The organism is Micromonospora chokoriensis, assembly GCF_000718555.1.
GTDB lineage: Bacteria > Actinomycetota > Actinomycetes > Mycobacteriales > Micromonosporaceae > Micromonospora > Micromonospora chokoriensis_B.
The window spans coordinates 57,672-114,424 of record NZ_JOAN01000020.1; the positions used below are offsets into that span (position 1 = coordinate 57,672).

51 protein-coding genes and 1 pseudogene (2 of these 52 cut by a window edge) are annotated in these 56,753 nt (G+C 71.4%); 23 read left to right on the forward strand and 29 right to left on the reverse strand.

Annotated elements, in window-relative coordinates:
• On the forward strand, window positions 1-183 hold the end of the coding sequence (locus IF46_RS0124705; RefSeq protein WP_030490768.1) for an ABC transporter ATP-binding protein. 576 nt of this gene lie to the left of the window's left edge; 183 of the gene's 759 nt are visible here — the last part of the coding sequence; its start codon lies off the left edge, out of view; the stop codon is at window positions 181-183.
• Entirely contained in the window at window positions 180-2,711 is a 2,532-nt protein-coding gene (locus IF46_RS0124710) for an FtsX-like permease family protein (RefSeq protein ID WP_030490769.1), read from the forward strand. The genes IF46_RS0124705 and IF46_RS0124710 overlap by 4 nt, the downstream gene beginning before the upstream one ends.
• Window positions 2,712-2,763: 52 nt before the next feature.
• Here the strand turns inward: IF46_RS0124710 and IF46_RS0124715 are convergent, their stop codons facing one another.
• A complete protein-coding gene (locus IF46_RS0124715) occupies window positions 2,764-4,377 on the reverse strand; it encodes a ricin-type beta-trefoil lectin domain protein (protein WP_084598034.1) in 1,614 nt (537 codons plus the stop codon).
• A 94-nt stretch (window positions 4,378-4,471) separates the two neighbouring features.
• Window positions 4,472-4,894, reverse strand: coding sequence for a DUF2000 domain-containing protein (locus IF46_RS0124720; protein WP_030490771.1), 423 nt, complete (start codon window positions 4,892-4,894; stop codon window positions 4,472-4,474).
• 49 nt (window positions 4,895-4,943) lie between these two features.
• On the opposite strand from IF46_RS0124720, the gene IF46_RS0124725 reads away from it, so the two are divergent.
• On the forward strand, window positions 4,944-5,747 hold the full coding sequence (locus IF46_RS0124725) for a helix-turn-helix transcriptional regulator (RefSeq protein WP_030490772.1): 804 nt from the start codon (window positions 4,944-4,946) through the stop codon (window positions 5,745-5,747).
• Window positions 5,748-5,750: 3 nt separating this feature from the next.
• On the opposite strand, the gene IF46_RS0124730 is transcribed toward IF46_RS0124725, so the two are convergent.
• The 7 genes from IF46_RS0124730 to IF46_RS0124760 form a co-directional block, all read right to left on the reverse strand.
• A complete protein-coding gene (locus IF46_RS0124730; RefSeq protein ID WP_030490773.1) occupies window positions 5,751-6,584 on the reverse strand; it encodes a helix-turn-helix transcriptional regulator in 834 nt (277 codons plus the stop codon).
• 177 nt (window positions 6,585-6,761) lie between these two features.
• Window positions 6,762-8,186 (reverse strand): aldehyde dehydrogenase family protein, encoded by a 1,425-nt coding sequence (locus IF46_RS0124735; protein ID WP_030490774.1) that lies wholly within the window; start codon window positions 8,184-8,186, stop codon window positions 6,762-6,764.
• Window positions 8,187-8,271: 85 nt separating this feature from the next.
• Window positions 8,272-9,237, reverse strand: coding sequence for a quinone oxidoreductase family protein (locus IF46_RS0124740; RefSeq protein WP_084598036.1), 966 nt, complete (start codon window positions 9,235-9,237; stop codon window positions 8,272-8,274).
• Window positions 9,234-9,596: a hypothetical protein gene (locus IF46_RS0124745; RefSeq protein ID WP_030490776.1), complete on the reverse strand. Its 363-nt coding sequence runs from the start codon at window positions 9,594-9,596 to the stop codon at window positions 9,234-9,236. The genes IF46_RS0124740 and IF46_RS0124745 overlap by 4 nt, the downstream gene beginning before the upstream one ends.
• On the reverse strand, window positions 9,593-10,456 hold the full coding sequence (locus IF46_RS0124750; RefSeq protein ID WP_030490777.1) for an extradiol ring-cleavage dioxygenase: 864 nt from the start codon (window positions 10,454-10,456) through the stop codon (window positions 9,593-9,595). The genes IF46_RS0124745 and IF46_RS0124750 overlap by 4 nt, the downstream gene beginning before the upstream one ends.
• A 30-nt stretch (window positions 10,457-10,486) precedes the next feature.
• Window positions 10,487-11,257 (reverse strand): citryl-CoA lyase, encoded by a 771-nt coding sequence (locus tag IF46_RS0124755; protein ID WP_030490778.1) that lies wholly within the window; start codon window positions 11,255-11,257, stop codon window positions 10,487-10,489.
• A complete protein-coding gene (locus tag IF46_RS0124760; RefSeq protein ID WP_030490779.1) occupies window positions 11,242-12,378 on the reverse strand; it encodes a CaiB/BaiF CoA transferase family protein in 1,137 nt (378 codons plus the stop codon). The genes IF46_RS0124755 and IF46_RS0124760 overlap by 16 nt, the downstream gene beginning before the upstream one ends.
• A gap of 198 nt (window positions 12,379-12,576) precedes the next feature.
• On the opposite strand from IF46_RS0124760, the gene IF46_RS0124765 reads away from it, so the two are divergent.
• From IF46_RS0124765 to IF46_RS32795, 4 genes and pseudogenes are all read left to right on the forward strand, one after another.
• Entirely contained in the window at window positions 12,577-14,013 is a 1,437-nt protein-coding gene (locus tag IF46_RS0124765; protein ID WP_030490780.1) for an amidohydrolase family protein, read from the forward strand.
• A 3-nt stretch (window positions 14,014-14,016) separates the two neighbouring features.
• Window positions 14,017-14,820, forward strand: a complete 804-nt coding sequence (locus tag IF46_RS0124770; RefSeq protein WP_030490781.1) for an IclR family transcriptional regulator domain-containing protein — start codon at window positions 14,017-14,019, stop codon at window positions 14,818-14,820.
• A 144-nt stretch (window positions 14,821-14,964) separates the two neighbouring features.
• Window positions 14,965-15,540: a DinB family protein gene (locus tag IF46_RS0124775; RefSeq protein WP_030490782.1), complete on the forward strand. Its 576-nt coding sequence runs from the start codon at window positions 14,965-14,967 to the stop codon at window positions 15,538-15,540.
• Between the two features lie 109 nt (window positions 15,541-15,649).
• Window positions 15,650-16,884 (forward strand): annotated as a pseudogene (locus tag IF46_RS32795) (DUF222 domain-containing protein).
• 303 nt (window positions 16,885-17,187) lie between these two features.
• Here IF46_RS32795 and IF46_RS0124790 read toward each other — a convergent pair.
• On the reverse strand, window positions 17,188-17,919 hold the full coding sequence (locus tag IF46_RS0124790; RefSeq protein WP_030490783.1) for an SDR family oxidoreductase: 732 nt from the start codon (window positions 17,917-17,919) through the stop codon (window positions 17,188-17,190).
• 137 nt (window positions 17,920-18,056) lie between these two features.
• Between IF46_RS0124790 and IF46_RS0124795 the strand changes: the two genes are divergently transcribed.
• Window positions 18,057-18,905, forward strand: coding sequence for a LysR family transcriptional regulator (locus tag IF46_RS0124795; protein ID WP_030490784.1), 849 nt, complete (start codon window positions 18,057-18,059; stop codon window positions 18,903-18,905).
• A gap of 231 nt (window positions 18,906-19,136) precedes the next feature.
• Window positions 19,137-20,717: a DHA2 family efflux MFS transporter permease subunit gene (locus IF46_RS0124800; protein WP_030490785.1), complete on the forward strand. Its 1,581-nt coding sequence runs from the start codon at window positions 19,137-19,139 to the stop codon at window positions 20,715-20,717.
• 55 nt (window positions 20,718-20,772) lie between these two features.
• Here IF46_RS0124800 and IF46_RS0124805 read toward each other — a convergent pair whose 3' ends face one another.
• From IF46_RS0124805 to IF46_RS0124830, 6 genes are all read right to left on the reverse strand, one after another.
• Complete coding sequence (locus IF46_RS0124805) at window positions 20,773-21,234, reverse strand: DUF5709 domain-containing protein (RefSeq protein WP_157563438.1); 462 nt, start codon at window positions 21,232-21,234, stop codon at window positions 20,773-20,775.
• Window positions 21,235-21,339: 105 nt separating this feature from the next.
• On the reverse strand, window positions 21,340-22,224 hold the full coding sequence (locus IF46_RS0124810) for an alpha/beta fold hydrolase (protein ID WP_030490787.1): 885 nt from the start codon (window positions 22,222-22,224) through the stop codon (window positions 21,340-21,342).
• Between the two features lie 113 nt (window positions 22,225-22,337).
• On the reverse strand, window positions 22,338-23,261 hold the full coding sequence (locus tag IF46_RS0124815; RefSeq protein ID WP_030490788.1) for an RNA polymerase sigma factor: 924 nt from the start codon (window positions 23,259-23,261) through the stop codon (window positions 22,338-22,340).
• Between the two features lie 37 nt (window positions 23,262-23,298).
• Complete coding sequence (locus IF46_RS0124820) at window positions 23,299-23,931, reverse strand: TetR/AcrR family transcriptional regulator (protein ID WP_051724146.1); 633 nt, start codon at window positions 23,929-23,931, stop codon at window positions 23,299-23,301.
• Between the two features lie 117 nt (window positions 23,932-24,048).
• The gene (locus IF46_RS0124825; protein ID WP_030490790.1) at window positions 24,049-25,542 is read right to left on the reverse strand and encodes an MFS transporter; all 1,494 of its coding nucleotides are present in this window, start codon (window positions 25,540-25,542) and stop codon (window positions 24,049-24,051) included.
• Between the two features lie 38 nt (window positions 25,543-25,580).
• Window positions 25,581-26,345, reverse strand: coding sequence for an SDR family NAD(P)-dependent oxidoreductase (locus IF46_RS0124830; RefSeq protein ID WP_030490791.1), 765 nt, complete (start codon window positions 26,343-26,345; stop codon window positions 25,581-25,583).
• A gap of 256 nt (window positions 26,346-26,601) precedes the next feature.
• Here IF46_RS0124830 and IF46_RS0124835 point away from each other — a divergent pair, with 256 nt between their 5' ends.
• A complete protein-coding gene (locus IF46_RS0124835) occupies window positions 26,602-27,366 on the forward strand; it encodes a YqjF family protein (protein ID WP_030490792.1) in 765 nt (254 codons plus the stop codon).
• On the opposite strand, the gene IF46_RS0124840 is transcribed toward IF46_RS0124835, so the two are convergent.
• Window positions 27,360-28,337, reverse strand: coding sequence for an aldo/keto reductase (locus IF46_RS0124840; RefSeq protein ID WP_030490793.1), 978 nt, complete (start codon window positions 28,335-28,337; stop codon window positions 27,360-27,362). The genes IF46_RS0124835 and IF46_RS0124840 overlap by 7 nt on opposite strands.
• 144 nt (window positions 28,338-28,481) lie before the next feature.
• On the opposite strand from IF46_RS0124840, the gene IF46_RS0124845 reads away from it, so the two are divergent.
• From IF46_RS0124845 to IF46_RS0124885, 9 genes are all read left to right on the forward strand, one after another.
• On the forward strand, window positions 28,482-29,102 hold the full coding sequence (locus tag IF46_RS0124845) for a dihydrofolate reductase family protein (protein WP_030490794.1): 621 nt from the start codon (window positions 28,482-28,484) through the stop codon (window positions 29,100-29,102).
• Window positions 29,099-29,536, forward strand: coding sequence for a GNAT family N-acetyltransferase (locus IF46_RS0124850; RefSeq protein WP_051724147.1), 438 nt, complete (start codon window positions 29,099-29,101; stop codon window positions 29,534-29,536). Before IF46_RS0124845 ends, IF46_RS0124850 begins: the two co-directional genes overlap by 4 nt.
• A gap of 55 nt (window positions 29,537-29,591) precedes the next feature.
• On the forward strand, window positions 29,592-29,942 hold the full coding sequence (locus tag IF46_RS0124855) for an ArsR/SmtB family transcription factor (protein WP_030490796.1): 351 nt from the start codon (window positions 29,592-29,594) through the stop codon (window positions 29,940-29,942).
• The gene (locus tag IF46_RS0124860; protein ID WP_030490797.1) at window positions 29,939-30,421 is read left to right on the forward strand and encodes an SRPBCC family protein; all 483 of its coding nucleotides are present in this window, start codon (window positions 29,939-29,941) and stop codon (window positions 30,419-30,421) included. Before IF46_RS0124855 ends, IF46_RS0124860 begins: the two co-directional genes overlap by 4 nt.
• Window positions 30,422-30,440: 19 nt before the next feature.
• Complete coding sequence (locus IF46_RS0124865; protein WP_030490798.1) at window positions 30,441-31,043, forward strand: dihydrofolate reductase family protein; 603 nt, start codon at window positions 30,441-30,443, stop codon at window positions 31,041-31,043.
• A 179-nt stretch (window positions 31,044-31,222) separates the two neighbouring features.
• Window positions 31,223-33,916 carry a carboxylate--amine ligase/circularly permuted type 2 ATP-grasp protein gene (locus IF46_RS0124870; RefSeq protein WP_232234154.1) on the forward strand — a complete coding sequence of 898 codons (2,694 nt, stop codon included), beginning with the start codon at window positions 31,223-31,225 and terminating at the stop codon, window positions 33,914-33,916.
• Between the two features lie 99 nt (window positions 33,917-34,015).
• Complete coding sequence (locus tag IF46_RS0124875) at window positions 34,016-35,794, forward strand: N-acetylglutaminylglutamine amidotransferase (protein ID WP_030490800.1); 1,779 nt, start codon at window positions 34,016-34,018, stop codon at window positions 35,792-35,794.
• Window positions 35,795-37,642 (forward strand): alpha/beta hydrolase family protein, encoded by a 1,848-nt coding sequence (locus tag IF46_RS0124880; RefSeq protein WP_051724148.1) that lies wholly within the window; start codon window positions 35,795-35,797, stop codon window positions 37,640-37,642. It abuts the gene before it with no gap.
• Window positions 37,643-37,659: 17 nt separating this feature from the next.
• On the forward strand, window positions 37,660-38,199 hold the full coding sequence (locus tag IF46_RS0124885) for a hypothetical protein (protein ID WP_030490802.1): 540 nt from the start codon (window positions 37,660-37,662) through the stop codon (window positions 38,197-38,199).
• A 15-nt stretch (window positions 38,200-38,214) separates the two neighbouring features.
• Here IF46_RS0124885 and IF46_RS0124890 read toward each other — a convergent pair whose 3' ends face one another.
• Window positions 38,215-39,705, reverse strand: a complete 1,491-nt coding sequence (locus tag IF46_RS0124890; RefSeq protein ID WP_030490803.1) for a hypothetical protein — start codon at window positions 39,703-39,705, stop codon at window positions 38,215-38,217.
• A 170-nt stretch (window positions 39,706-39,875) separates the two neighbouring features.
• Here IF46_RS0124890 and IF46_RS0124895 point away from each other — a divergent pair, with 170 nt between their 5' ends.
• From IF46_RS0124895 to IF46_RS0124910, 3 genes are all read left to right on the forward strand, one after another.
• Window positions 39,876-41,729, forward strand: coding sequence for a hypothetical protein (locus IF46_RS0124895; RefSeq protein ID WP_030490804.1), 1,854 nt, complete (start codon window positions 39,876-39,878; stop codon window positions 41,727-41,729).
• Between the two features lie 371 nt (window positions 41,730-42,100).
• Window positions 42,101-42,247, forward strand: coding sequence for a hypothetical protein (locus IF46_RS34895; protein WP_198041528.1), 147 nt, complete (start codon window positions 42,101-42,103; stop codon window positions 42,245-42,247).
• Window positions 42,247-43,398, forward strand: coding sequence for a YeiH family protein (locus tag IF46_RS0124910; RefSeq protein ID WP_030490805.1), 1,152 nt, complete (start codon window positions 42,247-42,249; stop codon window positions 43,396-43,398). Before IF46_RS34895 ends, IF46_RS0124910 begins: the two co-directional genes overlap by 1 nt.
• Window positions 43,399-43,466: 68 nt before the next feature.
• On the opposite strand, the gene IF46_RS0124915 is transcribed toward IF46_RS0124910, so the two are convergent.
• The 6 genes from IF46_RS0124915 to IF46_RS34525 form a co-directional block, all read right to left on the reverse strand.
• Window positions 43,467-44,951: an acyltransferase family protein gene (locus IF46_RS0124915; RefSeq protein WP_051724149.1), complete on the reverse strand. Its 1,485-nt coding sequence runs from the start codon at window positions 44,949-44,951 to the stop codon at window positions 43,467-43,469.
• Window positions 44,952-45,092: 141 nt separating this feature from the next.
• Window positions 45,093-46,256 (reverse strand): non-hydrolyzing UDP-N-acetylglucosamine 2-epimerase, encoded by a 1,164-nt coding sequence (gene wecB / locus IF46_RS0124920; protein WP_030490807.1) that lies wholly within the window; start codon window positions 46,254-46,256, stop codon window positions 45,093-45,095.
• 6 nt (window positions 46,257-46,262) lie between these two features.
• Complete coding sequence (locus IF46_RS0124925) at window positions 46,263-47,126, reverse strand: choice-of-anchor P family protein (protein ID WP_157563441.1); 864 nt, start codon at window positions 47,124-47,126, stop codon at window positions 46,263-46,265.
• Between the two features lie 6 nt (window positions 47,127-47,132).
• On the reverse strand, window positions 47,133-48,686 hold the full coding sequence (locus IF46_RS0124930; protein WP_051724150.1) for a glycosyltransferase: 1,554 nt from the start codon (window positions 48,684-48,686) through the stop codon (window positions 47,133-47,135).
• Window positions 48,676-49,191 carry a hypothetical protein gene (locus tag IF46_RS0124935; RefSeq protein WP_030490810.1) on the reverse strand — a complete coding sequence of 172 codons (516 nt, stop codon included), beginning with the start codon at window positions 49,189-49,191 and terminating at the stop codon, window positions 48,676-48,678. Before IF46_RS0124935 ends, IF46_RS0124930 begins: the two co-directional genes overlap by 11 nt.
• 23 nt (window positions 49,192-49,214) lie before the next feature.
• Window positions 49,215-49,364 (reverse strand): peptidase, encoded by a 150-nt coding sequence (locus tag IF46_RS34525; RefSeq protein ID WP_157563444.1) that lies wholly within the window; start codon window positions 49,362-49,364, stop codon window positions 49,215-49,217.
• 179 nt (window positions 49,365-49,543) lie between these two features.
• Here IF46_RS34525 and IF46_RS0124945 point away from each other — a divergent pair, with 179 nt between their 5' ends.
• Window positions 49,544-50,602 (forward strand): LCP family protein, encoded by a 1,059-nt coding sequence (locus IF46_RS0124945; RefSeq protein ID WP_051724159.1) that lies wholly within the window; start codon window positions 49,544-49,546, stop codon window positions 50,600-50,602.
• A gap of 85 nt (window positions 50,603-50,687) precedes the next feature.
• Here IF46_RS0124945 and IF46_RS0124950 read toward each other — a convergent pair whose 3' ends face one another.
• The 5 genes in view from IF46_RS0124950 to IF46_RS0124970 are tightly spaced (at most 57 nt apart) and all read right to left on the reverse strand, a layout consistent with a single transcriptional unit that may run on beyond the window.
• Complete coding sequence (locus tag IF46_RS0124950; RefSeq protein ID WP_198041530.1) at window positions 50,688-51,551, reverse strand: TylF/MycF family methyltransferase; 864 nt, start codon at window positions 51,549-51,551, stop codon at window positions 50,688-50,690.
• A 57-nt stretch (window positions 51,552-51,608) separates the two neighbouring features.
• On the reverse strand, window positions 51,609-53,570 hold the full coding sequence (locus IF46_RS0124955) for a hypothetical protein (RefSeq protein WP_030490813.1): 1,962 nt from the start codon (window positions 53,568-53,570) through the stop codon (window positions 51,609-51,611).
• The gene (locus IF46_RS33415) at window positions 53,570-54,769 is read right to left on the reverse strand and encodes a glycosyltransferase family 4 protein (RefSeq protein ID WP_051724151.1); all 1,200 of its coding nucleotides are present in this window, start codon (window positions 54,767-54,769) and stop codon (window positions 53,570-53,572) included. Before IF46_RS33415 ends, IF46_RS0124955 begins: the two co-directional genes overlap by 1 nt.
• Window positions 54,769-55,716, reverse strand: a complete 948-nt coding sequence (locus IF46_RS0124965) for a glycosyltransferase family 2 protein (RefSeq protein WP_030490815.1) — start codon at window positions 55,714-55,716, stop codon at window positions 54,769-54,771. The genes IF46_RS33415 and IF46_RS0124965 overlap by 1 nt, the downstream gene beginning before the upstream one ends.
• On the reverse strand, window positions 55,713-56,753 hold the 3' portion of the coding sequence (locus IF46_RS0124970) for an O-antigen ligase family protein (protein ID WP_157563447.1). It continues 276 nt past the right edge of the window; only the last 1,041 of its 1,317 coding nucleotides appear in the window; the start codon falls outside the window, past its right edge; its stop codon occupies window positions 55,713-55,715. The genes IF46_RS0124965 and IF46_RS0124970 overlap by 4 nt, the downstream gene beginning before the upstream one ends.

Sequence of the window (56,753 nt, forward strand, 5' to 3'; positions counted from 1 at the left end):
ATCCTGCGCGACTCGGTACGCGACCTCGGCCAGACCGTCGTCATGGTCACCCACGACCCGATCGCCGCCGCGTACGCCGACCGGGTGGTGCTGCTCGCCGACGGGCGGCTGGCCGGCGAGATCGACAAGCCGGACCAGGTGTCGGTCACCGACGCCCTGCGTGATCTGGCGGCCCGCGCATGAGGGCGACCGTGCTGCGTACCCAGACGGCCGCCGCGGCCCGACGGCCCGGTCGGCTGATCCTGACCGGCCTGGCGATCCTGGTCGCGTCCTTCGTCGTCTTCGGCACCGTGCTGGTGCAGCAGATCACCGAGCAGACCGTGCGGGACAACCTCAGCGGCACCCCGGCCGTCACCGATCTGGTGATCGGCAGCGTCGACGTGCCGCCGCCCACCGTGACGGACGTGCAGCAGATCCGGGCCGTGCCCGGTGTCGCCGAGGCGGTGGCCCGGGTCTCGACCGGGGTCTCGATCGGCGAGGGGTACCTCAACCTCCAGGCCGATCCGGGCACCGGCCCGCTGACCACGGTCCGGCTGATCGAGGGCAGCTACCCGGACCAGCCCGGCCAGATCGCGATCACCCCGCGCACCGCCGAGCGGCTCGGGCTCTCGGTCGGCACCACCACCAGCGGTACCGGCGGTGAACTCACCACGCCCGCCCCACTCACGGTGACCGGCGTGGTGGAGGCCGGCGCCGACGCCGGCTACGACGCGTACGCCCCGGAAAGCGCCGTGATCGCCTGGGCGCACCTGACCGCCGTGGAGCGTGTCGACGTGCGGGTGGCTCCCGGCACGTCGGCGGATGTCGTCCGACAGCGGATGTCCACGGCGGTCGCCGGCCAGCCGATCCGCTCCGGGGCCGAGGTGCGCGAGGCGGAAGCCAACGCGGCGGCCGAGCAGGTCGGGAGACTCTTCATCCTGGTCGGCATGTTCGTCTCCATCGCGGTCGTCGCGGCCGCGCTGGTGGTCACCTCGACGTTCCGCATCGTCTTCGCCCAGCGGATGCGGCAGCTCGCGCTGCTGCGCGCGGTCGGCGCGGGTCGGGGCACCCTGGTGGGGGCCCTGATCGCCGAGGGAGCCCTGACCGGGCTGGTCGCCGGCGTCGTCGGGGTCGCCAGCGCCCTCACCCTCGGCTACACGCTGCCGGCGATCCTTCGCGCCACCGGCCATTCGGTCTCCTCGCCGGGTCTGCCATTGGCGGCGGCGGTCGCGGTGGTGATCGGCGCCGTAGTGATCACCGTGCTGGCCGTGCTGGCGCCGGCGCTCTCGGCCGCCCGGGTCTCCCCGCTGGAGGCGCTGCGGGCGGCGAGTACCACCGCCTCTCGGCGCGGTATCGGGGTGCTGCGTCTGGTGTTCGGCCTGCTCCTGGCCGTCGGCGCGGTCCTGGCCGCGGTCGCGACGATCAGCAAACTGCCGAAGCCGGAACAGTCGATGTACGACCCGACAGTGCCGCTGTTCCTGCTTGTCGGGTCCGGTGCGCTGGCGTTCTTCGCGCTGGTGGCCCTCGGTCCGCTGCTGGTGCGTCCGGTGCTGGCCGTGGTGGGTTGGCCGCTGCGCCAGCTCGGCCCGCTCGGGAAAATGTCGGTCGGCGGGATCGGCGGGGTGCCGCGTCGGGCGGCTGCGGTCTCCGTGGTGGTCGCGCTGGGCGTGACCCTGATCTCCGGGGTGGTCATCGGCGGCGCGTCGTTGCAGATCCTCGCTGACCGCGAGATGGCGCTCTCGGCCCCGACCGACTTCGAGGTCACCAGCAACGGTGGAACGCTGCCGCCGGCCGTCGTGACCCGGGCCGAGGCGGCCCACGGCGCGCTGGCCCGGGTAGTGCCGTACCGGAGGGTCGCCGAGGCCGTGCTGCTGCGCGGCGCCGACAAGCTCGGCGACGTCGAGTCCGGTTATCCGACAAGCGACCTGGACCTGGCGGCGTTGCCGAGCACCGGTGACCTGGACGTGGCCCAGGGCACTCTGGCCGATCGCGGCCCCGGCCGGATCGTGCTCAACAGTTGTGTCGCCCGGGACACGGGTCTGCGGGCCGGCGACACCGTCACGCTCGCCGTCGACACCCGCAGGGTCGACGTGCGGGTGGCCGCGGTACTGCCCGGCGACGGGCCGCTGCACGCGGGCATCCTCAGCGATCCGGCCGACCTGGACCGGCTCGGCGTGCCGGCCGCGTACACCGGTCTGTTGGCCGATGCGGCCGGCTCCGGCGAGGACGGTCGCACCGCCGGCGTGCGGGCGCTGCGGCAGGCGATCGGGGGCAGCGACGGGGTGGGCCTCGCGGTGCTCGCCGACGAGCGGGACCGCAACGACTCGTTGGTGCGCACCCTGGTCTGGATCGTGGTCGGCCTGGTCAGCCTGACCGTGCTGATCGCGGTCGTCGGCGTGGGCTCCACGACCGCGCTCTCGGTGGTCGAGCGGGTACGCGAGTCCGGGTTGCTCCGGGCGATCGGGCTGTCCCGGACCGGCCTGCGCACCATGCTGACCGTCGAGTCCGGCCTGTACGGGTTGATCGGCGCGACCATCGGCCTGGTGCTGGGCATCCCGTACGCCTGGTTGGCGGTCCAGGCCCTCGGGATCGAGGCGCCGCTGATCGCGCCGCTGCTGCCGCTGGCCGGGCTCTTCGTGGCGCTGGTCGTGCTGACCGCGCTGGCCGGGGTGCTGCCGGCCCGCCGGGCGTCGCGGGTCAGCCCGGTGGTGGCACTGGGGGCCGACGGTTGAGCACCGCCGTGGGTCGGCGTCGAGTCCTCGACGTCGACCCACGGCGGCCTGGTCAGTTGGGGTTGTTGGCGTGGGTAAGCGTCTCCCAGGCGACGAAGAGGTTGTTGCTGCCGGCCGGACGTTGTTGCAGCGTGAGGGTCTGCGTATTGGTCATGACGTTGCCCAACCGGGTGCTCATCGCGTTGAAGCCGACCTCGGTGATCGGGCCGAGGCCCCGGGTGAGGCTGCCGCCGCAGAGCCAGGAGGGCGGCGCTTCGCCGAGCTGGTAGCGCGAGTGGAAGCCGAGCGCCTGCCGCAGCCGCTCACCCACCTGTGGGTACAGGTCCCGTCCCTGGATCCGGGAGGTCTCCGCGACGTGCGAGATGGCGGAGATCCCGTACCCGGTGTGGACGAAGTCGCGGCAGGTCTCCTGGGCGAGACCGGCGACGAAGGTGGACTGACCCTGCCAGTAGCCGATGATCTCGGCACTGGTGTCCAGGCCGCTGCCGGGCATCGTGTACGGCAGTGCGCCATCGCTGGGCAGGTAGACGAAGGCCCGGGTGCGGTTGAGGAAGCGGCTGACCGCCGCGTCGTAGGCGGACCGGTCCTCCAGGAAGACCGAGATGCCGACCGCCGCCTCCATCATGGTCAGTTCCCAGTTGCCGTTGCTGTTCGAGCCGTTACGCACCATCGGCAGGTAGACGTTGCGCAGCATGGTGGCGAAGCGGTTGGCGTTGGGCCAACTCGTGTACGTGTACTTGATGATCTCGGCGGCCCGGGGCCAGACCGAGGCCGCCCAGCCGGTCTGCAGCGGGGCGTTGCTGCCGGTGTGCGCGGTGATCGTGGCCGACCACGCGTCCATGATCTGGATCGACTTCTGCGCGTACCGGGCATCCCCGGTGAAGTACCAGGCGAGCGCGTCGGTGTACGCGGCGATCGCGTCCTCCCGCTCGTCGGTGCAGCCGTTGTTGGGGTTGGAGTATGAGCCGCACTCGACCACCGATCGGGGCGCCGGAGTGCGCGACAGGGAGGCGTACCGGCTGCTCATCATCTGGTTGTACGCCGCCGCCCACGGCTGCGCGCCGGCTTGCACCCGGCCGCGGACGAAGTCGAGCTGACCACGGCTGACCAGCACGCCGGGGTGGACGAAGCCGCCCGACGGCGGTGGGGTGGTGCCGCCGCCGGTGGGCAGCGTCCACGTCTGGTTGGCGGTGCCGGTGCAGCTCCAGATCTGCAGCGGGGTGCCGTCTGCCGAGCTGGGGCCGGTCGCGTCGAGGCACTTGCCGGAGGCCGGGTTGACCAGTTGCCCGGCGCTGGGTGACCACTGCTGCGCCCCGGTGCCGTTGCAGTCGTAGATCTGCACCCGGGCGCCGTTGGCGGTGCTGGCGGCGGCGATGTCGAGGCATTTGCCCAGCGCCCGGATCGTGCCGTCGTCGGCCACCGTCCACTGTTGCGCGTTCGATCCGTTGCAGGTGTAGAGCTGGACCGGCGTGCTGTTGGCGGTGCTGGCGGCGGCCACGTCGACGCACTTGCCGCCGTAGCCGGTGATGGCGCCGGTCGCGGCCGCCGTCGCGGGCGAGGCGCCGACGACCAGGCCGATCGGTACGGCGAGCAGCGCCGCGGCGAGTGCGGAGGTCAATCTGATGCGGGGACGGCGGGGTCTGGGCCCGGCCACTCGTCGCGCCATGTCGGGGTCCTTCCGGGCGGCGAAACAACTGTAAAGTGTGTTAATCATTACAGTTGTACGCATCGATATCAATGTCTTCGTCGCCCGGATGCCGTTACGGGTGCATGGACGCGCCCTTGAGCACCTTGTCCACCACGTTGCGCGGCGCGTGCAGCGCCAGGCCCACCAGGTCGAGCTTCTCCCGCCCGACCGCCTCGACGGCGGCGCGGTTGTCCCGGTCGTTGCCGGTGGCGAACAGCTCGGACGTGAAGACCGCCAGCCGCAGACCGCGGGCGAGGGCACGCGAGTGCGCGCCGACCAGCGCCGCCCGGTCCCCGGCGAAGACCAGTACCGGCTGGCCGAACATCGGCAGGTAGCGGGTGCCGTCCGCGTCGCGGTACTCCTCGCCGAGCAACTCCGGCAGCGCGTTGGCGATGCCGCTGATGAGAAAGGCGGTGGCGTTCAGCCGCTGCCAGCTCGCCAGGTCGTTGCGGAGCAGCACGGCGATCTTGGTGGGAAATCGGATCGGTTCGGTCATGGCGTCGAGCCTGCCGCCTCGACGCCGACCGGTCTTGTACGTTCTTAGCGTGGCCACCCGTCCGGCGGGCTCGCACGTCAACGCGTGGCGACCTGCGGTAGCCGGGGTCGCCGAGGTCTTCCACGCCCATTTCGTCGACCACGCCTACCCCCGGCACATCCACGAGGTGTGGACGCTGTTGATCGTCGACGACGGCGCGGTCCGCTTCGACCTGGACCGGCACCGGCACGGCGCGCTGCGCACGTCGGTCACCCTGCTGCCGCCGTACGTGCCGCACGACGGGCGCTCCGCCACACCGGCCGGCTTCCGTAAGCGGGTCCTGTACCTCGACACCTCGGCGCTCGACGCCGAGCTGGTCGGCCGGGCCGTCGATGATCCGGACCTGGCCGATCCGCAGCTTCGGGACCGGATCCACCACCTGCACCAGGTGCTCGCCGGGCCCGGAGACGAGTTCGAGGCGGAGAGTCGGCTCGCGTTCATCCTGGACCGGCTGCGCCGCCAGCTCCGCCAGCGCCCCCCGGTCAGCGGTCAACCGGCCGGACGTGGCCTTGCGGTCCGACTACGGGAGCTGCTGGACGCCCGGACCGTCGAGGGCGTCACGCTGGGGGAGGCCGCCGAGCTGCTGCACGCCCACCCGACCCACCTGGTCCGGACGTTCACCCAGGTGCACGGCGTGCCACCGCACGCGTACCTGACCGGTCGCCGGGTCGAGCTGGCACGTCGCCTGCTCCTCGCCGGGCAGCGGCCCGCGGAGGCCGCCGTCGCGGCCGGGTTCTTCGACCAGGCGCACCTGAGCCGCCACTTTCGGCGCTACCTGGGCGTCAGCCCGGCCCGCTTCCCGGCCCGGAGTTGATCGTCAGACGAGTTGGCCGCCGATGACGGTGAGCAGCCGCAGCTTCTCGTCGCTCGGCGACCCGGGCACGGCGGTGAAGACCAACAGTGTCTGCGACTGGTCGGGGTCCAGCAGCGTCTGGCAGTGCAGCTCCAGCGCGCCGACCTCCGGGTGCACGAAGTGCTTCGCCGGGCAGTAGCCGGCTGGCACCGGGTGCTCCCGCCACAGCCGCGCGAACTCCGGGCTGCGGGCCAGCAGGTCGTCGACGAGCGTCGCGGCCCGCGAGCCGCGCCCATCGCGGGTGTACGACGCGTGCAGGTGCGCCACCAGCAGTCGGCTCTGCGTTGCGTGCTCCTGGGCCGGGTGCAGCTGCCGAGCGGTCGGGTCGGTGAACCAGCGGTGGTGCGCGCTGCGCGCCAACCCGGTGTACCGGGTCTCGTCCCCGAGCAGGGCGACGGCCGGTGCGGTCTGCGCCAGGGTCTCGCCGAGGTGGTTCACCACCTGGGCCGGGGTGTCGTGCATCCGGTCGAGGATCCGCATCATTCCCGGGTTGACGTGGTCGGCCCGTACCGCGCGGTGCGGCACGGCGTGGCCGGCGAGTTGGAACAGGTGGTCCCGTTCGGCCAGGGATAGCCGCAGGCCGCGAGCGAGGGCGGCGAGCATCTGCTCCGAGGGGTGCGGACCGCGCTGCTGCTCCAACCGGCTGTAGTAGTCGGTGGACATCCCGCTCAACGTGGCGACTTCCTCGCGCCGTAGCCCTCCGGTGCGCCGACGCGGACCCCGGGGCAACCCGACGTCCTCAGGCTGGAGCGCCGCACGGCGGGTGCGCAGGAAGCTGGCGAGTTGGGCGCGATCCACGGCGTCTCCGATCACGAAATGCCGGCGGCGGCGCGGCACGTCCGTTGCAACAAGCGAGCCCAGGGGCGGTGTTCCGCCCGCCCCAAGATCGCACCGGATCCTGGTTGTAGTGGTGTGCCGGGAGTTCGAGGCCACTGCATCCATGATCCAGCACGATCTTGAGACGGGGTGGGCCGGTCAGCGCTGGATGGACTTGGTCTCCAGGAACTCCTCCAGGCCCATCCGGCCGAACTCGCGGCCGTTGCCGGAGTGCTTGTAGCCGCCGAACGGAGCGAGCGGGTTCCAGTGGCCAGCGTTCACGTCGACCTGGCCCACCCGCAGCCGCCGGGCAACCTCCAGGGCGTGCTCCGGCTCGCCGAAGACTCCGCTGGTCAGGCCGTACAGGGTGCCGTTGGCGATGGCCACGGCCTCGTCCTCGTCGGCGTAGCCGATGATCGTCAGCACCGGGCCGAAGATCTCTTCCTGGGCGACCGCGGAGGTCGGGTCGACGTCGGCGAAGATCGTCGGCTGGACGTAGGCCCCGACGGTCAGCCCCTCGGGCCGCTCCGGGCCGCCGAACACGAGCCGGGCACCGTCGGCGATGGCCCGCTCGATGTACCCGACGACCTTCTGCCGGTGGGCCTCGGACGCCATCGGGCCGATCCGGGTGGCCTCGTCGTTCGGGTCGCCGACGGTGTACTGCTTCGCGGCCGCGACGGCCAACGCCACGACCTCGTCCTGACGAGAGGCGGGCACCAGCATCCGTGGCCACGCGCCGCAGACCTGACCGCCGTTGGAGAACGCCATCATGAGGCCCCGATCGACCGCGGTGGGCAGATCGGCATCGTCGAGGATGATGTTCGCGCCCTTGCCGCCCAGCTCCAGGGCCACCCGCTTGACGGTCGCGGCGGCCACCGCAGCGATGCGCTGCCCGGCGCGGGTGGAGCCGGTGAACGAGATCATGTCGATGTCCGGGTGGGCGGAGATCGCCTCCCCGACGGTCGCGCCGGTGCCGTACACGACGTTGAAGACGCCCGCCGGTACGCCGGCCTCGGCGGCTGCCTCGGCGAGCAGCCGCGCGGTCAGCGGCGCGTTCTCGGACGGCTTGAAGACCATCGTGTTGCCGGCGAGCAGGGCCGGCGCCAGCTTGGAGACGATCTGCTGGAGCGGGAAGTTCCACGGCGTGATCGCGCCGACCACACCGATCGGCTCGCGGACGATCAGCGAGTTGCCGACCTCCTCTGTCCAGGCGAAGTCGTCGGCCAGGCCGGCGATGGACTCGAGCACCGCGGCCGGGAACGCGACCTGGGCGGTCCGGGACATCCCGATCGGCGAGCCCATCTCGGCGGTGATCGCCTGGGCGATCTGCTCGGTGCGGGCGGCGAGGCCGGCGCCGAGGCGGCGCAGCACGTCCGCCCGGTGCTGCGGGGTGGTCGCCGACCACGCAGGGAAGGCCGCCCGGGCGGCGGCGACGGCGCGGTCGACGTCGGCGGCGGTGCCCGCCGGGGTCTCGGCGACGACGTCGCCGGTGGCCGGGTTCACGACGGGCAGGGTGCCGGCCGAGCCGGTGACGGTCTCGCCGCCGATCCACTGGCCGGTGACGATGTAGGTGGAAGGTGTCATGGACCGACCGTCGCACCGCTCCGGAACCCCAACCAGGTGCGGTTTATCCAGGGTCCCGCGATCCCTGGCTGGGGTTTCGGTGCGGTCAGATGGCGAGGACGATCCGGCCGGCGGTGGTGCCCGCGTCCTGCCGGGCCCAGGCGTCCGTGATGGCGTCGAACGGCACGATCTCGTGGTCGACGGTGAGTCGACCGGCCGCCGCGTGCCCGGCCACCACGGCCAGCGCCGCCGCCCGCTCGTCGGTCGACAATCCGTTGTTTGTGTAGCCGACCATCCGCAACGCGCCACTGCGCAGCACGGCGGACTCGATGGGTGCGGTCGCGCCGGCCGCGCTGCCCAGGTTGACAAGTCGCCCACCCGGGCGCAGCACCCGCAGCGCCGCCGCGGCCGGGACACCGAAGACCGGGTCGAGGACGAGGTCGACCGGCCCGTCGGCGGCGTGGCGTAGCCGGTCGGCCATCGACGCGACGTCGTCGTCGGGGAGCAGCGGGATGGCGACGGCGGCACCGAACTCCTCGGCGCGGGCCCGTGCCGCGGCCGACCGGGCCACGGCGATGACGCGGCGAGCGCCGCCGAGCAGCGCGAGCTGGACGGCGGCCTGCCCGACCACACCCCCGGCCCCCAGCACGATGACCTGTTCGCCGGTCGCCAGGCCGCCGGCACGGGTCAGCGCCGCGTGGGCGGCGACCGCGGAGAGACCGAGGGCCGCGAGCAGGGTCAGCGGTACGTCGGCCGGCAGCGCCACCACGTCGACGGCGGGCACCGTCACCGTGGTCGCCATGCTGCCGTCGACACCGGCCCGCATCCCGGCGGACGTGCCGAACCAGACCGGGGAGCCGTCGGCGAGCCGGCCGACCCCCTGCACACCCGGCACGTACGGGGTGGTTGGCGTGCCGAAGTAGCTGGTGCCGCTGGCGCAGAGCACGTCCAGCGGGGTGATCGGCACGGCCTCGACGGTGACGGTCACCTCGCCGTCGGCCGGCACGGGGGTCGGTCGCTCGACGATCGTCGGTGCGGTGCCGCAGGTGGTGACCAGGGCCGCGCGGGTCACGTCGCGATGTCCGGGTAGGGCATCGAGAAGTGGGCCAGCCGCGCGCCGTAGGACTTCTGGTACTCCAACGGCTCGGTGTTGTCCCGCTCGAAGAGGGCGATGAAGAGGGTCAGGGTGAGGAACGGGTGCGCGCCCAGCTCGAAGAGCTTCACGTGGTCGTGGGTGGCCAACGCCTCCCGCTCCACGTCGTCGAAGCGCAGCCAGGTGCTCGCCTCGCCGGTGTGGCAGTTCAGCACCGTGTTGGCGTGCTCGGCCTCCCACCAGGCGACCAGCTCACGCGGCTCGTCGCGGTAGCGCTCAACCAGCTCCGGGTCCCGGTCGACCATGAAGAGGAACTTGTTCAGCAGGTACTTGCTCATGCCGGCGCTCCGTTCGGGTACCAGGTGAAGTACGCCTCCATGGTGTGGAACAGATCGAGGGTGTCGACGTAGTCGGCCTTCACGCCGGCGCCGGCCACACCCATCATGAGCATGAAGTCCATGAAGCCGTGGGTGGCGTTGCCCGGCGAGTGCAGGCTGTCCAGGGTGACCTCGCGCAGGCACCCGTCCAGGTCGCCGTTGGCGATCCACTCGACGGCCCGCCTGTCGAACTCCGGGTCCGGGCCGTGCGGGCCGAACTGCCGGGGGCCGCCCAGCTCCAGCGAGAGGTGGCCGGTGCCGATGACGGCCACCCGCAGGTGCGACGGCCACGACTCGACGATCTCCCGGATGGTCTGGCCGAGCTGGACGAAGCGCTTCGGCTGGGGCAGCGGCGGCGCGAAGATGTTCGTGTAGATCGGCACGATCGGCAGGTCGGCCTCGGGCCGCAGCGTGATGATCGGGCAGGTGATGCTGTGGTCGATGCGCAGCTCGTTGCTGAACGCGAGGTCGAAACCGGCGTCGAGCCCGGCCCGCAGGATGTGCCCGGACAGGTCCTCCTGGCCCTTGAGCAGCATCCGGGGCAGCCCGAACTCGCGCTCCTCGTTGTACCAGTTGGCGTCGTAGAAGGGCGCCTTGCCGACCAGGAACTGTGGCATGTTGTCCAGCCAGAGCTGGTGGAAGTGGTCGGAGCCGACCATCACCAGCACGTCGGGTCGAGCCCGGGTCAACGTCTCCCGGAAGGCCAGGATCTTGCGCGTCCACTCGTCGGCGAACGGGGGTCGATCCTCGCCGGTGGCCGTGCTGGCCCGGTAGTAGAAGGGGTGGTGGGTGGAGGCGATGACCGCGACGATGGAGGCCATTCCCACTCCTTTCGGGGGCGAAGAGGGGGATCAGGGTTCGTAGACGGCGTTGCGGTCGACGGCCCGGTAGATGTCCATGCCGAGCGGGCGACGCCGCTCCTCGGCGAGGTGCCCGAGCAGCCCCGCCGCGCGGGCCAGCAGGGCGAACCCGCGCAGCATCTCGACAGGGAGCCCGAGGTCGGCGAGGGCCGCGCCGCAGACACCGGCGCCGTTGAGCGGCAGGGTACGGCCGAGCACCTGCGGGTGTACGCGTCCGATCGCCTCGAACAACCGCAGGTGCGGGCCGTGCAGACCCTCCTCGGTGGCGATCCGGATCAGCACCGGTGTGCGCGGGTCCTGCTCCTTGTGCACCGGGTGCCCGAGCCCGGGGACCAACCGACGCTCCTGCTTGGCCCGGGTGACCGCGTCGAGCGCCACCGCGTCGTAGTCGGTCACCTCACCGGCCCCCGCGAGCGTGTCGGCGAGGAAGCGTCCACAGTCCTCGGTGACGCCGAGGAAGCGGGAGCCGCCGCCGAGCAGGCCGGCGGCGAGCGCGCCCTGCAACGACTCGGGCGCCGACAGGTACGTCAGTCGGGCCGCGATCGCCGTCGGGGTGAAGCCGTGGTCGGCGAGCGCCACCAGCACCGCCTCGAAGACCCGTACCTCACCGTGGGTGGGGCGGCGGCCGGCGACCAGCCAGTACGCCAGCTCGCCGAAGCCCACCTTGCCCATCAGGTCGGCGGCCAGGTCCTGCCCGAGCAGGGAGATGGTGGTCGGGTCGGAGGTGCCGATCCCGGTCGGGAAGCTCAGTTCTTCAGCCACGCGCGGATCTCCTCGCCGTGTTCGTCGAGCCCGGGCGGCGGCAGCTCGTACCGGGCCGGGGTGTCGGAGAAGGTGATGGGGTTGCGGACACCGGGCACGTCACCGACGGTGACGACCGGGTCGAGCCCCAGCTCCTCGGCGAGCGCCACGCCGCCGTCGATGGTGTTGATCGGCGCGCACGGGACGCCGGCGGCGAGCAGGTCACGGAACCACTCGTCCTTCGTCCGCTTGGCGAGTCGTTCGACCAGCAGGGGCCGCAGTTCCTCGCGGTTGGCCGTGCGGTCCTGGTTGCGCCCGAAGCGCGGGTCGTCGGGCAGGCCGGGCAGGTCGAGCACCTGGCAGAGCTTACGGAACTGCCCATCGTTGCCGGCAATGACGATCAGCTCGCCGTCGGCGGTGGGCAGTGGCTCGTACGGGAAGAGGCTGGGGTGCGCGTTGCCCATCCGGAACGGAACGGTGCCGCCGGCGACGTAGCCGCTGGAGTGGTTGACCAACCCGGACAGCGCCGAGCTGAGCAGGTTGACCTCGACGTGCTGACCTCGTCCGGTCTCTCCGCGGTGGTGCAGCGCGGCGAGGATGCCGATGCTGGCGTGCAGCCCGGCCATCACGTCGAAGACGGAGATCCCGGCCCGGTACGGCGAGCCGTCCGGGTCGCCGGTGAGGCTCATCAGGCCCGAGATGGCCTGCACCATGAGGTCGTAGCCGGGGAAGTCCCGACCGGCGCCGGTGCCGAAGCCGCTGATGCTCGCGTACACGATCTTCTCGTTGCTCGCGGTGACGGTGTCGTAGTCGAGGCCGAAGCGGGCGAGGCCACCGGGTCGGAAGTTCTCGATCAGCACGTCGGCGCGGCGGGCCAGCTCCTGTGCGGCGGCCAGGTCGTCGGGCTTCTTGAGGTCCAGGGCGACCGACCGCTTGTTGCGGTTGATGCCGAGATAGTACGTCGAGACACCGTCGCGGGTGGGCGGCATCCAGGTGCGGGTGTCGTCGCCACCGGGGCTCTCCACTTTGATCACCTGTGCGCCCAGGTCGGCCAGGAGCATCGTCGCGTACGGCCCGGCGAGGATCCGGGAGAAGTCCGCGACGAGCAGGCCGGCCAACGGCCCCGTTGATTGCTGCACCATGTTTCCGCCCGTTCTGCGGACACCTGTCCGCCGGGACAGCTTGCGATACCGAACGGTGCCTGTCAACGGTTCCTTCATAGAGCGGAAACACGTCCTTGACACGAATCGTGACCGGGGCCACACTTGCGCCACTCGGGCTGGCCGCACAGCGGACAACAGTCCGAACCCCCCTCGTACCCCGGAAAGGAATGGGTGGCGATGAGCGCAACCGACCGGCCGGTGGTCTTCCGCAACGGCCTGGTTCTCACCATGGACGACGCGCACACGGTGCTGCCCGGCGCCGACGTGCTGGTCATCGGCGACCGGATCGCGGAGGTCGGCGTCGGCCTCACCGCACCCGACGACGCCCTGGAGATCGACGCTACCGACGGCATCCTCATGCCGGGCATGGTCGACACCCACCGACACCTGTGGCAGACCGCCATGCGCGGGTACGGCGCCGACTGGACCCTGACGCAGTACTTCGTCTGGTACTACCTCGAATCGGGCAAGCTGTTCCGGCCCGAGGACGTCTACGCCGGCAACCTGCTCGGCGCGATCGAAGCGATCGACGCGGGCGTCACCACCACCGTGGACTGGTCGCACGGATTGCAGACGCCCGAGCACGCCGACGCCGCCGTGGACGCCCTGGAGGCGGTCGACGGACGGTTCGTGCTCGCCTACGGCAACATCCAGCAGGGGCCGTGGCAGTGGGCCACCTCGCCGGAGTTCCGCGACTTTCACCGCCGCCGCATCGACGGTGGCAAGCTGGCCGGCTTCCAGATGGCGTTCGACGTCACGGGCGACCCCGCCTTCCCGGAGCGGGCCGCGTTCGAGGTGGCCCGGGAGTTGGGTGCCCCGGTGACCACCCACGCGGGCGTGTGGGGTGCCACCAACGACGACGGCATCCGGCTGATGCACGAGAACGGGTTCATGACCCCGTCGACCGTCTACGTGCACGCGGCGACGCTCACCCACGACTCGTACAACCGGATCGCCGCGACCGGCGGCTCGGTCTCCGTCTCGACCGAGAGTGAGCAGAGCGCCGGCCAGGGCTACCCGCCCACCTGGCAGCTGCGCCACCACGACATCCCGGTGTCGCTGTCGATGGACACCAGCGTGTGGTGGAGCGGCGACCTCTTCTCCGCCATGCGGAGCACGCTCGGCGCGGACCGCTCCCGAGAGCACCTGGAGGCACACGCCAAGCAGGAGACCATCACCCACTGCCACCTGCGCGCCGAGCAGGTCGTCGAGTGGGCCACCCGGGGCGGCGCACGCGCGCTCGGCATGGACTCCACGATCGGCGCCCTCACCCCGGGCCGGCAGGCCGACGTCGTCCTGATCAAGAACGACGCCTCGCCGGCGATGTTCCCGATCCTGAACCCGCACGGTCACGTCGTCTTCCAGGCCCAGCGTGCCGACGTGCACACCGTGCTGGTGGGCGGCCGGGTCGTGAAGCGCGACGGCCGCCTGGTCGGCGTCGACCTCGCCGCCGCGCGGGCTCGGGTAGCGGCGACAATCGACCACCTGCGCGAAACGATGGGGGAGCAGGCGTGGCAGCGGGGCATGAACCCGGACATCCCCGAGACCGCGATCCTGGAGAACCCGTACCAGTACACCGAGTGGGACGCCGGCTCAGCGCAATGGAAGCATTGAGGCATGAGTGACAACGGAAGGGGCGCCGGGCCCGACTTCATCGAGGCCCTCGCCCGTGGCCTGGACGTCCTGCGCTCCTTCCGTCCCGCCTACCCCTCGATGACGCTCAGCGAGATCGCCGCCGCCACCGGCCTGGCCCGCCCCACCGTCCGGCGCATCCTCATCACGCTCGAGTCGCTGGGCTACGTCCGCGCGGTCGGCCGGGGCCACACCCTCACCCCGCGCGTCCTGGAGCTGGGGATGGCGTACGTCAACGCGCTGAACATGTGGGACGTGGCCCGCCCGCACATGGAGAAGCTCGTGGCGCAGACCAACGAGTCGACCTCGATGGCCCAGCTCGACGGCAGCGACATCGTCTACGTCGCCCGGGTGGCCGTCCCCAAGATCGTCACGCTCGGTGTCACTATCGGCACTCGCTTCCCCGCGCACGCGACGTCGATGGGCAAGGTGCTGCTCGCGGCGCTGCCGCCGCAGACCCTGGCCGCCGTCCTCGCCGAGCCCAGCCGCTCCGGCATCACACCGCGCTGGCAGCCCTCGCCCGGCGACCTCGACGCCGCGTTGCGCGAGGTCCGGGCGAAGGGCTGGGCGCTCGCCGACCAGGACCTGGCGCCGGGAATCCGGTCCGTCGCCACCGGCGTACGCGACGGCGACGGGCGGGTCGTCGCCGCCATCAACGTGACCGTGCACGCGGCCGAGACGTCGCTGGAGACCCTGCGCGAGGAGCACCTTCCGAGGCTGCTGCGCGCCGCCGCCGACATCGGGCACGACTGGGCGCTCACCGCTGCCGTACCGGTGGTCACCGCCTAGACGAGCAAGACCTCAATTCGGGTTGGCCGGGGCCCAGATGATTGGCAGGCCGGATGGCGCGGCCCAGGGCATATCCTGCCGATCGTGGGCTTCGCGGATCGTCCGGGCCAGCGCCGACACCCAGTCGGATGCCATAGTGCCGCGATGAAGGCAGACCTGCACAGTTACTTGAAGGGCGGCCGCGACTCGCTGCTGTGGAAGCTCGACGGGCTCGGCGAATACGATATTCGGCGTCCGTTGACCCCGACCGCGACCAACTTGCTCGGTCTGGTGAAGCACGCGGCGGTCATGGAGATCCTCTACTTCGGCGTCGTGTTCGGCCGACCGTTCGAGCAGGAGCTGCCGTACGTCGGCGACGGGGCGGAGACCAATGCCGACATGTGGGCGAGCGCGGATGAGACCCGCGAGGAGATCGTCGCACTGTACCGCCGCGCGATCGCCCACGCCGACACCGCCATTGACGCCCTTGCGCTGGATGCGGTAGGTCGCGTGCCGTGGTGGGGCGACGCGGCGGTCACGTTGCACCACGTCCTGGTCCACGTGATCGCGGAAACCCAACGGCACGCCGGCCACGCCGACATCGTGCGCGAACTCATCGACGGCGCGGCCGGGCTGCTGTCCAGGAACGACAACCTGCCGCCCGTGGACGAGTCATGGTGGTTGGAGCACCGCCAGCGAGTGGAGCAGGCTGCTCTCGACGCCAGCAAACGCAGCAACTAGTCCTTTGTCGATCATGGCAACCAGATCGCCGGCCTGCCGCCGGGGCCGGGCCCTCCGCGGATCGATCATGATGACTGAAGTTGTCGTACACCTGTTCTAGTCTCGGGTCATGGTTGACGGGTTGGCGCAGGCGGAGGATGCCATCGCGGCCTGCGCCGACACGGCCGCCTGGGCACTGCCCGAGGGTGAGCTGATCGCCGCGCTCGACACCGCGCACCGCATCGAGCGGCGTCTCGCCGCAGTGAAGCTGGCCCTGATCCGTGAGCTTGACGGTCGAGGCACCGCCACCACGCAGGGTGCCTCCTCCACCGCGGTCTGGCTCCGCGAACGGTTACGCCTCACCATCCCGGCCGCCCGCCGCCTCGTCGACCTCGCCGCGGTCCTGGACACCGGCACCCCCGGGGTACGCCACGCACTGGCCGGTGGCCACATCACCGTGGACCAGGCCCGGATCATCGCCGACACGGTCGACAGCGTGCAGACCGCCGCCGGTCCCGAGGCCGCTGACAGAGCCATCGGAGTGCTCGTCGAGTGGGCCGGGCAATTCGATCCCACCCTCTTACGCAAACTCAGCACCCGCATCCTCGACCACGTCGCACCCGACATCGCCGACGCCGCTGCCAAGGCCGCCCTGGACGCCGAAGCCGCCCGCGCCACCCGCGACCGCCACCTCACCCTCTCCGCCCTCACCGACGGCCGCCTGCGACTCACCGGCATCCTCGACACCGAGACCGCCGGGCTGCTCCGCGCCGCCATCGACCCGCTCGGCGCACCCGCGGGCCCTGACGACAAGCGCTCTCCCGGGCAACGCCGGCACGACGCCCTCGGCGACGTGTGCCGCCTCGCCCTGCGCAGCGGCGAGTTGCCCGAGCACGGCGGTGATCCCGCCCAGATCGTCGTCACCACCAGCTACGACGAGCTGACCCGACAACTGGGCAGTGGCGCCCTCGACACCGGCCTGCACCTCACCCCCGAGGCCGTGCGCCGCCTCGCCTGCGACGCCGCCATCCTCAGCGGAGCAGGCCTTCCACTCGACCTCGGCCGACGACGCCGTCTCATCACCGGCCCACTCCGGCGAGCGCTGGTGCTGCGGGACCGGGGCTGCGCCTCCCGGGCTGCGACCGACCACCGCGCTGGTGCGACGCCCACCACATCCACCACTGGGCTGACGGCGGCGACACCAGCCTCACCAACGCCGTCCTGCTCTGCGGCCACCACCGGCACCTGCACCACAGCGACTGGGCCGTGCGATTGGCAGGCGACGGCCACCCCGAATTCGTGCCACCGGCCTGGCTCGACCCCGAACAACTTCCCCGCCGCAACCACTACCACCTACGGACGTAGGCACTACCAACGGACATCGACCACCTCGGTCAGCGGGCCGACCGAGTGCCCAGCCCGGCATGCTCTTGTTCCACGCGGCCACTGAGGCGGTGAGAGGCGCGCGGCCAGGGTCCGGCACGCCCCCACTCTCGCCCCGCTGCCAGGACGGAATGAGGGCCTGCCAGGACGGAATGAGGGCCTGCAGGGACGGAATGAGGGCCTGCCGGACAGGGGCGGGAGTGGCCTACGCGCGGATCGCCCGGCCGGCCTCGTGCGCGGCGCCCCCGCCCTTGCCGCGGTCCACGGGCTCGGCGGACCGGTTGATCACCAGGGCACCACGCCGGCGTCCTCGAAGAACCCGCCGGTCGGCCCGTCGTCGGGCAGGGTCGCGAGGCGGATCGCGATCGCCGCGCCCTGTTCGGGTGTGCGGACGCCGCGGAAGCCGTTGAGGTCGGTCGCGACGAAGCCGGGGCAGGCGGCGTTGATCAGGATGTTCGTGTCGCGCAGCTCCTTGGCGTACTGAAGCGTGACCGCGTTGAGGAACGTCTTCGACGGCGCGTACGCGACCGACAACGGGCCAGTCACGAACGGGTCGGTGGAGGCGGCCTGCCGGGTGAGGGAGCCGACGCCGCTGGACATGTTCACGATCCGCGGTGACGCCGAGCGGCGCAGCAGCGGCAGCATGGCGTTGATGACGCGGATGACGCCGATGACGTTGGTCTCCACCGCCGCCCGTACGGCCGCCAGGTCGACCGTGGTGGGCTCCTGCGGCACACCGCCGGTCACGCCGGCGTTGTTGACGAGCACGTCGAGGCCGCCGGCACGCTCCTCGACGAGCCGGGCGGCGGCGGCCGCACTCGCATCGTCGGTCACGTCCAGCGGCACACCGAACGCGTCCACCCCGGCCGCGCGCAGCTTCTGCACCGCGGCTTCCCTGCGCGCGTCGTCGCGGGCGCCGACCCCGACCGTCCAGCCGAGGGCGCCCAGGCCGGCGGCGATCTCGTACCCGATTCCCTTGTTCGCGCCGGTGACCAGCGCGGTTGTCGTTTCACTCATGCATCGATCCTGTCCGCGCCTCGGCAGGGCACCAACACCGTCTGAGTCGGCATTGATACCGCGCGGGTATCCATCGCGAGCCCCGGGGCGGGTGCGCGCAGGGGCGACACGGGTCGTGCCGCCAGTACCGTTGCGGCATGGAGACGCGTGAGCTGCGGTACTTCGTCGCCGTTGCCGAGGAGTTGCACTTCGGGCGGGCCGCACAGCGGCTCGGGATCGCGCAGCCACCACTGTCGCGGGCGATCGCGCAGCTCGAACGGCGGCTCGGGGTGGCGCTGCTGGAGCGCACCAGCCGCACCGTCGCGCTTACCCGGGCCGGCTCGGTGCTCCTGATCGAGGGCCGGGCGGCCCTCGACGCGGTCGACGCCGCAGACCGGCGTACCCGCCGCGCCGCCCTCGCCACGACCGGCCATCCCGGCCTGGTCCTCGTCACGAAGGCCGGAGCGTCCGGCGAGTTGCTGGCGAAGCTTCTCGACGCGTACGCGTCCGAACCCGATGCGGTCCCCGTCGACGTGCTGCTGTGCGGGATCGGCGAGCAGGAACGGATGCTGCGCGACGGGCGGGCGGACGTGGCGCTGCTGCACCGGCCGTTCGACTCGACGGTCGGGCTGGACTGCGAGGAGCTACGCACGGAGGGGCAGGTCGTGGTCCTGCCGGCCGGGCACCCCCTCACCGCGCAGGACGAGGTGCGGATGGCCGACGTCGCCGAGCTGCCCGGCCTGCCGCCGCCTCGCCGCCGCGGCCCCGACGGCACGTACCCGGACGGACCCGGCCCGGAGGTACGAGACACCACACAGCTGTACCAGCTGATCGCGCTGAGCCGGACATCGGCGATCCTGCCCGAGTCTTGCCGGGCCGACCTGCGCCACGACCTCGCCGCCGTGCCGGTGGTGGACGCGCCGAGGGTGACGACGGTGATCGCGTGGCCGCCGCACAGTCGATCCCTGGCCCTCGCCGCGCTGATCCGGACCGCGACCCGCCTCTAGCTCGCCGTGCCGGTGGTCACCGCCTGATCGCCACCCCGACGACCGGTCAGAGTCGCACGGCCGATCGGTCCCGACGCCCGGACGGGCGCTAATCCGGCGGCGAACTGTCACATCCGCCCGTTACTCTTCCTGCGCGCGTCGTTGTCCTGGCACGTCGCGCCCCGCGCCAGTCGGCGCGGCACCGCCGCCACCGCCCACCGCTGGCCGGCTCAATCAACTTCAGGAGAGTTAGTGACACAGCAATCCGTCGCGACATCGGACAAACTCGACGCTGCGGTGCTCAAGGTGGCGGGCGTCGTCGTCCTTGGCGCGATCATGTCGATCCTCGACGTGACAGTGGTCAGCGTGGCGCTGCCCAAATTCCAGGACGAGTTCGACGCGTCCTACGCCCGCGTCGCCTGGACCATGACCGCCTACACCCTGGCGCTGGCCACCGTGATCCCGCTCAGCGGGTGGGCGGCCGACCGGTTCGGCACCAAGCGGCTCTACATGGTGGCGCTGGCCCTGTTCACCATCGGTTCGGGGCTCTGCGCCACCGCCGACTCGATCGGCGAGCTGATCGGCTACCGGGTCCTGCAGGGCCTCGGCGGCGGCATGCTCATGCCGCTGGGCATGACCATCATGACCCGGGCCGCCGGCCCGCACCGGATCGGTCGGTTGATGGCCGTCCTGGGCATCCCGATGCTGCTCGGCCCGATCGGCGGCCCGATCCTCGGTGGCTGGCTGATCGACACCGCGAGCTGGCACTGGATCTTCCTGATCAACCTGCCGATCGGTGTGGTCGGGCTGATCTACGCGCAGATGGCGCTCCCGAAGGACGCCCCCGAGCCGTCGGAGTCGTTCGACTTCGTCGGCATGCTCATGCTCTCGCCGGGCCTCGCCCTCTTCCTCTACGGCATCTCGTCGCTGCCGGAGGTGGGCACCTTCACCGCGGCCAAGGTGTGGGCTCCGATGCTGGTCGGCGGCGCGCTTGTGGTGGCGTTCGTGCTCTACTCGTTCAAGCCCCGGCACCCGCTGCTCGACCTGCGGCTGTTCCGCAACCGCAGCCTGACCATCGCCTCGGTGACGATGTTCGTCTTCATCATCGCGTTCATGGGCGCCGGCCTGCTGTTCCCGAGCTACTTCCTGCAGGTGCGCGGCGAGTCGACGCTGGCCGCCGGCCTGCTGATGGCCCCGCAGGGCATCGGCGCGATGATCACCATGCCGATCGCCGGCACGCTCGCCGACCGGGTGCCGATCGGGCGCACCGTTCCGTTCGCGCTGGCGCTCATCGTCGCCGGGTTCTTCGGCTTCACCCAGGTCGACCCGCAGACCTCGTACTGGCTGCTCGGTGGGTCGCTGTTCGTGATGGGTCTGGGCATGGGCGGCACGATGATGCCGATCATGACCTCGGCCCTGCGGACGTTGTCGGCCAACGACGTGGCGCGCGGCTCGACGCTTGTCAACATCCTCCAGCAGATCGGCGGCTCGGTCGGCGCCGCCGTGATGTCGGTGATCCTCACCAACGAGCTGAACGGCTCCCGGCCGATCCCCGGCCTGGTGGACGAGAGCGGCAAGCCGATCACCGAGGCCGGGCTGGCCATCGCCTCCCAGCAGCGCCCGGAGCTGCTCCAGCAGATGCCGGTGGACCCGTCGCTCATCGAGCGCGGGCTCGACTTCGCCGCCAAGTCGTTCGCCACCACGTTCTGGGTCGCGTTCGCGCTGGTCGTGCTCACGATCATCCCGGCGGCGTTCCTGCCGCGCCGACGTCAGCCGGCGCAGCTCGACGACCCGCAGGGCGAGCTGGTCAAGACGCCCGTCGTCATCCACTGACCGACCCCGCCGCGCTCGGCACTGGCGTGAAGTGCCGAGCGCGGCGGGTACGGCGTCAGCGCAACGGACCGTCGCCGGGCCCGTCCGGGTCCTCGACCAGATGGACCGCCGCCTCCTCCGCGCTGGCGGCACCCGCGTCGATGCCGACGTCCCACGCCACCGACTCGGCCTCGTCGTCCTCGCGGACGCCCTCGTCGAAGGCGACGAGACGGCCGGCGCGCGCCTCCGCCTCGTACCCCCGGCGGGTCAGCTCGTCCTCGTCGTCGCCACCCTCGGCGTACGGGTCGACATCCGGCACCTCCTGGGCAAGGTGTTGCTCCAGGGACTCGCCCGCGCGTTCCTCGGCGGGCGTGGTGCCGAACCGGTTGGCGGCCGTCCAGTGGTCCTCGGCGATGATGCCGGTGTCGAGGGGGTCGCCGACGCGGTCGTCGTCGAGGGTGTCGGAGGCGTCCAGGACGCCGTCGTCCTCTGCCACGTTCCACTCGTCGACGGAATCCATCCGTTCGGTCTGGCTCACGGCGGTCTCCTCTTCGTCACGGTGCACCAAAGTGATCAGCCTATGACCGTTCAACGCGACCGCATCTTGAGAGCTGCCCGCTGTGACGAACGGACCTGGGGGCGGTCAACGCTGCAGTAGCCCCACCACGGCCGCGGTGAACTCCGCCGGCTGCTCGATGTGGGCGAAGTGCCCGCTGTGCTCCAGCACCACCAGGCGCGAGTCCGGAAGGCCCGCGTGCAGCTGCTCGGCAAAACGGGGACCGCAGATGAAGTCGTGCGCCCCCACGATGACCACGGCGGGTGCGGTGATCTCGCCGAAGTTGTCCCGTACGTCGAAGGGCGTGGGGTCCTGCGCGCCCGCCGGCCCCGACCAGATCCGCACGGCTGCCTGGAACTCGGCGAACTCGTCCTGTCGACCCCAGAAGTCCGCGAAGTACGCGGGAAGGGCCGCGCGCAGGGCGGCCACCAACGACTCGTCGTCGGTCGCGGCGCCGATCTGCGCGAAGGCGGCCGGGACCTCCGCCGCCTCCGGCCGGTCCGGGTGCCGCTGCGGGTACGCGGCGAGGCCGGCCATCGCCTCGGCCCAGAACTCGGCGCCGGTGACGGGGGAGGTGTCGTACAGGGCGAGGCCGGCGACCCGGTCTGGGTAGGCGAGGGCGTACCGCTGGACGACGAAACCGCCGTGCGAGTGCCCGAGGAGATACACCCGACCTTCCCCGAGGTGCGCGACGATGGCGTGCAGGAAACGGACATACCTGTCGAGACGGTATTCGCTGGGGTCGTTGAGCTGTCCCGACGCACCCGTGCCCACCGGCTCGACGTAGACCATGGTGAAGTGCGCCTCAAGGCTGGGCGTGCGCAGGTAGGCCCACTCGATGCCCGGGCCGCCGGGGTGCGCCACGCACACCGGGCCGGTGCCGGCGACGTGGTAGACCTGCCGAACGCCATCGACGGTGAACGTGTGGGCGCCGGGTGCGAGGGCGCTGACGTCGTGGCTGGTGGAACCCATGAGCTATCTCCCGATCTGAGACCCGCGCGGCGTCTGCCGACACGGTCACTGGTGCATGACGCAGGCCAGATGCACGGGGCGGGGGAGAAGTTCGCTCGGTCGGGGAAGTTTTTTCAGACCAGCGCGGGGGCGGGGTGGAACAGGGTCAGTTGGCGCACGCGGCCCTCACGCAGCACCTGCAACCACAGCGCCGCCGGCGGGCAGTGCTCCGGGTTGTCGGGCGGGCTGATCAGGTCGGTTTCCCAGATCAGCACGTCGCCGCTGGCCACCACGTTGCGCAGCTGCTGGCGTACCCCGGCGGTCAGGTCGCAGTTCATGCCATTGATCGCCAGGTCACGGCCGCCGCGCGGGCCACCCGGCACGATCATCTCGGCGTCCGGCCACCAGCTCTCGCGGACCACCCGCTCGAAGTCGCCGCCCATCGCAGCGGTGATCATGTCGCGGCCCTCTCGCCAGCGCGAGTCGTTCGCGGCGGCGACGTCGGTGTGCGCCGTGGTCGCCGCCGTTCGGAGGCCGCCGGCGAGCGCTCGGCGGGCGTGGCTGAGGCGGCTGCGGACGGTGCCGACCGGCACGCCACACAGGGCCGCGATCTGCTCGTACGAGGATGCGTCGCTGAAGTACCGCAGCAGCGTGACGAGCCGGTCCGGCTCGGACAGCTGCCCGATGGAGTGCCACACCCAGTCGCGCATGGCGCCCCGGTCCAGTGCCTCCTCTGGGGTGGGTGTGTCGGCGGGGCGGGCGAACCACTCCGGTTCGGCGACCGGGACGGCGTGCGGGCCGCGCAACGCCATCCGGCTGTTGTTTCGCACGATGGCCCGCAACCAGGGGCCGATGGCGGCCGGGTCGCGGACCTCGCCGATGCGACGCAGGGCGACGACCATCGCGTCCTGCACCGCGTCCTCGGCGTCCGGCCGGTAGCCGAGGACGCTCAGCGCGACGGCCCGCATCCCGGCCTCGTGCCGCGCCAGCAGCGCCCCGAGCGCAGCCGCGTCTCCCGCCTGCGCGAGCACGACCAGCTCCGCGTCGCTCTGCGTCACGCGTACATCCTCCTACGTCCCCGGGAACGCGATTGGATCATGCTTCGGGTGGGCGGACCTGCGGTGCTGGCCCCTGGAGAGGGGTGCGTCCGGGGGCGCGCATGCCGTCGAGCAGGACCATGACGACTCGACGCCACCCGTCGGGCCCCGCGTCCACGCCGAGGCAGTGGTCGGTGTCCAGCGCTGCCCGTGAGCAGAGCAGGACGTCCTGCCAGGTTACGTCCGCACGGAGATCACCCGCCGCGTGTGCCCGCTCGGTGAGCTGGGCAACGGCCTCCTGGAGCGCGACGGTGCGCTGCGCGAGCTCGGGTGTCGGCGGCCTTTCGCAGGCGGCGGTGACCTCGGCCAGGCCGCGGCTGTCCCGGTGGGCCCCGGCCAGCTCCAGCACGAACTCCGCCATTGCGTCCCACGGATCCGGGCGCTCCAGGCAGGCCCGCGCGGTGTCGCACAACTCGTCGTAGAGGCCGAGCACCGCGTAGTCGAGCAGCGCTTCCTTGGTGCCGAAGCGCCGGTACAACGTGCCCACCCCCACGCCGGCCGCAGTGGCGATGTCCAGAGCCGAGACGTCGAGCCCGCGGGCGGCGATCGCCTCCCGGGTCGCGATGATCAGCTGGCGTCGGTTCTGCCGCGCGTCCGCGCGGACGCCAGACGCCGGATCCAGATCAGGCATCCGGAAAGCCTAGCACAATCGGACGCATATCGTCCGATTGTTCTCCGCGACGGTCGGCGGATGCCTGTCAGCTCCCGCCCTCAGGAGAGTCGGGAGCTGACGCGGCGGCGCCGTCGCTCAGTGGGCGGGCACCGCGACGGCGGCCGGGACGGCGTCGTCCGACGCCGAGGTCGGCAGATGCTCCGGCTTGCCGGCGTTCACCAGGATCGCGGAGACTAGCGCCGCAGCCACGACGAAGATTGTGGCCAGCCAGTACGCGGCCGAGTAGCCGTGCATCAGCGCCTGGTTCTGGACGTGGACGGGGGCCGCCGTACCGCCGTGGGTGACCAGGTAGGAGGCGGTGGAACTGGTCGCGACGGTGTTGAGCAGAGCGACGCCGATCGACCCCCCGACCTGTTGCGACGAACTGATCATCGCGGAGGCGACACCGACGTCGGTGGGCTCGACGCCGTGGGTGGAGATGCTCATCGCCGGCGTGAACGCGGCGCCGACGCCAATTCCGACCACGGCCTCGGCGATCGCGATCTCCAGGAAGCTGCTGTCGGCGTCGAGGAGGGCGAGCAGGACCAGGCCGGCCGCGCTGACGAGGTAGCCGCCGACCATGATTGGCCGTGGCGCGATCCGGTGCGCGAGCCGGGCGCCGACCTGCGTGGCCCCGAGCGCCTGCAGCACCGCCATCGGCATGAACGCCAGGCCGGCCAGGACCGGCGGCCAGCCCTTGACCTGCTGGAAGTAGTAGCTCAGCAGGAGGAACATCCCGAACATGCTGACAATTGCGAGGCCCACCGACAGGTAGGCGGCTGCCCGGTTGCGTTCGCTCAGGACTCGCAGCGGGAGCAGCGGCGCCTGCACCCGTGACTGCACCACGATGAAGGCCGCCAGAAGCAGAACCCCGGCGACGAAGGATCCGACAGTCGTACCCGCCGACCAACCGTGACTCTCCGCGGCGCTGAAACCGTAGACCAGACTGACGAGGCCGAGGCTGGCCAGCAGCACCCCGGGAATGTCGAGCCGGGAGCGGTGCCGCTCACCGTCGTCGTGGACCGTGGAGATGGCGCCCACAATCCCGACGACCGCGATCGGAACCAGAATGAACATCGCGAAACGCCAGTTCAGGTACTGAGTGAGCAGACCGCCGGCGATCAGACCGACGGCGCCACCGGCGATCGAGACCGCGGCGAACACGCCGAAGGCCTTCGCTCGTTCCCGCGGCTGGGTGAACAACAGGGAGATCAGCGAGAGCGCGGCCGGCGCGAGCAGCGCCGCGAACGCTCCCTGCAGTGCCCGGGCGATCAGCAGCATCGCCGCGTTGACCGCCAGGCCGCCGATCGCCGAGGCGATCGCGAAGCCCGCCAGGGCGAGCAGGAAGACGCGCTTGCGCCCCACCATGTCACCGATCCGGCCGCCGACCAGCAGGAGACCACCAAAAGCGAGACCGTACGCGGTGACCACCCACTGACGACTTCCGTCGGTGAAGTGCAGCGCCTGCTGCGCCGAGGGGAGGGCGATGTTCATGACGGCGCCGTCGAGAACGACCATCAGTTGGGCGATCGAGATGAATAGCAGGGCTCTCCACCGCTGCGAGTTCGGTGCGGCGTGCCGAGTGGGCATCGTTGTTTTCCTTCGAGGGAAGTGGTGGCAGTGGGCCGTCAGGCGGCGGTCAGGCCGCCATCGATCGCGAGAGCGGCGCCGGTGATGAAGGGGGCTTCGTCGCTCAGCAGGAAGGCCGCGAGCGCGGCGATCTCGTCGGGCCGCCCGATCCGTCCCACGGGGTGCATGGCGTTGCCCATCTGGAGGGCCTCGTCCGGGTTCGGGCCCAGGTTTCGCCGCAGGAGAGGGGTGTCGACGCCGCCGGTGACGAGCGCGTTGATCCGTACACCCGTGGCGGCCACCTCGAGAGCCGCCGACCGGGTGAGCCCGACGACGCCGTGCTTGGCGGCGCTGTAGGAGGCCAGGCCGGCGGACCCGGTGACGCCGCTGACGGAGGCGTTGTTCACGATCGAGCCGCCGCCAGCGGCCTGCAGCGCGGGGATCTGGTGCTTGAGCCCGAAGAAGACGCTGCTCAGGTTGAGCGCCATCTCGGCGTCCCAGGCGTCCGGGCCGATCTCGGTGATCGGACCGAGCGCGGTGGCCGCGCCCACGTTGTTGAACACGCCGTCGAGCCGGCCGTAGTGGTCGACCGCCCGCTGCACCAGCGTCGCCATCTCGGCCTCGACCGTCACATCTGTCGGCACGAAGATCGCGGCTCTTCCGGCGGAGCGCAGGGTGGCGGCGAGTGCCTCGCCAGCTTCCTTGCCGCGTGCCGCCAGGACGACCTTCGCGCCTTCGGCGGCGACTCGTTCCACGAGGGCCTGCCCCATGCCGGAGGTGGCGCCGGTGACCAGAATGACCTTGTTTGCGAAGCGCGTGGACATGGTTGTTCCTTTTCTGGGCGTAGAGGCTGGGTGTTTCGGCGGGTGAGCACGAACGGTCATCCGCAGCGGACGACCATCGTCCGCATCAGTGAAGCTAGTTCAAGGGGACGAGCATCGTCCACTTCTGCTAGCGGTCGGCGGAGTGACCCTGACCATCCCCGCCCCAGGAACAAGACTGATCCGCCACCAGCCAGAACGTCTCGCCCGACGGGTGCGCGGCCCCGGGAAAGGGCCGTGGGCGGGGCAGGATGACGGGGTGGACATCGAGCCGGTCGACGCGGCGCCCCAGGAGACGCTTCCACGAGCGATTCTGCGGCAGCGCTGGGAGAACCTCACCTTCCTGCACTGGGCCGTCGCTCCGGCGCTCGTCGCGCCGTTGCTGCCCGCCGGCACCCGCCCGGACACGCTGGAAGGCGTCAGCTACGTCGGCCTGATCGGTTTCCGGATGGTCGGGCTCGGCTTCGGCCGTGGCCCCGCGGTGCCCTACTTCGGCACCTTCTGGGAGACCAATGTCCGGCTCTACTCCGTCGACGACGCCGGCCGACGAGCGGTGGTGTTCCGGTCGCTCGACGCGTCACGCCTGGTGCCGGTGCTGGTGGCGCGGGCGACGCTGCGCCTGCCGTACCTGTGGTCGTCGATGCGGTTGGACCGCGACGGCGACCGTCGCACCTACCGCTGCCGGCGGCGTTGGCCGGGGCCGGCGGGCGCGACGAGCCGGATGGTGGTGCGGGTGGGGGAGCGGATCGCCGAACCGACGCCGCTCGAACACTTCGTCACTGCCCGCTGGGGCCTGCACACCCGGGCGTACGGTCGTACGCTGCACCTGCCGAACTGGCATCCGAGTTGGCCACTGCACCGGGCTGAGCTGCTACGCCTGGACGACGAGCTGGTCGCCGCCGCCGGGCTGCCGGCACCGGTCGGGCCGCCGGTCAGCGTGCTCTACTCGCCCGGTGTCGGGGTCAGGTTCGGTCCGCCGGTGGCGGCCCGGTCGCACGCCGCCGGGCCGCCGGAGTCTCAGTAGCGGCCACCCTCGGGTGCGGGCAGCGCATCCAGGTCGGCCAGGTCCTCGGCGCTGAGCCGCACCTCGCCTGCCGCGCAGTTGTCCACCAGGTACTTCGGGGTCTTGGTGCCGGGGATCGGAATGACCTGGTCGCCCTGGGCGACCACCCAGGCGAGGGCGACCTGCGCGGGGCTGACCCCGGCCCGGTCGGCGATCTCGGCGACCCGGGCGACGATGGCGAGGTTGGCGCGCAGCGCGTCCTGTTGGAAGCGCGGCAGGCCGCGACGGAAGTCGTCGGCGGGCAGGTCGTCGAAGGAGGTGAACCGGCCGGCGAGGAAACCGCGACCGAGCGGGGAGAAGGGCAGGAAGGCGACGCCCTGCGTGGCGCAGTACGGCAGTACCTCGGTCAGCGGGTCGCGGGTCCACAGTGACAGCTCGGACTGCACCGACGCCACCGGGTGCACCGCCTGGGCCCGCACGATCTGGGTCACCGTAACCTCGGACAGCCCGATCTGCCGAGCCTTGCCCGCCGCCACGACCTCGGCCATCGCACCCCAGGACTCCTCGATGGGCACCTCCGGGTCGACCCGGTGCAGTTGGTAGAGGTCGACGTGGTCGGTGCCGAGCCGGCGCAGGCTCTCGTCGATCGCCGCGTGGATGTGCTCCGGGCGGCCGTTGTTGCCGATCTTCGGTGAGTTGCCGGGGCCGCCGGTGGGGGAGGTGGCGACCAGGCCGACCTTCGTCGCCAGCACGGCCCGTTCCCGGTGACCGCCGGCCAGCGCCCGCCCGACCAGCTCCTCGTTGGTGTACGGCCCGTACACGTCCGACGTGTCGATAAGCGTCGCGCCCAGGTCCAGTGCCTGTCGGATGACGGAGATCGACGTCTCGTCGTCGCGCGGGCCGGTGATGTCGTAGCCGTGGCTCATTCCCATGCAGCCGAGGCCGATGACGCCGACCTCGGGGCCGGTGCTGCCCAGCGTGGTGGTTCGCATGCGCCCCACGCTACGACCGGCGCGGGCATCCCGCCCGCCGGGCCTCGTGGTTCACGCGCGCCGGTCTGCACTCAGCGTCACGGGAACGTATGGTCCGGCGTGGTGACTGCTGTCTCTGTCCTGCGACTGGGAAGGAGCCGTGACGTGGCAAGCAAACTGGTGGTGGGGACGTTCCTGTCCCTGGACGGTGTGATGCAGGGCCCCGGTGGGCGTGGTGAGGACGACTCCAACGGATTCCCGCACGGCGGCTGGCTGCCGCCGCACGTCGACGAGGGGTTCGGCGAGATCATGGGCGGCGTGTTCGAACGGGCCGACGGCATGCTGCTGGGCCGTAAGTCCTATGACACCCTCTCCGCGCACTGGCCCCACGTCTCCGACGAGGACGGCGGGGCAAAGATCAACAGCATGCCGAAGTACGTGGCGACGCGCAGCCCGATGACCGCCGACTGGCGCAACACCGAGGTTCTGGTGGGTGAGGCCGCCGAGACGGTCGCGGCGCTCAAGCTGCGCACCGACGGCGAGCTGCTCGTGCAGGGCAGCAGCGACCTGCTGCGTACGCTGCAGAAGGCTGGCCTGGTCGACGAGTACCGTCTGCTGATCTTCCCGGTCGTCCTCGGGCAGGGGAAGCGGCTGTTCGCCGAGGGGACCACCCCGGCGGGGCTGAGGTTGACCGGGTCGCGCACCACCGAGGCCGGCGTCGTCTACGCCACGTACGACGTGGCGGGCGAGCCCTCGTGCGGCAGTGTCCTGCACGCGGCATCGTGATCCACGTTCGTGAGTTCGGGTGGCACGACTACGAGGGCGTCGCGGCGCTGTGGACCGCGACGCAACGGGATGTGCTGCCCCGCGCGGAGCTGACGGCGAAGCTCACGCGGGATCCGCAGCTGTTCCTGGTCGCCGAGGTCGACCAGGCGCTCGCCGGGGTCGTGCTGGGCACGTACGACGGCCGGCGCGGGATGATCCTGCGCCTTGCCGTGGATCCGGCGCATCGCCGACGAGGTCTCGCCACCCTGCTGGTCGCCGAGTTGGAGAAGCGGTTCGTGGCGCTCGGCTGCCCACGGGTGAACCTGCTGGTCCTGCCGAAGGACACGGCCGCGCTCCGGTTCTGGCAGGCGCTGGGCTATCTGCCCCAGCCCGATGTGCTCTGCACCAAGCCGATGGGCGCCGCCCCGAGCCGGGTCGAGGACGTAGATCCGTGAGCGCGTGATCGCTGTCGGTTTGACGTCGGTCGCGCCGGGTGCAATAGTTAGGCATATGCCTAAGCATTCGGATGGGACGGGCGGCGCACTGGATGGTGTGTTCCACGCGCTCTCCGACCCCACGCGCCGCCAGGTCGTGGAGCGCCTCGCTCAGGGGCCAGCCACGACCAGCGACCTGGCTCGTCCGTTTGACATGGCACTCCCGTCGTTCACCCAGCACCTGCACGTCCTCGAGCGCGCCGGTCTGGTGACCTCGGAAAAGACGGGTCGGGTGCGCACCTACCGGCTCGTACCCCAGCCGTTGGACCACCTCGACACCTGGCTCGCCGCGCAGCGCACGCTGTGGACCCGACGCCTGGACCAACTCGACGCACTTCTCTACGACCTGAAGGAGCAACAGCAATGACCGTCTACACCGTGAACCCCGAGCTCGACCTCGTCCTGGAGCGCACCGTCGACGTGGCGCCCGAGCTGGTCTGGCGGGCCTGGACCACGCCCGAGCTGCTCATGCAGTGGTTCACTCCGAAGCCGTGGTCGACCGTCGCCTGCGAGATCGACCTGCGGCCCGGCGGCAGGTTCGACAACACGATGCGCTCGCCCGAGGGTCAGGAGTTCCCGCACAGCGGGTGCATCCTGGTGGCCGAGGAGGGCAAGACGCTTGTCTTCACCTCCGCCCTCGGCCCTGGCTTCCGCCCGCAGATCGTTCAGGAGGGTTTCGCGTTCACCGCGGTGGTTCGGATCGAGCCTGACGGCACCGGCACGAAGTACACTGCCATCGCCATCCACCCCGACGCGGCGGCGAAGAAGTCGCACGAGGAGATGGGCTTCCACGAGGGCTGGGGCGCAGCCCTGGACCAGCTGGTCGACCTCATGAAGTCCCACTGAGCAGACCAGGGGGCGATCGATGGCAAGGGTGACGACCGGGGCGACGATGTCGTTGGACGGCTACATCGCAAACGCGTCCCACGGTGGATTCGAGTACCTCTTCCAGTGGTACAGCAACGGTGACGTCGAGACGCCGACGGCCGATCCCAAGATGACCTTTCGGACGTCCGCCGCGAGCGCCCGGCACCTGCACGATCTCAATGAGCGCACCGGCGCGCTCGTCGTCGGCCGGCGGCTGTTCGACATGACCAAGGGGTGGGGCGGCCGGCACCCGATGGACCTGCCCGTCGTGGTGGTCACGCACAGCGTGCCGGAGGGCTGGGAGCCGGAGAGCGACTCCTTCGTCTTCGTCACCGACGGCATCGCCAGCGCCATCGCCCGGGCGAAGGCGCTCGCCGGTGACAAGGAGGTCGGTGTCAACGGCGGCACGATCGCGGCCCAGGTCATCGAGGCCGGTCTGCTCGACGAGGTGCACGTCGACCTCGTCCCGGTGGTGCTGGGCGCGGGTATCCCGCTCTTCGCCGACCTGAAGATCGCGCCACTTCAGCTCGACGGCCCGTTCCGCGTCGTCGAGGGCGACGGTGTCACCCACCTGGCCTACCGGGTACGCCCAGCGGCCTGAACGCCGTGGGGACCGGCCTGCTCGGGTCGGTCCCCGGTACGCCCGGCGGCGCGGGATCCTGGCGGTCGCGGCGGCCACCGCCAACCGGGTCGTCTCGGCCATCGAGTAACGGGCGCGTCACCTTAACGCGCCCGAAACACCCCCGGTACCAACCCTGGGAACGCTCGTCGGACAGTCGAGTGCACGACACGCGAACCGGGGTGACCATGGCCGACAACACCACGAACGCGCCGACGTACGACGGGGCGATGGGCCGGTCCGGCAACGGCCGGACGGTGCCCACCCCTCGCCCGAGCGCAATCGTCGCGCTCGACGACGACCCGGCGGACCTGGCAACGATCGGCGTGGAGGAGGAGTTCCACGTCGTCGACCTACACACCCGGGAGCTGGTGCCCCGCGCCGGGGAGCTGCTCGACCGGCTGCCGGCCGCCTCGTTCACCGCCGAGCTGCACCGCAGCGTCGTCGAGACCAACACCGCGGTCTGCCGCACCCTGGACGAGATCCGCGCCGAGCTGACCCGGCTGCGTCAGGCGGCCGTCCAGGTCGCCGACCGGGCTGGGCTGGGCATCGTGGCGGCCGGTACGGTGCCGCTGCGCGCCGACGGCGACCCCAGCGTCACACCCACCTCCCGCTATCGGCGGATGCTCGACGAGTATCAGATGCTCGCCCGGGAGCAGCTGATCTGCGGCGCGCAGGTGCACGTCGGAGTCTCCGACCGGGATCTGGCGGTGGCGGTCACCCGCCGGGTCCAGCCGTGGCTGCCGGTGCTGCTCGCCCTCTCCACCAGCTCGCCGTACTGGATGGGCCAGGACAGCGGCTACGCGAGCGTCCGGTCGCTGGTCTGGCAGCGTTGGCCCACCGCCGGTGATCCGGGCGAGGTGAGCAGCGCGGCGGATCACGAGGCGCTGGTCGCCGAGCTGATCTCCTCCGAGACCATCACCGACCCCGCCATGATCTATTTCGATGTCCGGCCGTCGGCGCACGTGCCCACCGTGGAGCTGCGGATCACCGACGCCAACGCCGATGTCGAGACCATCGTCCTGCTCACCGGCCTGTTCCGGGCGCTGGTCCGAAGGGAGGTCGCCGCCCTGCGCGCCGGGGTGGAGCGCACAGCGGTACGCCCGCCGGTGCTGCGCGCCGCTGTGTGGCGGGCGGCCCGCTCCGGGCTGGAAGGCGACCTGCTCGACCTGCCGCGATCGGCCCGACCGGTGCCGGCCGGCGAGGCGGTCCGCCGTCTGGTGACCGACCTGCGCTCGCAGTTGGAGGCGACCGGGGACTGGGAGCAGGTCAGCGAGCTGACCCGGTACGCGCTGGAGCACGGCAGCTCAGCGGCGCGGCAACGGCGGGCGTACGAGCGGCGTGGCCGGTTGGCCGACGTGGTCGACCTGCTGCTCGACGAGACCCGGGGCCGGGTCCGAGGGCCGCTGCCAGGTGCGCCGACACCGCCAGCGCTGCCCACCTACGCCGACGCCGGGGACGAGGTCTTCGGGCTGGCCGGGCCGCAACCGGCGTACGCCCCGATGCTCGCGGCCCTGCGTCAGCTCGGCGCCGGCGCCCTGCGTCAACGGGAGCACGACCGGGACGAGGAACAGCGGGCCCGGGGAGTGACGTTCAGCGTGGCCGGCGAGGCGAGCACCCGGCTCTTCCCGGTCGACCTGGTGCCCCGGGTGGTGCCCGCCGCCGACTGGCGGGCCCTGCGTACCGGCCTGGTGCAACGTGCCCGCGCGCTCGACGCGTTCCTGCGCGACGTCTACGCCGACCGGGCCGTGGTGGCCGACGGGGTGGTGCCGGCGTGGGTGGTGGAGTCCTCACCCGGGCTGCGCCCGACCGGGGCGTTGATGGGCCGGCGGGGCACCCGGGCCCAGGTGTCCGGGACCGACCTCGTCCGGGACCCGGACGGCGGCTGGTACGTGCTGGAGGACAACCTGCGGGTGCCCTCCGGGATCGGCTACGCGGTGCAGAACCGTCGGCTGACCCAGGCGGTGCTGCCGGAGCTGCCGGTGCCGGAGGATCTGCTGCCCGCCGACGAGACGCCGGCGATGCTGTACCGGGCGCTGGTCGCCGCCGCGCCTGCCGCGGCCGACGACCCCGCCGTGGTGGTGCTCAGCAGTGGGCCGGGTGACCCGGCCTGGTTCGAGCATCGGCTGCTCGCCGACGAGATGGGTGTGCCGCTGACCGAGACCAGCGACCTGCTGGTGGAGGAGGGCCGGGTTCGGCTGGTCCGCGCGGGCTGCCGCAGCGAGGTCGACGTGATCTACCTGCGGATGGACGAGGAGGCGCTGCTGCACGCGCCGGGCGCCGACGGGGTGCCGCTGGGTTGGCCGCTGCTCGCCGCGGTGCACGCCGGGCGTCTCACGCTGGCCAACGCGTTGGGCAACGGTGTCGGCGACGACAAGGCGCTGTACGCGTACGTGCCCCGGCTGATCGAGTACTACCTGGGCGAGAAGCCGCTGCTGGGGGACGTGCCGACGTACCTGTGTGGGCTGCCCGAGCAGCGAGCCGAGGTGCTGGGCCGGCTCGACGAGTTGGTGCTCAAGCCGGTCGACGGGTACGGCGGTGACCGGGTGGTGATCGGCCCTCGGGCCGAGGCGGAGGAGTTGGACGCAGTCCGGGAGCAGATCCTCGCGGCTCCGCACCGCTGGATCGCCCAGGAGATGATCGCGCTCACCACCCACCCGGTCTTCGACGGCACGGCCCTCGCTCCCCGCCACGTCGACCTGCGGGCCTTCGTGTTCCTCGGTGACATCGCCGAGGTCGCGCCGGTGGCGCTGACCCGGGTGGCGCCGGCCGGCAGCATGATCGTCAATTCGTCGCGCGGCGGTGGGTCGAAGGACACCTGGCTGCTCGGTGGAGCCGACGAGCAGCCGGTGTAACCCACGCTTGACCCACCCGTCATCGGGACGCAACCCGGTCCGCCAAGCCTGGACCGGTCAGCGGACCCAGCGGACCTGAGCCGATGAGAGGTGCGTGACATGTGCGGTATCGGAGGCGAACTCCGCCTCGACGGGGCACCATCGGACCTGGCCGCCGTCGAGCGGATGCTCGCGGACCTGACCCCCCGAGGCCCGGACGGCGAGGGTCGGTGGCAGCACGGGCCGGTGGCCCTGGTGCACCGCCGGCTGCGCATCATCGACCTGTCCGACGCGGGCGCCCAGCCGATGGTCGACGACGAGTTGGGTCTGGCCCTGGTCTTCAACGGCTGCATCTACAACTACCGGGAGCTGCGCGACGAGCTGACCGCGGCCGGGTACTCGTTCCGGTCCACCTCGGACACCGAGGTGATCATCAAGGCGTACCACAGGTGGGGGGCGGCCTGCGTCGAGCGGTTCTACGGGATGTTCGCCTTCGCCCTGGTCGAGCTGGCCACGCACACGCTGGTGTTGGCCCGGGACCGACTCGGCATCAAGCCGCTCTACCTGGCCGAGGGTCCGGGCCGGGTGCGCTTCGCCTCGACCCTGCCGGCGTTGCTCGCCGCCGGCGACGTGGACACCGACCTCGACCCGGTGGCCCTGCACCACTACATGAGCTTCCACTCGGTCGTCCCGCCACCGCGCACGATCCTCGCCGGGGTCCGCAAACTGCCGCCGGCCACCGTACGGGTGATCACCGCGGACGGCCGAAGCACCGACACCACCTACTGGCGGCCGGAGTTCAATCGGGCCGCGGCCGATCCGATGTCCGCCGACGAGTGGCAGGAACGGATGATGGCGGCGTTACGCACCGCCGTACGCCGACGGATGGTCGCCGACGTGCCGGTCGGCGTGCTGCTCTCCGGCGGTCTCGACTCCAGCCTGATCGTCGCCCTGCTGGCCGAGCAGGGCCAGCGAGGGCTGGCCACCTTCAGCATCGGCTTCGAGGCGGCGGCCGGGGAGAGCGGCGACGAGTTCCACTACTCCGACCTGGTGGCCCGGCACTTCGGCACCGACCACCAGCAGATCCGCATCGATGCCCAGCGATTCGTCCCGGCCGTGCACCAGGCCATCGCGGCGATGAGCGAGCCGATGGTCAGCCACGACTGCGTCGCGTTCCACCTGCTCTCCGAGGAGGTCTCGCAGCGGATCACGGTGGTGCAGTCCGGGCAGGGTGCCGACGAGATCCTCGCCGGCTACGACTGGTACCCCCCGATGGCCAACGTGGCCCGTGCGGACGCCGTCGAGGCGTACGCCCGGGTGTTCTTCGATCGTCGCCACGATGCGCTCGGCGGGCACCTGGCGCCCGAGTGGATGCTCGACCACGATGCCAGCCTGGAGTTCGTCGCCGCGCATTTCGGCATGCCCGGCGCGGACACCGCGCTGGACGCGGCGCTGCGCCTGGACAGCCTGGTGATGCTTGTCGACGACCCGGTCAAGCGGGTCGACAACATGACGATGGCCTGGGGGCTGGAGGCCCGCGTGCCGTTCCTCGATCACGAGGTGGTCGAGCTGGCCGCCGCCTGTCCACCCGCCATGAAGCTGGCGCAGGGCGGCAAGGGCGTGCTGAAGGCGGCGAGCCGGGGCATCGTCCCGGACGAGGTGATCGACCGGCCGAAGGGCTACTTCCCGGTGCCCGCCATCCGGCACCTCTCCGGCCCACTGTTCGACGACGTGCGGGACGCGCTGACCGCCCGACCGGCGCGCGAGCGGGGCCTGTTCCGCAAGGACTACCTGGAGGAGTTGCTGGACGGGCCGAACGCCCAGCGGACCACGCTGGGCTCCAACGCGCTCTGGCAGCTCGGGCTGCTGGAGCTCTGGTTGCAGCGGATCGGGGTTTAGATGAGCGTACGGACCGAGGCGCCGCGCACCACCCGGCGGGCCCGACCCGCGAACCACCGGCCGGTGTCGCCACCGGTGCCCGTGGGCGAGGACTTCGCCCCCGCGCCGTCCCCCGACGGCCGCCGGGTGGCGTTCCTCTCCGACCGGGCGGGAACGCCCGGGGTCTGGGTCGCCGAGGTCGACGCGGGTGCGCCCGTCGCGTTGCCGGTCGGCGACGAGCCGGTGCTCGCGTTGAGCTGGTCTCCGGACGGCCAGTGGCTGGCCTGCGTCGTCGCCCCCGGTGGTGCGCCCCGCACCGAGCTGTGGGCCGTGAGTCCGGACGGGACGCGACGCCACCAGATCGCCGGGTTCGGCCGCCGCAGCGCCGCGTTGGCCGGCTGGTTGCCCGGCGGCGCGCTGATGGCGGTCACCGAGACCGACGAGCACGGGCAGGCCCTGCTGGTCGATGCGACCACCGGGCACCGGCGGGTGCTCGCCGAGGGTGACCTGCTCACGCTCCTGGACGTCACCCCGGACGCCGGTGCGGCACTGCTGCGCCGCGGCCCGCGCAACGCCCGCTGGCTGGAGCTGCTCGACGTGGCGACAGGCGTTCGACGGCGGCTGCTCCCGGACACCGGGCGGGGCAGCACCGACCAGGGGTGGTTCGGCCCGGACGGCACGAGCGTGCTGGCCCGCACCGACGCGTACTCCGAGCTCGCCGCGCTGGTGCGGGTCGACCTGACCCGCCCGGAGCTGGCGCCGACCCGGCTCGCCGGGCGACCCGACGCCGAGTTGGAGCACGTGACGCCGAGCGCGGACGGGCAGCGCGGCGCGCTGCTGTGGAACACCTACGGCGGGCGCAGCGAGCTGAGCCTGCTCGACTTCGCCAGCGGTGTGCAGCGGGCCGTCACCGCACCCGGTGAGGTGCTCGGCGACGCCGTCTTCGCCGCCGACGGCGGTCTGCTCTGCCTCACCGCGCAGGGGCCGGTACAGCCCCGGGAGGTGTGGCTTGTCGACCCGTCGACCGGGGCGCTGCGCCCGCTGCGGTCGGACACCGTCGGCCCGCGTACGGACGACGCCGGTGTCGCGCCGCAACTTGTCGACCTGCGTGCCCGCGACGGGTTGGCGCTCTCCGGCTGGCTCTACCGCCCGGCCGGTCCGGGCCCCTGGCCGACCGCGATCAGCCTGCACGGTGGCCCGGAGGCGCAGGAGCGCCCCGGCTACAACCCGCTGTTCCAGGCCCTCGTGGCGCAGGGCGTCGCGGTCTTCGCGCCAAACGTACGCGGGTCGTCCGGGTTCGGCCGGTCGTTCGTCGCCGCCGACAACCTCGCCGGCCGCTACGGTGCGATCGCCGACGTGGCGGCCTGCGCCGACTTCCTCGTAGACGCCGGCGTCGCCCGGCCCGATCAGCTCGGCTGTCTGGGCCGCTCCTACGGCGGTTACCTGGTCCTCGCGGTGCTGGTGAACTTCCCCGGGTTGTTCGCCGCCGGGGTCGCCGAGTGCGGCATCTCCGACTTCCGGACCTTCTTCGCCGGCACCGAGCCGTGGATCGCCGCCGCCGCCGTCAGCAAGTACGGCGACCCGCAGCGGGACGCCGAACTGCTGCGCGACCTCTCCCCGCTTACCCACATCGACCGGCTGGACGTGCCGGTGCTGCTGATCCACGGCGCGAACGACACAAACGTGCCGGCCGGCGAGTCAGCACAGGTCGCCCAGGCCCTCGCTGCCCGGGGCGTGCCGCACGAGCACCTGGTGCTCGTCGGGGAGGGGCACGACTTCCTGGCGCGGGCCAACGCCGAAGCGGCCCGTACCGCCACCACCGCCTGGCTGACCCGGCACCTCGCCGCGACTGCGGCCGTCGTCGGCTGAGGCGATATCCTGCGCCGGTGGAGGTCGTGGCGCAGGGCGAGCGGTTGGCCGCGGACCTGAGCCGCTGGCTGGCCGAGGTGACCTTCGTCGACCTGGACACCGACGAGGTCACCGCGTTGGTGATCGACTCGGTGGTGCGGTGGGCCGAGGCCCACCGCTGGCGGGTCTACCGGCGCGCGCCGAGCGTGTTGCCGTTGCCGCCGCCGCTGGAGCAGCGGCACTCGGTCCTCGACGTGGCATGTGCCCGTCCGGACGGCCCGCCGGTCGTGGTGGAGGTCGACCACACCGACCGGGCCCGTACGGTGCAGAAGTTGCGCGCGGAGGCGGATGCCGGCCGGATCCCGATCTGGGTGCGGTGGGGCGTCGGACGTTTCACCGTGCCGCCACCGCCGGTGCGGATGGTGACCGTCGAGGTGACCCGGCGGGCCGGGCCGGCCGGGCGGGGGCGTCTGCACAGCCGCGGCGGTGACCGCCCCGCCCCGGCCCACTCGACCGGTGGCGGCACCGCGGACGCGCAGGCACTACCGATCCCCCTTACCGATCCGGATCAGGGCTGACGCGGGGAGCGCACCTCACAGCAGCCGGCTTTTCGGTGCCTGCCGGAACCGGCGCGGCGGCAGGACGGCGCGGAGTTTGTCGGCGGCATCAGCGAAGTCCGAGATCCTGGTGACGCAGCCGTGGCCGAGGTGGGCGAGCCAGAGCGCACCGAACCGCTCGGCCACGAGCGCCTCAGACAGCGGCACGGTGTGCGCGGTGCCGTCACCATCCACCGTGGAGATCGTATCGGTGCCGATGACCAGCGAGCCCTTGTTGCCGAGCCGCTTCAGCAGTGGCGGTCTGATGACCTCACCGGCCGGCACGAAGCGGGTGCGGGGGCACGAATCGTCGGTGACGCCGGGAAGGTTCGGCTGCGACCCGTACGGCACGACGATCATTGCCGAGGAGAGCCAGTTGGACATCACGTCCCGCGCCGCCTCCGGAGTGAATCCCGCCAGCTCGGTGAGCCGATCCGAGTAGTACAGCTCGGCCGTCCCGAAGAGCTCCTGCTGCACGGCGGAATCGACCTTCTCGATGGGCTTCGCCCAGGCGCGGCTCTCGAAGAGGGGCACCAGACTCGCTGGTATGGGCACGTCCTCGGGCGACAGGAAGTCCGCTATCTCCTCCGGATCAGGCCCGCTATGGACAAGTCTTAGTAGTTCGGTCCAGATCGCCTCCGCGGCGACGGCCGCGTCGAAGCTCTTCGCCTTCCTGCCATCCCCGGGGATGACCCGTATCCCGAGTTCGTGCCGCGTGCCGTCGATGACCTCGGACATCAGCTCGGCGAGTTCGGCGACCCCGGCCTGCTCGACAGCTCGCACGACCCGCGAGCGCAGCATCGACATCAGCAGGACCGCCTCCACGCTGGGTTCGACGCCGACGACCAGAGCGACGCCGTGCACCTCATCGGCGTACCAGACCGGGCCGAACCGGTGGTGGGCCAGCGTGGTGTCGTGGGTGGGTCGCGGACCAGCGGGCAGTCCGAGTCGCATCGCCTGCGGCGCGTCGGCGGTCACGGAGAGGACGGCGTTGTCGTTGGTGAAGAACCTCTGCACATGCCGTCGGACCTCGTCAGCCGTGAGCAGCTCGTAGTCCACCGCGGGCCAGCGCGACAGACCGTGTCCGCGCGGCCCGTACCGTCGGGCCAGTAGTGATCCCCAGGGGTCGAGCAGGCCATCGTCGATGTTCGAGACGTACAGGCTGTCCGCGTCGAGGTCCGCGACGGCATCGGACAGATCCTTCGGCGGCAGCCGGCTGACAGCCGCGCAGATGTCGGTGAAACGCGCCGCGACCTGGTCCGGTGGGCCGGCGGCGGTGAACGAGGTCTCGATCACCCAGACGTTGTCCTCGGACTGCTCGGTGACGTGCAGCTCGTCCCAGTGCACCAGGTGCTGCACCAGATGGGTCAGGCCGATCGAGTCGATCTCATCGTCGCGGGAACCGCAACCGAACGTCAGCGACGCGGCCAGTGGACCAGGCGAATCGCGTTGAATGACCAGCACTCTGTCTATCTCCGTGCGCGGCATGAGCGCAGCGTAGGGCGGCCGGTCAAGCTGGTTATCGATCAGCGTCGTCGCCCGACACCATTCGCGGATAGCGTGCGGCCGATCTTACGGGTAGAAACAGGGGTCAGAGAGCGCTCTCACCGCCCAGCTGCGCCGGGGAACACGTCCGGTCAGCGGAGAGGACGAACCACATGACAAGCCCGTCCCGTCGAACCCTCATTCTTGCCCTGCTGGTGGTCACCGCCGTCACGACGACAAGCACGGCAGCCGCCGCCGGTCGCCCGACGCACGGCGGCCCCGACTTCGGCCCGAACGTAACGATCTTCGACCCGTCCATGCCGGTCAGCGAGATCCAGCAGACCCTCGACGCGGCGCACGCCCGGCAGGTCGACAACGAGATGGGCGCCGCGCGGCACGCATACCTGTTCAAGCCCGGCGCGTACGGCACGACCGAGCAGCCGTTGCAGGCCAAGGTCGGCTACTACACCGAGGTATCCGGCCTGGGCGCCTCGCCCACCGATGTCGCGATCAACGGCAAGCTCGAGGTCTACAACCGCTGCCTCGCCGACGGCGGCACCGGCAACTGCCTGGCGCTTGTCAACTTCTGGCGCACCCTGTCCAACCTCTCGCTCACCATCAACGCCGCCGGCCAGGACGGCTGCCGGTCGTCGGCGAACTTCTGGGCGGTGTCGCAGGCGGTGTCGATGCGCCGGCTGAACATCGGCGGCGGCTCTCTGTCGCTGATGGACTACTGCACCGCCGGCCCGCAGTACGCCAGCGGCGGGTTCATCGCCGACTCACGGCTGCCGGCCACGACGAACGGCTCGCAGCAACAGTGGCTGACCCGCAACAGCGAGGTCGGCAGTTGGTCCAACGCGGTGTGGAATCAGGTGTTCGCGGGGGTCGAGGGCGCACCGGACGACGCCACCTTCCCCGACCCGCCGTACACCACCCTGGAGACCACGCCGCTCAGCCGGGAGAAGCCGTATCTCTTCGTCGACGGCAAGGGTCGGTACCAGGTGCGGGTGCCCGCCGCGCAGCGCGACAGCCGGGGCGTCTCCTGGGCCGAGGGCATGACGCCGGGGCGGACCATTCCGATCGGCGACTTCTTCATCGCCAAGCCGACCGACTCGGTGCGCGTCATCAACAGTCACCTCGCGCGCGGCAAGCACCTGCTGCTCACCCCCGGCACGTACGACATCGCGCGCAGCATCGAGGTCAAGCGGCCCGACACGGTGGTGCTCGGGATCGGGCACGCCACCCTCACCGCCGTGAACGGCGCGATCCCGCTGGACGTCGCCGGCGTCCCCGGTGTGATCGTCGCCGGTGTCACGATCGACGCCGGCCGCGTCGAGTCGCCGGTCCTGCTGCGGGTCGGCCGCCAGCACGGCCACAACGCGAGCACCCCGCACAACCCGACCACGCTCTCCGACGTGTACTTCCGCGTCGGCGGCCCGCACATCGGGCGGACCAACACCGCGCTGGAGGTCAACAGCGACAACGTGCTCATCGACCACACCTGGGTGTGGCGCGGCGATCACGGCGTCGAGGGCTTCACCGAGGGCGTCAACGGCGACACCGACCGCTGGCGCACCAACACCGGTCGCTACGGCGCCGTCATCAACGGCGACCACGTGACCGCGACCGGCCTCTTCGTCGAGCACTTCCAGCGCTACAACACGGTCTGGAACGGCGAGCACGGCACCACGATCCTCTACCAGAACGAGCTGCCGTACGACCCGCCGACGCAGGCCGACTGGATGAACGGGCCGGTCGAGGGCTGGGCCGGGTACAAGGTCGGCGACCGGGTGCGGCACCACACCCTGTACGGCGGCGGGGTGTACGTCTTCAACCAGAACAACCCGTCGATCCACACCGAGAACGGCTTCGAGGTGCCGAACCGGCCGGGCGTGCGACTGCACCACGTCATGACCGTCAACCTCAGCGCCGGCACGATCGACCACGTGGTCAACGGCGTGGGCGAGGCGGCCGACATGACCAAGGTCGGCGCTCCGGTCTACCTGACCCAGTACCCGACCCCGTAGCGGGATCGGGCGTACCGACGGTGCCGGAGTCGGCGATGGCTCCGGCACCGCCGTAGGGGTGTCACGCGTGGAGAATCCACGTGTCAACGGTCTTGAATTCCTATCGTGTCGGTAGGAAAATACGTGAATGCCGGTTGGTCCGCTCCTCACCTCGCGTCGGGTCGTCGACCTGATGCGGACCGCCAGCGAGCTCTGTCCGGGCGCACTGGTCACCGACTGAGCACCGCCGCACCGCATTCCTCCTCCGGCCGCACCGCCGGATCACGCGTCGACTCGTGACCCCTGCGCACCGGCGCGGCTCCGCACGCTCGTCACCGCACTTCCGACCGATCCGGCAGCGCCGGATCGGTTCACAACCATGGAGGTACGCCATGACCACCGATTCGTCACCGCCCACCCCGGAGACCGCCGGGGAGTCCCGGCTCGCGTTCAACGAGGACTGGGTGGCCACCATCCTCGGCCTGGCACTGCTCGCTCTGGTCCTGCTCGGTGCCATCCCCGCCGGGCTGGTGCCCTGATGACCGCCGACGCGACCCGTACCGGCAATGAGCCCGACACGGCCGGCCCCGCCGATCCGACGAGCGTGGCGCGCGGCGGTGCGTTCTGGGCCTGGACCGCGCTGGGCCTGGTGATCGTGGTCGGTCTCGCCGCGCTTACCCGCTACCTGGAGCAGAACGTCCCCACCTGGGCGGAGGGCACCGCCATCGAGGACATCGGGGCGGCCGTCGAGTACCCGGTCTACGCGATCCTGCTCGGCCTGCTCGGCAACGTCGCCGTCACCCTGCTCGGGTGGCGGGACCGGATCGCCGCCGCGTTCCGGACCGAGTTCTTCATTAAGACCGGTCTGGTGCTGCTCGGCGCGTCGATCAACCTGGCCGTCATCGCCAGCGCCGCCGGCCCGGCGATCGCCCAGGCGATCCTGCTGATCAGCGGGGTGTTCCTGTTCACCTGGTGGTTGGCCGGCCGGTTCGGTCTCGACGACAAGCTGCGGGCGCTGCTCGCGTCGGCGGTGTCGATCTGCGGGGTCAGCGCGGCGATCGCCGCCGCCGGCGCGGTGCGGGCCCGCCGCGAGCAGTTGGCCTACACGGCGAGTCTGGTCATCGTCTTCGCGCTGCCGTCCATCTTCATCCTGCCCTGGCTGGCCGACGTGTTCGGGCTCTCCGACGCGGTGGCCGGGGCCTGGATCGGCGGCAACATCGACACCACGGCCGCGGTCACCGCGGCGGGGGCGCTCGCCGGTGAGGAGGCGCTGCAGATCGCCAGCATCGTCAAGGTCACCCAGAACGCGCTGATGGGCGTGGTGGCGGTCGCGCTGACCGCGTACTTCACCTTGCGGGTGGAACGACGGCCCGGCGCGGCCCGACCGGGCCTCGGCGAGCTGTGGACGCGGTTTCCCAAGTTCGTGCTGGGCTTCATCGCGGCCTCGGTCATCGCCACCTGGTACCTCGACGGAGCTGGTGCGGACGGCAAGGCCACCATCGCCATCGTCAACGACCTGCGGGTCTGGTTCCTGATCCTGGCCTTCGTCAGCATCGGCCTGGAGGTGCGGGTCGCGTCGCTGCGGGAGGCTGGTTGGCGGCCGGTGGCGGTGTTCGCCAGTGCCACCGTGTTCAACCTGGCGTTGGCGCTCGGCCTGGCGTCCCTGCTGTTCCGCAACTTCTCGGCCTGATCGGGCGGTCGCCCGCACCCGGGCGGACGTGCGGGGTCGGAGCCACGCTGGCCCCGACCCCGTCGCCGTCACCCCGGTGGTGTCGTCGGCGCGCGGTGCGACCCGCCCGCTCGGGCGTGCGAGGTGGGCGTGGTCACCGGCACGAACGGGAGGTCCTTCTTGTTCTTCGTCCGATCGGGCACCGCCAGGAACGACGCCGCGGTCTCGTTGCGCCGCTTGGCACGGCGCGGTGCGGTCGCCGACGCCGGGGTGTTGTTCTTCGTCGACCGGCTGTGCCGGGCACCGGCCTTGTGTCGGCCGGGGCCGCTCGTGCCAGCGCGCGCCTCGGCGCCGGCGACGGTCACCGGGTTGGGGATCAGCGCGGGGCGTGGGCTGGCGGTGCGGCCCGCGCGGCGGTGCCGTGCACGCCCGCTGCCGGTCTTGAACCCGAGGGCGGGACGTTCCACCAGGTGCCAGGAGAGGACGGCGCACAGCAGGGCGCCGAGCAGGCTCAGCACGATGTAGCCGGCCATCCCGAACCGGGCGCCGCCGAGCAGGGCGATCATCTGCTGCACCGGGAAGCCGTAGATGTAGATGCCGTACGTGTAGTCGTGCCGGCGGCTGATGCCGGACCACCGCTTCGGCAGCGCGACCGCCGCGAACAGCACCAGGTAGGCGAACGCCAGCAGGCCGACCGCGAAGAACCCGCCCAGCCACAACGAGCCGACCAGCGTGACGGAGGCCAGCACGGCCAACGTCGAGGTCATCGGGATGCGGTGCGCGTACAGGCGTGCGGCGGCACCCAGCAGGAACAGGAAGCCGAGCATCAACGTCCAGTCGGCGGCGAAGGCCCCGATCAGCGGGAACGGCCCGATCGCGCCGTGCTGCGGCGGCCGGGAGCTCCAGGTCGGCGCCGTGAAGAAGTCCGCCAGGATCAGCGCGTAACAGACGGCGGTCAGGACGAGCACGGCACGTGGGGCCCGGTGCAGCACCGAGGTCACCACGAGGATGCCGACGATGCCGTAGAACGCCAGGTCGTAGCGGAGCGTCCACAGTGATCCGTCGAACGCGCTGGGTCCGCCGACGATCTGTCCGTACGGGGTGTCGGCCAGCAGTCCGGAGATGGGGAACTGCTCCATCGAGGCGACGAAGTTCGTGGTGACGTAGTCGAAGGGGCCCTCGGGGTGTCCCCAGAACCCGTCGAGGTTGCCGTTCTCGTAGAGCGCCGCCAGTGGGGCGAAGACGAACGCGGTGACCAGCAGGCAGACCCACAGCCCCGGGAAGACCCGCAGCAGGCGGGCACGGACGTACTGGCGCAGCGTGGAGCGCAGGGCGCTGTCGGTGATGAGGTATCCGGAGATCAGGAAGAATCCGTACAGGCACATGGTGCCGAGGTCACTCTGCCGGCCGAACGTCGCCGCCCCGATGTTGGCCTCACCGAAGCCCAGCGGCCCGGCGTGCGCGATGATCACGCCGCACGCCATCGCCAGGCGAAGCACGCCGAAGGCGTTGTACTGGGCCGAGTATCTGCCCTGCAGAGTCGGGGACCGCTGCCCGTTGAACCACGCCTGCACCTGACGACTCCTCTGATCACTGACCTGCGTGGACCGACAGATCGCAACGCTGCCGATCGGCACTTCGATGAGCCAAGTATCAGTGGAGAAGGGGCATTTGTCCGGTTAACTCCATGATTGTCGGGATCGACTGGGCGGGGTTCAGGTGGCGGCGGCGACGGGGCGGCGGCGAGGCTGGACCAGCCGACCGGCCGGTACGTTCAGCAGCTCCGCGATCGCCACCACCGAGCGCTCGCCGGCCCGTCCGTCGCCGAACGGTGAGCCGACCGCACCAGCCCGCCCTGCGGCGAGGTGACGAAGCCCGGCCGACACGAGCCGTTCGGGATCGGTGCCCACCAACTCGCCGCGGCCCGGTGTCAGGGCCTCCGGACGTTCCGTGGTGTCCCTGGTGACCAACAATGGCACCCCCAGGGTGGCGGCCTCCTCCTGGAGCCCGCCCGAGTCGGTGACGACCAGGTCTGCCGCTCGCAGCAGCCCGACCATCTGCGGGTAGGGCAGCGGTGGGGTGACCCGGGCGTTGGTGATGCCCGCCAGGCCCGTGGTGACCTGCGCGCTGAGCTGCGGATTAGGGTGGGCGACCAGGACGATCTGGACGTCCGGGCACTGCCGCGCCAGGCGGCGAAGCCCGTCCACCGTGGCGGCCACACCGTGGCCCCAGTTCTCCCGGCGGTGCACGGTGGCCACCACCAGCTTGCGGGCCGGGTCGACCCAGGCCGGTGCCTGCGCCGTGCCGCGCTCGACGAGGTCCTGAAGTGCGTCCACGACGGTGTTGCCGGTCACCACGATCGCATCGGAGCGAATGCCCTCACCGATGAGGTTCGCCCGGGCCGCCGGGGTCGGCGCCAGGTGCAGCGCCGCGATTCGCGCGAGCATCGCCCGGTTGGCCTCCTCTGGGAACGGCCGGTCCAGGTCGTTGGTCCGCAGCCCGGCCTCCAGGTGTACGACCGGGACGCGCCGCCAGAACGCTGCCGTCCCGCCGGCCAGGGCGGTCGTGGTGTCCCCTTGCACCACGACCGCCGCTGGACGGTGGCGTGTGAGCAGGTCGTCGATCCCCGTGATCAGGGCCGCCGCCAGCTCGGCGAGCGAGCCGGTACGCCGTTGCGGGCGCAGGCTCACCTCCGGGCAGAGGTCGAACGGGGCGAGTGCCTCGGTGACGCGTCCCGGCTGTTGACCGGTATCCGCCACCCGTACCGTGAACCTCGGATCATCGAGGAGACGGCGGATCAGAGGCGCGGTCTTCACTCCTTCCGGCCTGGTGCCGGCCAGGATCAGGACCTCTCGCGGTGTCGACCTGCTCGCACACATGTCGGGTCAGCTCCTGGCGGCCGCGCGGCGACGCCGGTAGAGCGAGAACCCGCCGGTGGTGCCGGCCACGAGCGCGCCGATACCGAGCGCGAGCGGTGCCCCGGCGAGCGGGATCACCGGAATGGGCGGGGCGATGGCGTTGGCGCCGCAGCTGGACGTGCCGATGGTGACTCCCGCCAGCGCTCCACCGAGCGCCGTCAGGTTCAGCGCCGTGACGGTGAGCTGACCGACGCCCGAGCTGGTCTGGCCGTTGAGGGTCAGGTCGATCAGCCCCGGGATGCTCAGGCCGGTGTTCGGCGCCGGGTTGAGCGGCAGGCTGAGCAGGGTCGTCTCGATGCCCAGGAGCGTCGAGACGATCCGGGCGTTGACCAGGCTCGCGGTGCCCGTCGCCGACGGGCTGCTGGTGGCGGTGCATGAGGAGTAGATGGCGTCGGCGACGAGTGAGATCGTGGCGAGGCCGCTGGTCCCGAGGGTCAGCGTCACCCCGGCGCCCGGCGTGACGAGGCAGGACCCACCGGGACCGATGGTGATCGTGCCGCCCGTGCCGAGCACACCGGCGCAGGCCGCCGAAGTGCCGTCGTTGAACGCCCGGACGTTCTGGCCCAGCACACCCGCGGTGATCACGGTCTGCGCGCCGAGCACGGCCAGTGGGGGATTCTGGTTACCGGAGATCGACTCGGTGGTGCCGTCGTTGGTGGCCGACGCGGTGCCGGAGCTGGCGAGGCCGCCACCGAGCAGGCTGATCTGTAGCGCCGAGGCGGAGGACTGGGAGGTGTCGGCCATCGCCGGAGAGGCTGCCAGGACGACCATGGCGAGGCCACCGGCCAGCACCGCGGCGGTGCGGGCGAGACCGGATCTAACTCGTGGCATAGATGTCTACTTTCTGATGTGGGCGATAGCGGGGCGGTCTGTGGTGGGGGTGGTCAGGTGGGCGAGGTGGCTGAGGTGCCGGGGCGGTCTGATCGACCGTGGTCCGTCGTTGCGGCCCGACCGGCGTGCGGGCTGCGCCCGACGCGGCTGGGCTGGGACTGCCGCTCGACCCACGGCCGGCGAACCGACTGTCACTCGACCCACGGCCCGCGGGGTCGGTTGTGGCTGCGGATCGGCGGCACGGGCGGTCTTCTGCCAGTCGGTGCGGGCGGTCACCATCCGGCCGAAGGCCAGCCAGACCGCCAGTGACTGGGCGTAGCTGTAGAGCCAGTGGCAGACGCCGAGCAGCAGCGCCTTGGGCACCGACAGGTGCGGCTCACAACGGATCCGGTAGACGATGCCCCAGAGGGCGAACGGTCCGATGCCGAAGAAGAGCACCAGCGGGGGTACGCCCCAGCCGCCGCTGCTCCACCAGCCGCGCAGTCCGCCGGCGGTGTTGTCGATGTAGTAGGACATCACCACCAGGCAGGCGACATAGATCGGCGTGCCGAGCAGTTGGGCCCACGGCGCGGACAGGAAGTGGGCGATCTCCAGGGTGGCCGAGTTGCGGATTCGCGGCGAGCGCAGCACCTTGCCGAGGTAGCGGCCACACTGCATCGACCCCTGGGCCCACCGGGTGCGCTGGCGCACCAGCGGGCGGATCCGGGTCAACGCCTCCTGGGCCACCCAGCTCTCCGGGCAGTACTCGGTGCGTCCACCGGCCAGCAGGATGTGCAGGCCCAGCTCGAAGTCCTCCAGCAGGGCGCCGTGCCACGGTGTGCCGTGCTGGTCGGCGATCTCGTTGAGCAGGGACAGCCGGGTGAACTGCCCGTTGCCGCCCATCGCGACGCTGCCGGTGCGCCGCCGCAGCGACTGCATGGCGGCGATCGGCGCGCGGAACTCCATGTCCTGTAGCCGGATCAGCAGCCGTCCCCAGCGGCTGACCTGGGTCTTCGGGGCGTACCGGCGCGGCGCGCACTGGAGCATCCGCACCTCCACCTGCACGGCCCCGACCTCGGCCGCGCCGAAGTACTGACGGCCGGAGAGGGCGACCGGACCCTGCGGGTCGAGTCGGCTGTCCGCGTCCAACACGCCGACGATCACCCGCGTCCGGTCGGCGTTGGCGGGCAGCGACTGCTCGATGCCTCGCCAGGCGGCGTTGAGCGCGGCGCCCTTGCCCTGCCGCGCGTCCGGCAGTTGACGCTGGACCACGTGTACCCGAGGCTGGTCGGCGAAGGCCGCCAGCTCAGCGAGGGTGCCGTCGTCGGACGCGTCGTCGACGCACCAGACGGTCGCCTGGGGGAAGTCGCACAGCAGTCGTCGCACGGTGTCGCCGATGACCGACGCCTCGTTGCGGCACGGCACGATGATGTGCCAGTCGAAGCCGTCCGGACTACCGCCCCGGCTGCGCCCGCTCTTCAGGTGGAAGACCAGGATGCTCAGCACGTACGCGCAGAAGCTGACGCAGAGCAGGAAAGCCGCCGTGTTGAGCAGGGCGAGAGACTGGGTCTCAGTGGACACCGGCCACCGCCTGAGGGGCCCGCTTGGTCCGGCTGACCAAGACCACGAACAGGATCGTGACGGCGATCAGACCAGCGGTGGTGATCACCGAGCCGATCAGCACGTGGCTGCGTTCGTAGCCGAGCCGGAAGCCCCAGGTCTGCATCGAGACCACCACGGCCCCGAGCCTGATCTGGTTCACCGTGACCAGTAGTACGACGGCCATCGCCAGCGCGTTCAGACCACGCGTCAACGAGATGCGCCGGAACCCGATAAGCGTCGAGGCCAGCACGATCGGCGGGATCAGCAGCATGGCGACCGAGCAGCCGCTGGACACCATGAAGCCGACCCAGCGCTCATCGAGCGGGAAGATCACGGCCGCGCCGATGGACTTGGTGTCGGCCAACCCGACCGCGTTGACCAGCTGAGCGTTCAGCCACGCCTCGCCGCTGGCGATGTCGTGCCAGCGCCAGAGCGTGGCGGCGGCGATGACGACACCGACCAGGCCGCCTGCGCAGGCGCGCAACCACGACCCCCGTCGGGAAACTGTCATCGTTCGCGGCCCAACATGGCGACGAGCCACAGCGCCACGCCCAGCACGACCAGACCGACGCCGACCAGCAACCAAGACTGGATGGCAACCCCCGTGGCGGCCAGGCCACCACCGATGTGCGGTCCCTTGGTGGGTACTCCGTACATGCCAACTCCCTCGCTAAACCCGAAGGCCAGAATGGCATTGGGCAATTCGGGCAAAGAGGATAAAGCGGCATAGAAACCCTAAAGAGTGATTAAATGCTTCACGGGTGGGTGTTGTCAGCTGCATCCCTTGCCCCGCAACGGGTTCAGGCGTCCAGACGGTTCGTTCAGAGGTGGTCAAGATGGTGACCGGTATCCCCAGCCGCGCGGTCCCGCCGGCGACGTCGACGTCGAGGTGGCGGGCGATGGCGGGGTGGAAGAAGGCGGCCATCAGCCTGCTCCTGCTGCTCGCCGTGCTCTGCGCGGGCCTGGTCGCCGTCGGCTTCGGCCTCAAGCACCGGTACGAGGGCCGCGTGCAGCGCGAGGACATCCTGGGTCAGGGCACCGGCGCCCACGACGACCGGCGGTGGGAGTCGGGACCGCTCAACCTCCTGCTGCTCGGGTCGGACTCCCGCGACGGCGAGCCGGACCAGGGCCTCTACCCGGGGCAGCGGTCGGACACCATCATGCTGGTGCACGTCAACGCCGCGCGGGACGGAGCCACAGTCGTCTCCATCCCCCGTGACAGCTACGTCGAGGTGCCCGCGGCGGGGCAGACCTGGGCCGGCGGCCTCAACAAGATCAATGCCGCGTTCGCGTTCGGCGGGGCCGCGCTGGCCGCCGAGACGGTCGCCAAGCTCACCGGCCTGCCACTCGACGGCGTGCTGGTGGCCAACTTCGCCGCCGTCCGCAAGCTCGTGGACGCGGTGGAGGGGATCAACGTCTGCCTGCCGTACACCGTGAAGTCCTCGGACACCGGCGTCACCTGGCCCACCGGCTGCCACGACCTGGACGGTAAGGCGGCCGACGACCTGATGCGGCAGCGGCACGGCGTGCCCGGCGGCGACTTCGGCCGCATCTACGACCAGCAGCTGGTGGTCCGTGCCCTGGCCGAGCGGGTCACCGCGACGAGTCTGCTCACCAGCCCGACTCGACTCGACCGGGTGCTTACCACGGCGGCCGAATCGTTGGTCGTCGACCGTGACCTGAACCTGGCCGACCTCGCCCTCGTGCTGCGCAAGGTGAAGCCGGAGACGGTCCAGTTCGTCACCGTCCCGTTCAGTGACGCCAATCTGCAGACCCCGGCCGGGTCCGCGGTGCGGCTGGACGAGGCCCGGGCCCCGGCGCTCTTCGCCGCACTGCGCGAGGACCGGGTGGCGCAGTGGCTCACGGCCAACCCGCAGACACCGCCGGCCAACTGAGCCGACGCCGACCCGGACCCTGGGCACGAAGACGGCGGGTGGGAGATCCTCGGACCTCCCACCCGCCGTCGGTGTCGGCGCAGGTCTAGCGCGACCGCCGCCAGTAGCGGCACGTCCAGTCCACCTGGTGCAGCTCGTCGACGATGCCGTGCTCGGCCCGGAAGTCGTCGACGGCCTGCTTGCAGCCGCGTACCGCGTGGTAGTCGTCGATGATCACGTAGCCCCCGATGGAGAGCTTCGGGTAGAGCGAGCGCAGCGCCACCATCGTCGAGTCGTAGAGATCCCCGTCGAGCCGCATCACCGAGATCCGCTCCACCGGCGCGGTCGGCAGGGTGTCGGAGAACCAGCCCTTGAGGAACCGGACCTGGTCGTCGAGCAGCCCGTACCGCTCGAAGTTCGCCTTCACCTGCTCCAACGACACGGCCAGGAAGGGCACCTGCCAGAGCGCGTCCTCGACGTCCTCGACCCGGTGCGCAGCCGGCTTCGGCAGGCCGCGGAACGAGTCGGCGACCCACACCGTGCGGTCCCGGTCGCCGTAGGCGCGCAGCATCCCGCGCATGAAGATGACCGCCCCGCCCCGCCACACGCCGGTCTCGATCAGGTCACCGGGCACACCCCGCTCCAGCACGTCCTTGACGCATCGCTCCAGGTTGTCCAACCGACGCAACCCGATCATGGTCTCGGCCTCCGGCGGCCAGTCCCGGCCGGTGGCCCGTGCCTCCGCGTCGAAGGGGAACTGGAGCACCAGTTCCAGCCCCTTGCGTTGCAGCAGGTGCCGGCCGTGCTGGAGGATCCGGCCGTGCAGGGAGCCTTGGCGCGGCTGGTAGGGCATCCACGTCTCGCGGAAGACGTACCGGGTCAGCGCCTTCTTGAGTAGGTCGCAGTAGAGCGCGCGGGGGTCGTCCAGCGACGGCTCGGATGCCTGTGTCGGTACCAACATCTCACTCATCGGCCAATCTCCTTGTCAGTGTCGTACGTAGTCATCTGGGCAGTCCGTCGGCTGTCGTCACTGCCAGCGATCGGTGTCGCCGACGGCCACGGCTCGCCGCAGCACGACAGACCCGGGGGAGAGCCGTTCCGCGCTCGATCGCCCGGCTGCCAGCAACTCCGGCCCGAAGACCGGCCAGCGGTCCACCAGATTGCCGATCGGCGCGTCCGGGGACGGCTGCGGCAGCGTTGCCTCCGCCACCGGCGGCCTCCGGACCGCCTCGGGCCGGGCCAGCGGCCGGCCGAGGACACCCACGACGGCGGGAGCACCCCAGACCGGAGCCGCGGGCTCGGGCTGGGCACTTGGCGTGTGCGTCTGTTCGGCCTGGTTCGGGACGTCCGTCACTACCGGGTTCGGCTGGGTGATGGCATCCTCGACCCGGGTCGGCCCGGCCGGCGCCTCGGCGGGAGCGGGCACGGTGCCGACCGGTGTGCGCTCGGCCGGCTGATGTTCGACGGGCTTGCGCTCGACCGTCGTGCCCTCGACCGTCCTGCCGTCCGCGACCGACTCGCCCGGTTTCTGGGTCTGCCGGCGGTGGCGTCCCGGTGTCCCGGACTTGTCCTCGATGAGGGCGCTGACCAGCTCACGGATGACCGCGCCCTGGGTGCCCGCCTTCGTCGTCGGCAGCGACAGCGACAGGGCGTCCTGCGCCACGCTCGGTGCCAGGGCCGGCTGCTCGCTGCCCGGCCGGTGATCGGTCCGGGGCACCGCACCGATCACCACGACACCGGCCAGCGGGAGCCCGAGCTGTTGGACCAGTCGGGCCGCCCTCGTGCTGTCGTCCAGGTTCGTCCGGCCGGCCCGGACGACAAGCAGCACGCCGTCCGCGTGCTGGGCGAACGCCGAGATCTCCCGCCCGGCCAGGATCGGCGGCGCGTGGACGATCACGCAGTCCTCGTCCTCGCCCAGCGCGTTGAGCAGCCCACCCAACTCGTGCAGGGCCTCGGTGTCGGCGCCCTCGCGAGGCTCGGCCGGCAGCACGGTCAGAGTGGGGAAGTCGACCAGACGCACCGGCGGGCATTTCTGGGTCAGCACCTGCTGCCAGGTGTGCGGCGCCTCCGGGAAGTGGCCCGACAGCACCGGGTCGCGGACCGCCCCGTCGACAAGAGTGGCCCGGCAGTGCTCGTCGGCCATGCCGAGCCCGAGCAGGGCGGTCACCAGCGCCTTTCCGTCGTCGTCGTGTGCGCTGGTGATCAGCAGCCGTCGACGAGGCAGGGGAGCGGTGAGGACACTGAGCGTCGAGATCGTGGCGCGCACGGCGTCGGCGACGTCGGTGCGAGCGTACAGCGCGGCGGCGTGATGGCGGGCGAAGCGGCGCGGCAGCTTCGGCAGCACCCCGATGACCGGCAGGCCCAGCCGTGCCTCGATCTGGCCGATGTCGCGTAGCCGGCTGTCGAACCGGTCGCGGAGCATGGTCACGCCCCAGCCGGCCAGTAGCCCGGCCAGGGCGCCGAGCGCCCCGTTGAGCAGCGGCTTCGGGAAGGCGGGCCGGGTCGGTGGGCTGGCGGTGTCGAGCACCCGGGCGTTGATGCGGTTGGAGCCGCCGATGTCCAGCCGACTCAGCTGTTGGCTGACAGCGTGGGAGGCCGCGTTCGCGATCGCGGCGGCCTGCGCGCCGGTGCCGGCGTTCGCGTGCACGGTGATGATCTGAAGACCGAGTTCGTACTCGCCGCTGACGTGGCCGAGCACCGCCCGCTCGGGCAGTTGCAGCGAACGCGACGCTTCCAGCGCGACCTCCCGGGACCCGACCAGCCGGGCGATGGTCGGCGTGAGGTTCTGCGCGAGAGCCAGATCCGCCGGTCGGTCCGCGTCGGTCTGCTCCGCGCTGACCAGCACGGAGGCCTGCGCCTCGTAGCGCGCGGGGAGGAGCTGGGTGACCCCCTGGGCGGCGGCCAGGCCCGCGCACAGGCCGAGCAGCGGTACGCCCACCCGGCGCCAGGAGACACCGAGCAGGCTCTTGACATCTATCGACGCGCTCATCAGGCGATCGCCTCTCTGGTTGGGTGCCCGGCCTCGGCGGGCGATGTGCGAAGGGACCCGGTCGAGGACCGCAGCCCACGCCAGGTCGTGCAGAGGGTGTCGGCGATGCGATCCCAGCCGAACTCGATGCCGGCGCGGGCCAACCCCCGGTTGGCCAGCTGGCCGGCGAGCGCGGGGTCGTCGCGCAGCCGGGCGAGGCGGGCGGCCAGCGCGGGGACGTCGCCGGCCGGAAAGACGAGACCGGCGTCGCCCACCACGTACGGGATCTCGCCGACGTCGCTGCCCACGACGGGTACGCCGCAGGCCATCGCCTCGACCAGCACCCGGCCGAACTGTTCGCGCAGCGGGATGCCGATCCACGGCAGGGTGTTGCGCTGCACCACCTCGACCGACGGCATCGCCAACACGTCCATGTCGTTGAGCAGCGCGGGCAGCTCGGCGTGCCCGGCCCAGCCGTGCCGGTGCACCCGGCCGGGCCGGCGCGCGGCGGCCCGCTCGATCTCGCCGCTCAGGCTGCCGTCCCCGACCAGCGACACGTCGCAGTCGACCAGCTCGGCGGCGCGCAGCAGGTCGACGACGCCCTTGTGCGGCTCGAACCGCCCGACGAAGCCGACCGTGAACGGATGCGCCGTCGGATCGGTGGGCAGCGGGCGGAAGACTCGGGTGTCCACGCCGAGCGGCACGATCGTCGCCGGTCCCCGGTAACCCTTGATCCGCAGCACGTTCAGGGCTGCGGGCGTGATCGGGAAGGCGTGGTTGACGGAGAGGTAGGACTGTCGCTCGATCCGGGGGAACGGCACCGGAAAGCGGGTGACCACGTTCTGCGCGGCGTACAACGTGGTGGGCACCCCGGCCCAGCAACGTTGACGCAGCCGCAGGGCCTGCCAGGTGGTGAGGTACGCGGCCTCGCCGATGACGTGCAGGATGTTCGGGCGAGCGGTGGTCACGTCGTGCTGGCCGGGGAGCCGGAACAGCACCGAGGCCATGTGCCCGGTCAACGACTCACCGAGCAGGTGCGGAACGACGTAGTACCGCAGCCGGGGGTGTCGGCGGGCCAGTCGGGCCAGCTCGCGTCGTGTCGTCGGGGACACGTCCGCGGCGAGCACGGTGAGGGTGACGTCCGGCTGTTCGCACAGGACGTCGAACAGGTCCGTCCAGTGTTCGGTGCGTTTGCCGACGACAGTTGTCAGGACGTGCATCACGCTCCTCCTCTCGTTTCATGTCGGTTGACCGCGATCCGGCCGACGCGGGTCCAGGCGCGCATTCGGGCTGTCCCGGCTCGGGGTTGCAGGGGCATCCGCACCCCGGCCAGTCCGATACCGATCAGCGCGCGCAGCAGCACGGCGCCGCGTACGGCGCGCAGGGTGCCGGCTCGGTGGCGGGCGAAGAACCGCAGCATGCTGCGGTACAGGTGGGGCCAGATCCAGGCCGGGTCGGAACTGCTCGCCCCGCCGGTGTGCACGGCGGTCACCGAGGGCACGTAGAGCACCTCGGCGCCGCGCCGGGCCGCCTGCAGGCACAGCTCCTCGTCCTCGTAGTACAGGAAATAGCCCTCGTCGAGCCCGCCGACCGCCTCGAACAGCTCCCGCCGCACCGCCAGGCAGGCACCGGAGAGCCAGTCCACGGCCACCGGCTCCGCCCCGCGCACACAGGCGTCGTACGCGGCCCGGCGCTGCCGGCCGCTGAGCAGCCGCCGCAGCGAAACCGGCACCAGGGCCCCACCGAACCGGCTGGCCAGCACCGTGACGAGGGACTCGAACCGGTGGGCGCTTATCGCGATCCGGCCGTGCGCGTCGATGAGCCGCGGCCCGGCGATGCCTACCGACGGTCGGCTGCGGATGACCCGGACCAACTCCGCCACCGTGCCGGGGGTGACCACGCAGTCCGGGTTGACCAGGAGCACGACGTCGGTGTCGACTCCGGCAGCGGCCTGGTTCACGGCGGTGGCGAAACCGGTGTTCGTGGGGCTGGCGAGCACCGTCACCTCCGGGAAGCGGCGCCGGACGAGGTCGACAGTGCCGTCGGTGGAGGCGTTGTCCACCACTCGTACCGGCACCTCCGACTTTCGCAGCGCGGTCAGGGCGGCGACGATCTGCTGCTCCGAGTTGTGGGTGACCACCACGGCGGTGGCGTCGGCTGGCCTCATGCCGCGACTCCCGTTCGGGGCAGGGCGCCGCGCCGGAGCGGTGGCCGGGCGAGTCGCCGCAGCCGCGCGCTGTCGTGGTGTGCCGTGAGGAGGGTCAGCGCCGGCAGCAGGCCCAGCTCCCAGTGCCCGTCGGTCGGTGCCGCGAAGAGAGCGGCGGCCAGGAAACCGCAGGACAGCGCGGCGAACGGCAGGGCGATCCCGTCTCGACTGTGCAGGCCGACGCGGACGCTGCGCAGGATCGGCCAGAGAACCAGCAGGAGGCCGACCAGACCGAGGTTGGCAAGCACGGTGACGTAAAAGGCGTGGTAGACCGGCCCGACGTCGGTGAAGGTGAAGCCGGACAGGTAGATGTCCGGCGTGGTCTGCCCGAGGCCGGCCCCGACCAGCGGCTGGTCGGCGAAGACGCCCAGACCCACCTCGGACTCCACGCCCCGATAACCGGCGGACTGCTGGAACCCCTTGGTGATCTCGCCGGCCCGCTCCCGTACCCCTGGTTGCAGGGCGAGGATCCCGGCCACCGCGATCGCGGCGGCGGCGGTGGCGGCCAGGCCGGTGCGGACGGTGCGTCCGCCGCGCACCAGCATGATCAGCGCGGTCAGCGCGGCGGCGAGCCAGATGCCCCGGTACGACGCGAGGAGCACGTCGACGGCGAAGAACCCGCCGAGCAGGAGTGCGCCGGCTCGACGCCAGCCCCGCACCCGACCGGCGATCCAGATCAGCGCCGGGATCGCCATGAGGGTGATGAGCCCGCCGTGCCGCCCCGGAGCCGCCACCGAGATGGCGGTGAAGATGCCCGCCAGCACCACGTACAGGATGCCGGCGGCCAAAATCCGACGGCTCGAGGTGAGGGTGTGGGTGGCGACGAAGAAGTACACCGGGATCGTGGCCACCTGGTACGCGGCGACCAGCACCTCCGCCGGGAGGTTGTCGACGGCCAGTCCGTAGGTCGCCGCCACCACGGTCAATCCGATCAGGCCCAGCATCCCCAGGTCGGCGACGGTGCGGCGCGGGGCCGCCTCCACCCCCAGCCAGTGGCG

Excerpts from the sequence above, each read along its gene's own strand:
- IF46_RS0124830 (WP_030490791.1), bottom strand. The coding sequence starts at position 26,345 with ATGTCCACGCGCTTCGCAAACAAGGTCATTCTGGTCACCGGCGCCACC.
- IF46_RS0124945 (WP_051724159.1), top strand. The coding sequence starts at position 49,544 with ATGGTGACCGGTATCCCCAGCCGCGCGGTCCCGCCGGCGACGTCGACG.
- IF46_RS0124810 (WP_030490787.1), bottom strand. The coding sequence starts at position 22,224 with ATGGGTTCCACCAGCCACGACGTCAGCGCCCTCGCACCCGGCGCCCAC.
- IF46_RS0124860 (WP_030490797.1), top strand. The coding sequence starts at position 29,939 with ATGACCGTCTACACCGTGAACCCCGAGCTCGACCTCGTCCTGGAGCGC.
- IF46_RS0124965 (WP_030490815.1), bottom strand. The coding sequence starts at position 55,716 with ATGAGGCCAGCCGACGCCACCGCCGTGGTGGTCACCCACAACTCGGAG.
- wecB (WP_030490807.1), bottom strand. The coding sequence starts at position 46,256 with ATGTGTGCGAGCAGGTCGACACCGCGAGAGGTCCTGATCCTGGCCGGC.
- IF46_RS0124765 (WP_030490780.1), top strand. The coding sequence starts at position 12,577 with ATGAGCGCAACCGACCGGCCGGTGGTCTTCCGCAACGGCCTGGTTCTC.
- IF46_RS0124745 (WP_030490776.1), bottom strand. The coding sequence starts at position 9,596 with ATGAGCAAGTACCTGCTGAACAAGTTCCTCTTCATGGTCGACCGGGAC.
- IF46_RS0124750 (WP_030490777.1), bottom strand. The coding sequence starts at position 10,456 with ATGGCCTCCATCGTCGCGGTCATCGCCTCCACCCACCACCCCTTCTAC.
- IF46_RS33415 (WP_051724151.1), bottom strand. The coding sequence starts at position 54,769 with ATGCACGTCCTGACAACTGTCGTCGGCAAACGCACCGAACACTGGACG.
- IF46_RS0124720 (WP_030490771.1), bottom strand. The coding sequence starts at position 4,894 with ATGACCGAACCGATCCGATTTCCCACCAAGATCGCCGTGCTGCTCCGC.
- IF46_RS0124770 (WP_030490781.1), top strand. The coding sequence starts at position 14,017 with ATGAGTGACAACGGAAGGGGCGCCGGGCCCGACTTCATCGAGGCCCTC.
- IF46_RS0124890 (WP_030490803.1), bottom strand. The coding sequence starts at position 39,705 with ATGCCGCGCACGGAGATAGACAGAGTGCTGGTCATTCAACGCGATTCG.
- IF46_RS0124825 (WP_030490790.1), bottom strand. The coding sequence starts at position 25,542 with ATGCCCACTCGGCACGCCGCACCGAACTCGCAGCGGTGGAGAGCCCTG.
- IF46_RS34895 (WP_198041528.1), top strand. The coding sequence starts at position 42,101 with ATGACCACCGATTCGTCACCGCCCACCCCGGAGACCGCCGGGGAGTCC.
- IF46_RS0124880 (WP_051724148.1), top strand. The coding sequence starts at position 35,795 with ATGAGCGTACGGACCGAGGCGCCGCGCACCACCCGGCGGGCCCGACCC.
- IF46_RS0124840 (WP_030490793.1), bottom strand. The coding sequence starts at position 28,337 with ATGCGAACCACCACGCTGGGCAGCACCGGCCCCGAGGTCGGCGTCATC.
- IF46_RS0124950 (WP_198041530.1), bottom strand. The coding sequence starts at position 51,551 with ATGAGTGAGATGTTGGTACCGACACAGGCATCCGAGCCGTCGCTGGAC.
- IF46_RS0124865 (WP_030490798.1), top strand. The coding sequence starts at position 30,441 with ATGGCAAGGGTGACGACCGGGGCGACGATGTCGTTGGACGGCTACATC.
- IF46_RS0124710 (WP_030490769.1), top strand. The coding sequence starts at position 180 with ATGAGGGCGACCGTGCTGCGTACCCAGACGGCCGCCGCGGCCCGACGG.
- IF46_RS0124735 (WP_030490774.1), bottom strand. The coding sequence starts at position 8,186 with ATGACACCTTCCACCTACATCGTCACCGGCCAGTGGATCGGCGGCGAG.
- IF46_RS0124855 (WP_030490796.1), top strand. The coding sequence starts at position 29,592 with ATGCCTAAGCATTCGGATGGGACGGGCGGCGCACTGGATGGTGTGTTC.
- IF46_RS0124790 (WP_030490783.1), bottom strand. The coding sequence starts at position 17,919 with ATGAGTGAAACGACAACCGCGCTGGTCACCGGCGCGAACAAGGGAATC.
- IF46_RS0124715 (WP_084598034.1), bottom strand. The coding sequence starts at position 4,377 with ATGGCGCGACGAGTGGCCGGGCCCAGACCCCGCCGTCCCCGCATCAGA.
- IF46_RS0124795 (WP_030490784.1), top strand. The coding sequence starts at position 18,057 with ATGGAGACGCGTGAGCTGCGGTACTTCGTCGCCGTTGCCGAGGAGTTG.
- IF46_RS0124925 (WP_157563441.1), bottom strand. The coding sequence starts at position 47,126 with ATGCCACGAGTTAGATCCGGTCTCGCCCGCACCGCCGCGGTGCTGGCC.
- IF46_RS34525 (WP_157563444.1), bottom strand. The coding sequence starts at position 49,364 with ATGTACGGAGTACCCACCAAGGGACCGCACATCGGTGGTGGCCTGGCC.
- IF46_RS0124895 (WP_030490804.1), top strand. The coding sequence starts at position 39,876 with ATGACAAGCCCGTCCCGTCGAACCCTCATTCTTGCCCTGCTGGTGGTC.
- IF46_RS0124820 (WP_051724146.1), bottom strand. The coding sequence starts at position 23,931 with ATGCCTGATCTGGATCCGGCGTCTGGCGTCCGCGCGGACGCGCGGCAG.
- IF46_RS0124910 (WP_030490805.1), top strand. The coding sequence starts at position 42,247 with ATGACCGCCGACGCGACCCGTACCGGCAATGAGCCCGACACGGCCGGC.
- IF46_RS0124760 (WP_030490779.1), bottom strand. The coding sequence starts at position 12,378 with ATGGTGCAGCAATCAACGGGGCCGTTGGCCGGCCTGCTCGTCGCGGAC.
- IF46_RS0124875 (WP_030490800.1), top strand. The coding sequence starts at position 34,016 with ATGTGCGGTATCGGAGGCGAACTCCGCCTCGACGGGGCACCATCGGAC.
- IF46_RS0124775 (WP_030490782.1), top strand. The coding sequence starts at position 14,965 with ATGAAGGCAGACCTGCACAGTTACTTGAAGGGCGGCCGCGACTCGCTG.
- IF46_RS0124955 (WP_030490813.1), bottom strand. The coding sequence starts at position 53,570 with ATGAGCGCGTCGATAGATGTCAAGAGCCTGCTCGGTGTCTCCTGGCGC.